At 35.3% G+C, this 57,671-nt stretch carries 48 protein-coding genes and 1 tRNA gene (1 of these 49 running past the window's edge); 33 read left to right on the top strand and 16 right to left on the bottom strand.

Annotated features, from left to right (window positions below; all coding sequences use genetic code 11):
- The 8 genes from ACFS6I_RS22550 to ACFS6I_RS22515 all read right to left on the bottom strand — a co-directional run.
- Nucleotides 1–881, bottom strand: partial view of a porin family protein gene (locus ACFS6I_RS22550; protein ID WP_132769022.1) — the 5' portion only. Its footprint begins 856 nt before the window's first position; only the first 881 of its 1,737 coding nucleotides appear in the window; it begins with the start codon at nucleotides 879–881; the stop codon falls past the left edge of the window.
- A gap of 6 nt (nucleotides 882–887) precedes the next feature.
- Nucleotides 888–3,923, bottom strand: a complete 3,036-nt coding sequence (locus ACFS6I_RS22545) for a tetratricopeptide repeat protein (RefSeq protein WP_380923957.1) — start codon at nucleotides 3,921–3,923, stop codon at nucleotides 888–890.
- Nucleotides 3,924–4,160: 237 nt separating this feature from the next.
- The gene (locus ACFS6I_RS22540) at nucleotides 4,161–5,099 is read right to left on the bottom strand and encodes an aspartate carbamoyltransferase catalytic subunit (RefSeq protein ID WP_021188731.1); all 939 of its coding nucleotides are present in this window, start codon (nucleotides 5,097–5,099) and stop codon (nucleotides 4,161–4,163) included.
- Nucleotides 5,100–5,126: 27 nt separating this feature from the next.
- Nucleotides 5,127–5,675, bottom strand: coding sequence for a bifunctional pyr operon transcriptional regulator/uracil phosphoribosyltransferase PyrR (gene pyrR, locus ACFS6I_RS22535; RefSeq protein ID WP_132769026.1), 549 nt, complete (start codon nucleotides 5,673–5,675; stop codon nucleotides 5,127–5,129).
- 86 nt (nucleotides 5,676–5,761) lie between these two features.
- Nucleotides 5,762–7,156 (bottom strand): APC family permease, encoded by a 1,395-nt coding sequence (locus ACFS6I_RS22530; RefSeq protein ID WP_380923955.1) that lies wholly within the window; start codon nucleotides 7,154–7,156, stop codon nucleotides 5,762–5,764.
- 159 nt (nucleotides 7,157–7,315) lie between these two features.
- Complete coding sequence (locus ACFS6I_RS22525; protein WP_380923953.1) at nucleotides 7,316–7,948, bottom strand: gluconate 2-dehydrogenase subunit 3 family protein; 633 nt, start codon at nucleotides 7,946–7,948, stop codon at nucleotides 7,316–7,318.
- 5 nt (nucleotides 7,949–7,953) lie between these two features.
- The gene (locus ACFS6I_RS22520; protein WP_380923951.1) at nucleotides 7,954–9,690 is read right to left on the bottom strand and encodes a GMC oxidoreductase; all 1,737 of its coding nucleotides are present in this window, start codon (nucleotides 9,688–9,690) and stop codon (nucleotides 7,954–7,956) included.
- A gap of 434 nt (nucleotides 9,691–10,124) precedes the next feature.
- Nucleotides 10,125–13,133, bottom strand: a complete 3,009-nt coding sequence (locus tag ACFS6I_RS22515) for a glycosyltransferase family 117 protein (RefSeq protein WP_380923949.1) — start codon at nucleotides 13,131–13,133, stop codon at nucleotides 10,125–10,127.
- A gap of 291 nt (nucleotides 13,134–13,424) precedes the next feature.
- Here ACFS6I_RS22515 and ACFS6I_RS22510 point away from each other — a divergent pair.
- From ACFS6I_RS22510 to ACFS6I_RS22470, 9 genes are all read left to right on the top strand, one after another.
- A tRNA-Gln gene (locus ACFS6I_RS22510) sits at nucleotides 13,425–13,495 on the top strand.
- A gap of 652 nt (nucleotides 13,496–14,147) precedes the next feature.
- A complete protein-coding gene (locus tag ACFS6I_RS22505) occupies nucleotides 14,148–15,104 on the top strand; it encodes a ribose-phosphate pyrophosphokinase (RefSeq protein ID WP_021188717.1) in 957 nt (318 codons plus the stop codon).
- Between the two features lie 140 nt (nucleotides 15,105–15,244).
- A complete protein-coding gene (locus ACFS6I_RS22500) occupies nucleotides 15,245–15,841 on the top strand; it encodes a 50S ribosomal protein L25/general stress protein Ctc (RefSeq protein WP_380923947.1) in 597 nt (198 codons plus the stop codon).
- 179 nt (nucleotides 15,842–16,020) lie between these two features.
- The gene (locus ACFS6I_RS22495) at nucleotides 16,021–16,875 is read left to right on the top strand and encodes a substrate-binding domain-containing protein (RefSeq protein ID WP_168127544.1); all 855 of its coding nucleotides are present in this window, start codon (nucleotides 16,021–16,023) and stop codon (nucleotides 16,873–16,875) included.
- A gap of 8 nt (nucleotides 16,876–16,883) precedes the next feature.
- Complete coding sequence (pstC, locus tag ACFS6I_RS22490; RefSeq protein ID WP_208701695.1) at nucleotides 16,884–17,774, top strand: phosphate ABC transporter permease subunit PstC; 891 nt, start codon at nucleotides 16,884–16,886, stop codon at nucleotides 17,772–17,774.
- A complete protein-coding gene (pstA, locus tag ACFS6I_RS22485) occupies nucleotides 17,764–18,621 on the top strand; it encodes a phosphate ABC transporter permease PstA (protein ID WP_132769038.1) in 858 nt (285 codons plus the stop codon). Before pstC ends, pstA begins: the two co-directional genes overlap by 11 nt.
- A complete protein-coding gene (pstB, locus tag ACFS6I_RS22480) occupies nucleotides 18,611–19,357 on the top strand; it encodes a phosphate ABC transporter ATP-binding protein PstB (RefSeq protein WP_132769040.1) in 747 nt (248 codons plus the stop codon). Before pstA ends, pstB begins: the two co-directional genes overlap by 11 nt.
- Nucleotides 19,358–19,447: 90 nt before the next feature.
- Nucleotides 19,448–20,011 (top strand): aminoacyl-tRNA hydrolase, encoded by a 564-nt coding sequence (gene pth / locus ACFS6I_RS22475; RefSeq protein WP_380923943.1) that lies wholly within the window; start codon nucleotides 19,448–19,450, stop codon nucleotides 20,009–20,011.
- A gap of 150 nt (nucleotides 20,012–20,161) precedes the next feature.
- A complete protein-coding gene (locus ACFS6I_RS22470) occupies nucleotides 20,162–22,198 on the top strand; it encodes a beta-N-acetylhexosaminidase (protein WP_380923941.1) in 2,037 nt (678 codons plus the stop codon).
- A gap of 56 nt (nucleotides 22,199–22,254) precedes the next feature.
- On the opposite strand, the gene ACFS6I_RS22465 is transcribed toward ACFS6I_RS22470, so the two are convergent.
- Nucleotides 22,255–24,297, bottom strand: coding sequence for a M56 family metallopeptidase (locus ACFS6I_RS22465; RefSeq protein WP_380923939.1), 2,043 nt, complete (start codon nucleotides 24,295–24,297; stop codon nucleotides 22,255–22,257).
- Between the two features lie 5 nt (nucleotides 24,298–24,302).
- The gene (locus ACFS6I_RS22460) at nucleotides 24,303–24,665 is read right to left on the bottom strand and encodes a BlaI/MecI/CopY family transcriptional regulator (RefSeq protein WP_380923937.1); all 363 of its coding nucleotides are present in this window, start codon (nucleotides 24,663–24,665) and stop codon (nucleotides 24,303–24,305) included.
- A 469-nt stretch (nucleotides 24,666–25,134) separates the two neighbouring features.
- On the opposite strand from ACFS6I_RS22460, the gene ACFS6I_RS22455 reads away from it, so the two are divergent.
- The 16 genes from ACFS6I_RS22455 (at nucleotide 25,135) to ACFS6I_RS22380 (ending at nucleotide 42,004) form a co-directional block, all read left to right on the top strand.
- On the top strand, nucleotides 25,135–26,040 hold the full coding sequence (locus ACFS6I_RS22455) for a LysR family transcriptional regulator (protein WP_132769046.1): 906 nt from the start codon (nucleotides 25,135–25,137) through the stop codon (nucleotides 26,038–26,040).
- Between the two features lie 79 nt (nucleotides 26,041–26,119).
- A complete protein-coding gene (locus ACFS6I_RS22450; protein WP_380923935.1) occupies nucleotides 26,120–27,100 on the top strand; it encodes a c-type cytochrome in 981 nt (326 codons plus the stop codon).
- A gap of 3 nt (nucleotides 27,101–27,103) precedes the next feature.
- Nucleotides 27,104–27,574, top strand: coding sequence for a DsrE family protein (locus ACFS6I_RS22445; protein ID WP_021188704.1), 471 nt, complete (start codon nucleotides 27,104–27,106; stop codon nucleotides 27,572–27,574).
- A gap of 14 nt (nucleotides 27,575–27,588) precedes the next feature.
- On the top strand, nucleotides 27,589–28,500 hold the full coding sequence (locus ACFS6I_RS22440; RefSeq protein ID WP_380923933.1) for a molybdate ABC transporter substrate-binding protein: 912 nt from the start codon (nucleotides 27,589–27,591) through the stop codon (nucleotides 28,498–28,500).
- A gap of 329 nt (nucleotides 28,501–28,829) precedes the next feature.
- A complete protein-coding gene (locus ACFS6I_RS22435; RefSeq protein ID WP_132769051.1) occupies nucleotides 28,830–30,116 on the top strand; it encodes a citrate synthase in 1,287 nt (428 codons plus the stop codon).
- A gap of 214 nt (nucleotides 30,117–30,330) precedes the next feature.
- A complete protein-coding gene (locus ACFS6I_RS22430; protein WP_380923993.1) occupies nucleotides 30,331–31,359 on the top strand; it encodes a complex I subunit 1/NuoH family protein in 1,029 nt (342 codons plus the stop codon).
- Nucleotides 31,360–31,374: 15 nt separating this feature from the next.
- Nucleotides 31,375–31,938 (top strand): 4Fe-4S binding protein, encoded by a 564-nt coding sequence (locus ACFS6I_RS22425; RefSeq protein WP_380923930.1) that lies wholly within the window; start codon nucleotides 31,375–31,377, stop codon nucleotides 31,936–31,938.
- Nucleotides 31,938–32,486, top strand: coding sequence for an NADH-quinone oxidoreductase subunit J family protein (locus ACFS6I_RS22420; protein ID WP_380923928.1), 549 nt, complete (start codon nucleotides 31,938–31,940; stop codon nucleotides 32,484–32,486). Before ACFS6I_RS22425 ends, ACFS6I_RS22420 begins: the two co-directional genes overlap by 1 nt.
- The gene (nuoK, locus tag ACFS6I_RS22415) at nucleotides 32,483–32,788 is read left to right on the top strand and encodes an NADH-quinone oxidoreductase subunit NuoK (RefSeq protein WP_132769058.1); all 306 of its coding nucleotides are present in this window, start codon (nucleotides 32,483–32,485) and stop codon (nucleotides 32,786–32,788) included. The genes ACFS6I_RS22420 and nuoK overlap by 4 nt, the downstream gene beginning before the upstream one ends.
- 2 nt (nucleotides 32,789–32,790) lie before the next feature.
- Nucleotides 32,791–34,833, top strand: coding sequence for an NADH-quinone oxidoreductase subunit L (gene nuoL, locus ACFS6I_RS22410; RefSeq protein WP_380923926.1), 2,043 nt, complete (start codon nucleotides 32,791–32,793; stop codon nucleotides 34,831–34,833).
- Between the two features lie 3 nt (nucleotides 34,834–34,836).
- Entirely contained in the window at nucleotides 34,837–36,438 is a 1,602-nt protein-coding gene (locus ACFS6I_RS22405; protein ID WP_380923924.1) for a complex I subunit 4 family protein, read from the top strand.
- Between the two features lie 4 nt (nucleotides 36,439–36,442).
- A complete protein-coding gene (locus ACFS6I_RS22400) occupies nucleotides 36,443–37,933 on the top strand; it encodes an NADH-quinone oxidoreductase subunit N (RefSeq protein ID WP_380923922.1) in 1,491 nt (496 codons plus the stop codon).
- Nucleotides 37,934–38,089: 156 nt separating this feature from the next.
- Nucleotides 38,090–38,695, top strand: a complete 606-nt coding sequence (locus tag ACFS6I_RS22395; RefSeq protein WP_380923920.1) for a DUF4254 domain-containing protein — start codon at nucleotides 38,090–38,092, stop codon at nucleotides 38,693–38,695.
- Nucleotides 38,695–39,720: a glycosyltransferase family 9 protein gene (locus ACFS6I_RS22390; protein ID WP_380923918.1), complete on the top strand. Its 1,026-nt coding sequence runs from the start codon at nucleotides 38,695–38,697 to the stop codon at nucleotides 39,718–39,720. The genes ACFS6I_RS22395 and ACFS6I_RS22390 overlap by 1 nt, the downstream gene beginning before the upstream one ends.
- A gap of 80 nt (nucleotides 39,721–39,800) precedes the next feature.
- Complete coding sequence (locus ACFS6I_RS22385) at nucleotides 39,801–40,919, top strand: glycosyltransferase family 4 protein (protein WP_380923915.1); 1,119 nt, start codon at nucleotides 39,801–39,803, stop codon at nucleotides 40,917–40,919.
- Entirely contained in the window at nucleotides 40,916–42,004 is a 1,089-nt protein-coding gene (locus ACFS6I_RS22380) for a glycosyltransferase (RefSeq protein ID WP_380923913.1), read from the top strand. The genes ACFS6I_RS22385 and ACFS6I_RS22380 overlap by 4 nt, the downstream gene beginning before the upstream one ends.
- A 66-nt stretch (nucleotides 42,005–42,070) precedes the next feature.
- Here ACFS6I_RS22380 and ACFS6I_RS22375 read toward each other — a convergent pair whose 3' ends face one another.
- From ACFS6I_RS22375 to ACFS6I_RS22360, 4 genes are all read right to left on the bottom strand, one after another.
- Nucleotides 42,071–43,144: a glycosyltransferase family 4 protein gene (locus ACFS6I_RS22375; RefSeq protein WP_380923911.1), complete on the bottom strand. Its 1,074-nt coding sequence runs from the start codon at nucleotides 43,142–43,144 to the stop codon at nucleotides 42,071–42,073.
- An 87-nt stretch (nucleotides 43,145–43,231) separates the two neighbouring features.
- Complete coding sequence (locus ACFS6I_RS22370; RefSeq protein ID WP_380923909.1) at nucleotides 43,232–44,410, bottom strand: glycosyltransferase family 4 protein; 1,179 nt, start codon at nucleotides 44,408–44,410, stop codon at nucleotides 43,232–43,234.
- A 425-nt stretch (nucleotides 44,411–44,835) separates the two neighbouring features.
- A complete protein-coding gene (locus ACFS6I_RS22365; protein ID WP_380923907.1) occupies nucleotides 44,836–46,101 on the bottom strand; it encodes a glycosyltransferase in 1,266 nt (421 codons plus the stop codon).
- Nucleotides 46,102–46,103: 2 nt separating this feature from the next.
- Nucleotides 46,104–47,135, bottom strand: coding sequence for a glycosyltransferase family 2 protein (locus ACFS6I_RS22360; protein ID WP_380923905.1), 1,032 nt, complete (start codon nucleotides 47,133–47,135; stop codon nucleotides 46,104–46,106).
- A 286-nt stretch (nucleotides 47,136–47,421) separates the two neighbouring features.
- Between ACFS6I_RS22360 and ACFS6I_RS22355 the strand changes: the two genes are divergently transcribed.
- Nucleotides 47,422–48,210, top strand: coding sequence for a glycosyltransferase family 2 protein (locus ACFS6I_RS22355; protein WP_380923903.1), 789 nt, complete (start codon nucleotides 47,422–47,424; stop codon nucleotides 48,208–48,210).
- A 63-nt stretch (nucleotides 48,211–48,273) separates the two neighbouring features.
- On the opposite strand, the gene ACFS6I_RS22350 is transcribed toward ACFS6I_RS22355, so the two are convergent.
- Entirely contained in the window at nucleotides 48,274–49,368 is a 1,095-nt protein-coding gene (locus ACFS6I_RS22350) for a glycosyltransferase family 4 protein (protein WP_380923901.1), read from the bottom strand.
- Nucleotides 49,369–49,995: 627 nt separating this feature from the next.
- On the opposite strand from ACFS6I_RS22350, the gene ACFS6I_RS22345 reads away from it, so the two are divergent.
- The 7 genes from ACFS6I_RS22345 (at nucleotide 49,996) to ACFS6I_RS22315 (ending at nucleotide 56,482) form a co-directional block, all read left to right on the top strand.
- Complete coding sequence (locus ACFS6I_RS22345) at nucleotides 49,996–50,799, top strand: methyltransferase, TIGR04325 family (protein ID WP_380923899.1); 804 nt, start codon at nucleotides 49,996–49,998, stop codon at nucleotides 50,797–50,799.
- A complete protein-coding gene (locus ACFS6I_RS22340; protein ID WP_380923897.1) occupies nucleotides 50,796–51,806 on the top strand; it encodes a glycosyl transferase in 1,011 nt (336 codons plus the stop codon). Before ACFS6I_RS22345 ends, ACFS6I_RS22340 begins: the two co-directional genes overlap by 4 nt.
- Complete coding sequence (locus tag ACFS6I_RS22335; RefSeq protein ID WP_315402670.1) at nucleotides 51,785–52,153, top strand: sugar 3,4-ketoisomerase; 369 nt, start codon at nucleotides 51,785–51,787, stop codon at nucleotides 52,151–52,153. The genes ACFS6I_RS22340 and ACFS6I_RS22335 overlap by 22 nt, the downstream gene beginning before the upstream one ends.
- Nucleotides 52,150–53,235: a DegT/DnrJ/EryC1/StrS family aminotransferase gene (locus ACFS6I_RS22330; RefSeq protein ID WP_380923895.1), complete on the top strand. Its 1,086-nt coding sequence runs from the start codon at nucleotides 52,150–52,152 to the stop codon at nucleotides 53,233–53,235. Before ACFS6I_RS22335 ends, ACFS6I_RS22330 begins: the two co-directional genes overlap by 4 nt.
- Nucleotides 53,236–53,442: 207 nt before the next feature.
- Nucleotides 53,443–53,928 carry a SixA phosphatase family protein gene (locus ACFS6I_RS22325; protein WP_380923893.1) on the top strand — a complete coding sequence of 162 codons (486 nt, stop codon included), beginning with the start codon at nucleotides 53,443–53,445 and terminating at the stop codon, nucleotides 53,926–53,928.
- A gap of 22 nt (nucleotides 53,929–53,950) precedes the next feature.
- Complete coding sequence (locus tag ACFS6I_RS22320) at nucleotides 53,951–55,954, top strand: thioredoxin domain-containing protein (protein WP_380923891.1); 2,004 nt, start codon at nucleotides 53,951–53,953, stop codon at nucleotides 55,952–55,954.
- Nucleotides 55,955–55,984: 30 nt separating this feature from the next.
- Nucleotides 55,985–56,482, top strand: coding sequence for an FKBP-type peptidyl-prolyl cis-trans isomerase (locus ACFS6I_RS22315; protein ID WP_021190473.1), 498 nt, complete (start codon nucleotides 55,985–55,987; stop codon nucleotides 56,480–56,482).
- 541 nt (nucleotides 56,483–57,023) lie between these two features.
- Here ACFS6I_RS22315 and ACFS6I_RS22310 read toward each other — a convergent pair.
- A partial coding sequence (locus ACFS6I_RS22310) for a hypothetical protein (protein ID WP_380923888.1) occupies nucleotides 57,024–57,671 on the bottom strand: 648 nt, incomplete at its 5' end.

Below are 57,671 nucleotides of genomic sequence, written 5' to 3'. Positions count from 1 at the left end.
TTGATCGATGCTACATGATTTTTTGTTGCCACCTTAACATCTTCAACTGAGTTAAAGCTAGCACTTAGATTAGCCCCCACATTAAATGTGTTGACTTTTTTATTCACATAACCGGATATGGCGAATGAATTTTCTTTAGCATCATATTTATCTTTAAAAAGATAAGCATCTGCTTTCGCAGAATAGCTTACCGCCCCGGCCTTATCCACATCTGCATTACTTGTCAGTTCACCGTTGAAATAGATATCATTAAAAGCCTGTGCCTCTGGCGTTGTATTGATTAAATTAGAACTGTTATCAAACACCTGTCCGTAGAAGTTTGTCGAATAACGATTATATCCTAAAGTTCCATTTACTGTAAAAGGTTCGTAAACACGACGGCCAAAAATACCGACATCCTGTGTAGCAAACTTCTGACCTTCAATACTGCCTTTTTGGTTTAAGTGCTTGGCAAATAATCCGAATCGTGTATTTTCAAATTTATCGACGGCCAAATATGCTTCTCCTAAGATGGTATTGTAGTTTCCTACACCAAATTTAACATAGTTACTTGTTTGATCAGCAAGTTGTGAGAAAGGCAATTCTTTCACATTTAACTCACGCAATCCAGTATTGATATCGAGTTTCTTATCTGAAATATTATTATAGCTCAACTTAGGCTGATACTCCCTTTTATTGGTCATATCAGGACTACGACGGATTTTTACCGCATCTGCAAGAATAGGTTTATAATCACGTACGACATCAAAAGAATCAATTGTCACTGGTGTAGCAGGATCAACTTTTTTTGGTGTTTCTTGTGCAAAGGAGTGCATTCCAGCTCCCAATAACAAGGTTGCTAATGTATATTTCTTCACTGTTGTATTGTGCAACTTCTTCATTATTTCCTATTTCTTTTTGTTCAATTTTTCTAGACGAGCTTTTGCTGTTGGCAAAATATCATCCTTACCGTCATAATTCTCAATCACACTTTCTAAAGTAGATTTCGCCTGGAAGTTATCTCCTTTTCCTACGTAAGCATCTGCCATTAGGATAAAACTTTTTGCAACCCAGTAATCATAAGATGAAAACGAATCTGAAACATCAAAAGCAGACTTAATAGCGGCTTCGTATTCTTTATTTTCATACTGCATCAAGGCAACATTATAACGTGCTTCAGCACCAATAACTGTACGGCTCTTTAATGCTGCTAAATTAAATTCCTTCAGCGCTTCTGCACGCTTACTTTGTTTCAAATATGCTTTACCTGCATAAAGTGATGCATTTGCGATCTCTTCCTCAGATGATTTTTCGTAATTTCTTACTGCATTGGAATAATTCAATGCTTCTTTATAATCACCGATCTCGAAATAGCTGACCATTAAATTGTTGATCGCATAGCTGTAATTAGATTTATACTCAGAAGTCAATTCTAATTTTTTCAACAGTTGTGTTGCTTCATTATATTTCTTCTGTTTCAAATATAAGCGGGATACACTCACCAAAGTACGTTCTGTATAAGCGCTTGTCCAGTCATTCAAGATAATGTTATAGTCATGTAAGGCCTCATCGGTATGACCTAAAGCCGCATTACTTTCAGCACGGATAAAACGCGCATATTTCTCTTGAATAGGCTTAGGGAATTTATCAAAATAAGCATTCACGGCTTCAACTGCACCTTGGAAGTTTGATCTTGAGAATAATGTTGTTGCTGTAGAAAATGTACGGCTATCCTGCTCAGATGTTGTTAAATTTCCAATATTGGTACCAGTAGCATATTTGATATAACCAGTAGCATCACTATTGTCTAAATAGATATTTTCAATAGATCGCATTGCTTGCTTAGCTTCATCCGTTGTTGCATATTGATCCACTACGCGTTGGAAAGTCTTTAAAGCAGCTTCGTTATTATCTTGATTATATTGTACTAAACCAATTGTTACCAAAGCACGAGGCACATAACTACTACGTGGATATTTCTCCACCATCGTTTGTAATCCTGAAATAGCTTGTTCGGACTGTCCCATTAAGAAATACGTGTAAGGTATCTCAAAAGAAACGTCATCGGCATAATTTGATGTCGGATATTTAGCAATTACAGACTTCAGCGTGGCAATTTTACCTTCATTATTTCCCTGTAGTCCCTGAATGATACCACGTTGGAATAATGCGTAATCTTGACTAGCTGCTTTTCCATTAATCAATCGATCATACTGCTCCATTGCTTTACCGTAGTTCTTTGCTGAGAAATAAGAGTCCCCTAAACGAGCAATAGCATCGTTACGGGTATTCAACTCGATTCCTTTTGAACCACCTGTCGCTAAAAAGCGTTCAAAATAATTTGCAGATGTATTGTAGTTTCCATTTCTAAATGCAGCATATGCTAAAGCATAATTAGCATAATTGTAAACATCAGTTTTTGCTGCTGCCGGTAAACGTAAAAATTTATTAAAATTGGTTACGGCTTCTCCATATTTACGAACTTCATACATCGCCTCTGCTTTCCAGTAGGTAGCTAACGCATAGATTTCTTCATCATAACGATTTGCTTCAGAACGCATGAATAATGAAATTGCATTTTCAAATGCACGTTCGTTATAATACTCTAAACCTCTATAATAAGTTACTTTTTGATAAGCGACATTTGCTTCTCTACCTCTTTTCTGAATGGTTTCTAAGATATCAACAGCTTCGCGGTAGTTCTTTGTGCTCAATAAAACTTCAGCTAATAAAGTTTTCGCTTCTTCCTGACGTTTTGATTTTGGATAAGTTTTCAGATATTCCTGAGTGGAAGCTAATGCTACTTGATGGAATTCCAATTCATAAGAAAGCTTAGCATAGTTAAATAATCCTTCTTCTTGCAGATCTTTATCAAAATCTAATTTTGAGGCTTTGAAGAACGCGTTACGTGCTGCTTGCTTATTTCCTTTTTTCAAGAATGAATCTCCCAATGTAATCATCGCACTTTGATAATATGCATCAGGTTCTGTCATTTTTTCCAATTCTGTTATTGCCTTATCATAATCTTTCAATTTGTAAGCGATATAACCGATTTGGTAGCTATCTTGATTATTCTGTGTTTTTCCTTGATCTTGTGCCTGGAACTTATCGTAGTAACTTTTAGATGATTTTAAATCTCCTTTGATAAAGTAGGTCGCCGCCACAATACGGAACAATTCGGTTTCATTCTCCTGTTTCGTGCGTTGCATAATTGGCAATGCATAGTCCAAAACGTCATCGTAACGTTTGTCCAAGAAATACAAAGCTGTAATGTAATAAGGATAACTTGTTTCAAATGTTTTTGAACCATTCAAACGTTCAAACTCATTTAATGCCGTTTTATACTCCGCATCTAAATAACATAAATAAGCGTAGTAATAAATTGATGCTTCCTGGTATTCAGACTTTTGATCTTTTAATGTTTCAAAAAGTGGTTTAGCAGCAGTATAATTCTTTGTTGTAAAGTAAGAATATCCCAATTTAAAACGATATTCTAAACTTTCATTACCTGCCAGATTTTTACTATCGATTTTGGTAAACCACTCAATAGCTTTTACATAATCTTTCTTAGCATAGTAAGATTTTCCAATTTGAAAATATGCTGCTTTTGCGTTAGCACTACTTGGATAGTCTTGGATATATTTCAAAAACTGTGCTTCGGCATCTGTTTCCCCCAACTCTAAAGCACATACAGCTTGATAGTAGCGTACATTTTCTTTCAACAGCGTTAGTTCTTCTGTTTCATCCAATTGCAAAGAGGATTTTGTCCGTAACGCTTCTACACGATTAAATTGTTCTGAAGCAGATGTAAATTTGCCTCTTTCAAACAACTCCATCCCGGACTTGTATGCTTTGTTGATTTGTTGCCATTCTGTTTGCTGTGCTAAAGCTGGTGTCGCCATCAAACTTAGCGCAAACCCTACCTGGTAAATCTTTTTATACATAATATGTGAAATATTTTATATGTTTTTATTTTGTATTGCAAGTACTTAGCTCATAAAAGCGAAGTAAAATTCATAGTAATATTCAAAGTACTAAATTAAGCCTAAAATAAGGAGTTTTCCTCAAAAGTTATTCACAATTGTTAACATTATTCAAAGTATAACGTATTTAATACAAAAAAAATATGCCTGATTTAAAAATAAAAAATCAGGCATATTGATCTATATTGACAATTAATGCTATCCGCGCTGTCCTGCCAATAGGTAAAGTACAGCCATACGTACTGCTACGCCATTTTCTACTTGATCTAAAATAATAGAATGCGCGCTATCTGCAACGTCCGAAGTAATCTCTACCCCTCTATTAATAGGTCCTGGATGCATAATTGTTATTTCTTTATCCAATGAATCCAACAGTGTTTTATTCAATCCATACAACATGGTATATTCTCTTAGGGATGGAAAGTAAGCGATATCTTGTCTTTCCAGCTGGATGCGTAACATATTGGCTACGTCACACCAGTTCAAAGCTTTCATTAAGTCATGCTCCACTTTTACTCCTAATGAAGTAATGTATTTAGGAATCAATGTTGTTGGTCCGCACACCATCACTTCAGCTCCCTGTTTTTGTAAACATAGAATATTGGATAGTGCTACACGTGAATGGGTAATATCACCTATTATGGCAACTTTACGTCCTGCGACATCTCCAAAGCGCTCACGAATGGAGAAAGAGTCTAACAAAGCTTGAGTCGGGTGTTCATGTGCTCCGTCGCCGGCATTAACAATTTGTGCGTTAACATGCTTACTTAAAAACACACCTGCTCCAGCATAAGGATGACGCATAACAATCATATCAACCTTCATCGCTAAGATATTATTGACGGTATCGATCAATGTCTCACCTTTACTTACAGAAGAAGAAGAGGCCGCAAAATTAACGATATCTGCAGAGAGTCTTTTTTCAGCTAGCTCAAATGATAAACGTGTACGTGTAGAATTTTCAAAGAAGACATTTGCGATTGTAATATCACGAAGTGAAGGAACTTTTTTAATCGGTCTGTTTAAAACTTCTTTAAAGTTACTCGCTGTATTTAAAATTAATTGAATATCAGATTCATTTAAATCTTTTATTCCTAACAAATGACGTGTACTTAATTGTTCAGCTGTTGATGACATTTTTAATGTATTCAGATTTTCTTTATTCTATTTCTTTTCTGTTACCAAGATGATACTATCTTGATTATCCAACTCTTTCCAATTCACAATCACTTTCTGAGAATCAATAGAATCCACTTGGATTCCAATATAATCGGGCTGGATCGGAATCTGTCTCGAAAAACGGCGATCAACCAGAACCAATAGTTCGATACGTTCAGCGCGACCAAATGCTTGGATTGCATCCATTGCAGAACGAATGGTTCGACCAGTCCAAAGGACGTCATCCATTAAAATGACTTTCTTACCTTCTACAATAAAATTAATGTTTGTGCTGTTAGCTAAAATGGGACCATCGTTTCCTTTTCTACGAAAATCATCACGATAAAATGTAATATCCAAATCACCACTTAAAATTGAAGTACCTAACATCTTCTCTAATTCCTTGACAATGCATTTGGCTAAGAAAGTTCCGCGAGGCTGTATACCAATTATAACTGTATTTGAAAAATCTCCATGATTCTCAATCAATTGACGACAAAGTCTTTGAATGGTAATCTGAAATTTTGGTCCATCTAATAAAATCGACTGTTTCATTAAGGGAATGTTTAAGCAAACGTACCACTTTTTTTGAAAAAATCCGAATAAAAGATGAATTTAATATATCCAACGTCCCCTAATCTTTATTCAATCGGAGATGCTTTCTTTTTATTGATCAACCAATATACAGGAAGTCCTAAAATAATAAGAATAAATCCTGGCCAGGTATATTGTGGTTTATACAAGATGAGCAAAATACAGAAAGTGGCGCCAATAACAAGATAAATAACCGGAACAATGGGATAGCCCGCAGTTTTATAAGGGCGCTCCAATGTTGGAGCTTTAAATCTTAACCAAATAACGGCAAACACCGTGATCATGTAGAAAAGCACAATAACAAAGGATATCATATCGAGCAAATCGCCATACTGACCACTTAAACATAGCAAGGATGCCCATATACCTTGCAACCATAAAGAGCGCTCGGGAACTTGATATTTATTATTGGGGATTGCTTGTTTCAAGAACAGTCCATCTTTAGCCATACGCTGAAATACTCTTGCGCCTGATAACACAATACCGTTAACACAACCAAATGTGGATATCATGACTAAAATGGCCATAATGATCGTACCTGTTTCCCCTAAAATTTTATGTGCTGTTGCTACTGCAACCCGATCATTGACTGCAAATGCAATTTCATCTCTGCTTAAAGCAGCAAGATAAACATAGTTACATAGTAGATACAATACCATAACTAAAGAAGTTCCAATCACCATGGCACGTACGACGTTGCGTTTTGGATTTTCAATTTCTCCTGCTATAAATGTTACATTTTCCCAGGCTACACTGCTAAAAACCGATCCAACCATTGCTGCCGCTATACCTCCTAAAAGGATACCACCACTGATATCCGTCCAACCAAGGCCTTTTAAATTTTGATAGGAACTTAATCCATAACTTAGATTTTCTGAAAAATGATTCTCTTTAATCATAAATATACCACCTATGATCAACAGAATTAATGCAATTATTTTTGATGATGTAAAAAAAGACTGAATCATTTTACCACTTCGCACTCCCTTCGTATTAATAAAGGTGAGGACTAAAATAATGAACATGGCTAATACCTGAATCCAGGTGATCTTAAATGATCCATTTTCATATAAGGGAGGGGCATTATTAAGTTCAGGAATGAGATAGGCTGTAAATTTACCGAATGCCACAGCGACCGCAGCAATAGTTCCTGTCTGAATGACGGTAAAGAGACTCCAACCATATAGGAAGCCGGTCATTTTCCCAAAAACTTCCGTTAAGTAGGTATACTGCCCTCCTGCTTTTGGGAATAAAGCTGATAACTCACCGTAACAGATTGCGGCAGATACAGTCATTATTGCAGTAATAATCCAAACAATAATCACCCACCATCCGGAACCCAATTGCCGCATCATGTCCGATGAAACAATAAAAATACCGCTTCCAATCATTGATCCCATTACAATCATAATGGCATCCCAAAGTTTGAGTTGTCGATTCATATATTTTAGGTTGGTTACCTGACAACAAACTTACAAATATTCCTGAAAAACAACAGGTTGTCAAAAAATAAAAAATGCCTTCATTTCTAACTAAAATAGAAATGAAGGCGTAACAGTTTTGCGTATATTTAAACGCTTTATTGAAGTGAATTTTAAATCCTATCCAAAAAACTTAGATGGATCAAAACCATGTTCTTTCAAAACATCGTCGGGCACACCTGTCCACACTCCTGGTGTGTTTCCTTTAAAACCGATAGCCTTTACACCGATTTCACTGGTATAAAATCCAGAAGACGTTAGGTTACGCATCAGCGAGAAAAAAGCAACTCCTTGTTGCATTTCAGGTTTTGCTAATTCGGGATATGCGATATCATCTACAATCGCCAATTGCTCCTGTTGTTTACAGTTTACAAAAGCTTGTCCATATCTCTTTTGACTGTGTACATCCAGCCATTTCAATCCCCCGCGCATTGGAATTTTATTATCTGGTAAATCTTTCACGATGAACTCGATAAAATCTGGTACACCAGCATCCGTAGCACTTCCTGAAGATGCATCTTTCGGTATGATGATATCTGCTAAAACAGTTATTGTTGCAAATTCATGTTCATTAAAGAATTTTTCTTCTTGTAATGCTTTAGTACGTTCATATTCAAAATCCTGAATTCCGGGAATTCTGTCTGCTGCATCTGCAACAGCAGTTTTACTATTATCGGATTTACAGGAGCCTGCCAATAGACCAGTCCCAGCAGCGATAAGCCCTAATGCTTTTAGTGATTCTCTTCTATTCATGAGTTCTAGCTATTTAAATTTTTCTTTTCCTGTAAAATATATTCTGCTGTACGCATTGACAGGGCCAGTATAGTCCAAGTCAAATTTTTATCACCCTGTTGTACAAATGGCCCGGCATCTACAACAAACAGATTTTTACAATCATGTGCTTGCCCCCATTTGTTCAGAGCTGAAGTTTTAGGATCATTTCCCATACGTGTGGTACCACCTTCGTGGATAATTTTTCCTGGTGCTTCTAAACCATACAATGTATCTGCACCTGGAATCTTTGAGGTTATCACAGCTCCCATTTCGTGCATAACTGACTGAAATGTTTCTTGCATATGCTTTGCCTGTGCAATCTCCTCGTTTGCCCATTTATAATGGAAGCGCAATACAGGTATTCCAAATTTATCGACTTTATTGGGGTCTATTTCACAATAATTATCTATTCTGGCTAATGCCGTTCCTCTTCCTGCCATACCTACATTAGCGCCGTAAAAACTGTTATAATCCTGTTTTAAAGATTCTCCATATCCACCTAATGGCTTTTGCTTTCCATCAGGACCTTTTGCATTGTTATTTACATTGGGCACCCAGTTTAAAAAACCATAAGAAGGCATGTGTAAACCTCCTCCATACTCAATATGATAGCCACGAGGAAAATTAAGCTTCTTATTATCTTCCCACCATGGTGAGTAGATATGTACGCTTCCGACCCCATCTTCATTATAGCGTTTACGGTCTAACAATTGTGGTAAAAAACCGGAAAGACTTGCTCCCGTTGAATCATGAAGATATTTCCCCACGACACCACTGCTGTTCCCTACACCTCCTGGATGTGCTTTAGATTTCGAGTTAAGCATAATACGTGCACTCTCACATGCACTAGCTCCTAATATGACAGTCTTTCCTTTCACTGCGTATTCCTGTAAATCTTTGGTATCAACATATGAAACCCCGATAGCAATCCCTTCATCATTGGTCAATACTTCACGAACCATTGCATTATCGATTACTTTTAGATTTCCGGTCTTTATTGCTGGTATCACCAAACAGGAAGATGAAGAAAAATCGCCATATACTTTACAGGCACGTCCACACTGCCCGCAATAAAAACATGTACCTCTACCTTTGATTTCTTTGGATACTTCCGTTAATACTGCTCCACGCCCCGGAATAACAGGTACCCCTGCTTTCTTTGCGCCCTTAGCTATATATAGTTCATTCAATCGTGGTTTTGGTGGTTTCATAAAGATACCATCAGGTTCGTTATGTATGCCTTCTACTGTACCATATACACCGATCATACGATCTACACGATCATAAAAAGGTTTAACTTCGTCATAGGTAATTGGCCATGCATCAGTAACACCATCTTTAGGTTTGAAATCATCGGGCCCCATGCGCAATGATATTCTGCCCCAGTGGTTGGTACGACCGCCTAACATACGGGCACGAAACCATTCAAATTCAGTACCTCCTACTTTACTATAAGGCTCTCCTTCAAGTTGCCATCCTCCGTATGCGGCATCAAAGTCGCCAAAAGGACGGGTCGTCGAGGCACCGCGTCGGGGAGATTCCCAAGGCCAGCGTAGCTGTTGAGAATCTTTTGCCGGGTCATAAAAAGGACCGGCTTCCAACATCAGCACTTTAAGGCCTGCATTGGCAAGTATATAACCCGCCATACCACCACCGGCTCCCGAACCGACGACAATAGCATCATAGACTTCTGTACTTTCCTTTATTTGATAATTTAACATAATCAATTTTTAATTTTCTTAGAAGCCGTTTATCTTACGATTGAAAAAAATAAAACAACATGCACTTCAAATCTGTTTGGTTATAATTAATTGTATAGATGAAAGGACAAATTAGGTAAAATTACTCAAAATCACAAAACCGTTTTATCGTTTTAGCGCTTTGTAAACAAGCCTTTACAATTACCCTCCCATCATCCCCTTTTTATGACCATAAACCATATCAAGACTAAAATAAAGTTAGTATAAAGGTGCAGTTAAGAAAATGAGTTTTTTAAATGTCAGTATTAATGCTTGTTCATTCAAATATTTTTAATGTTATAAAAAAACACCTCCATGGTTGATCACGTGTTCTAGTAGCTGTCTGCTAACAAAAATAATAGACAAAAAAGAGGGGCTTACAAAACTGCAAGCCCCTCTTTTTTTCTATTCATCCATTATATTCCAAACTGCTTTTTATAATTTTCTTCAAGCTGTTGTATTTCTTGTAGTAATTTCGTCTCTTTTGTCTGAGATAAAATACTCTTATAAACACCCAGTGTTCTTAAAGCAGTTTCAATATTTGAATATTCCAATTCTGGTTTTGTCTGCGCAATAGCATTATAATAAGACATATTTTGAGTTAAGAACTGCAAATTACGCTTAACAATGTCGTTTGCTTTTTGAGTTTCACCGACACTGTATAAAACATTAATGATCGGTGTATAGTTTAAAACATCGCGCATCAAGAAAACACGTTTCGGCATTTTGTCGTACACTAACAAAGCTATTTCTTTCGCTTCTTTCTCTTTTCCTTGTTCCAAGAGCTGTGTCGCAGTACTTCCCGTTATTGAGTTGACAATTAAACCAATCATGCGGTACGATTCTGGATCCAAGTAAGGTGATGTTGCCATATTTCCCCAAGCATATTTCTTGGTAATATCTGTATAAGCGGCTTCAGTATTGACAAGCGCTCCTGCATTTTCTTTTGCAACCTGAATAGGCATCAAACGATATGCAAAACCTTCCTGTACTAGGTACTTGTCTAGACCTAAGTAATTATCATTTGGAACTGTAGCTGCAAAGTAAATAGGTCTTTTCCAATTGTTATCTGCTAAAATAGATAAGATCGACAGTTCGGCTCTGGTCACATAATTCTTATTATAAGTCCATGCTAAAGTATCTGGAATCGTATTTTCCCATTCCTTTGGTACTGTTTTATTTTGGATAACCGCATTTCTATCTACCGCTAAAGCAAGATTTTTAGTTGGTAAGAAGTTCTCAAACTCACCAGAGTTCAGCTGTGCCTTATTTTTAGCATCATCCGAAAGCATAAACTGTAAAACTAAATTTAAATCAGCATGTCCTGGAATTTGAACATCTTGAAAGTACATCACATCACGCACTCCTTTTTTAAATTTCTCTTTATCAATATTGATCGGTAACGCATCAGCATCATTTGCCTTTTTCTGCATTTGAGCCATATACCAGTCGGCACTTAACAAACTTAAGTTTACGACACGTACATCTGTTCGTATACCTTCCACTTCCTGTGCATACCACAATGGATAAGTGTCGTTATCCCCGTAAGTGAATAAAATAGCATTAGGAGCACAAGATTCTAAGTAATCTTTGGCTAGATCACGTGCCGTTAATTTATGTGAACGATCGTGATCATCCCAGTTTTCTTTTGCTAATAACACGGGTGCTGCAAGTAAACAAACCACTGTCGTAAGTCCTGCCGCTGTTTTAGGATTCATTTTCTTACCTAAGAAATCTGCTATCGCAAAGACTCCTAGTCCAATCCATATGGCAAATGCATAGAACGATCCAGCGTAGGCATAATCACGTTCACGTGGTTGTAAAGGACTTTGATTTAAATAAAGAACAATAGCTAAGCCTGTAAAGAAAAATAACAATCCAACAACACCAGCATCTTTCTGTCTTTTACCGAAGTGCCAGAAAGCACCTATCAATCCTATAATTAGCGGTAAGAAGAAATACTTATTATTTGATGGATCGGTATTTAAAGAATCAGGAAGGGCATCTTGTCCACCGACCAACATTTGATCGATCGTTTTAATACCAGAGATCCAGTTTCCTTCTGTAAAAGTACCGTGTCCTTGTTGGTCATTTTGACGACCTGCAAAATTCCAAAGGAAATAACGACCGTACATATGACCGATCTGGTAATTAAAGAAGAATTTTAAGTTATCACCAAATGTTGGAGACTGTCCTTCACCCAATCTTAAATAGTCCTGATAATAGCCCGGATGACCATCTCTATTACTATACACACGAGGGAATAAAACTTCTTTATCGTATTGGTAAGTAGATCCTGTCTGGATTTTTGTATATTTATCTTTATCTTTTCTGTAAGAATAGGTAGGTTCTACTCCTGTAACTTTAGAATCAAAGTTAGGACCTTTAAATAAAGGCTCACTTGCATATTGCTCACGTCCTAGGTAACTTAAGAAAGTAAAGGCATTTTCTGGATCACTATTATTTAACGTTGGATTTGCTTTTGCACGGATCATAATCATGGCAAATGAACTGTATCCGAAAATAATAAAAGAAGCACTGATCATTACGATATTTAAGATCGGTTTTACTTTTTTGATCGAATACCAAATACCATAAGCTAATAATGCCACCAATAACACAACAAAAAATGTGAATCCTAATCCAAATCCCAATCCTAATGTATTGACGAAGAATAAATCGAAATAAGCCGCGAATTTAACCGAATACTGAATGATACCCCATAAGATCACCGCTAAAACCACTACTCCTAATAAGAATGATTGAATAGCTCCTTTGCTTGTAATTGTCTTTGCTCTCTTAAAGTAAATAACAACTGCAATAGCAGGGATAACAAGTAAGTTTAATAAGTGAACGCCTATGGAAAGTCCCATTACGTAAGCGATAAAAATCAACCAACGGTCAGCACCAGGTTCATCTGCATGGTTTTCCCATTTTAGAATACCCCAAAATACGACAGCTGTACATAAAGAAGACATGGCATATACTTCGGATTCTACTGCCGAGAACCAGAATGTATCTGAGAATGCATATGCTAAAGCTCCTACCAATCCTGATCCGAAGATCTTGATCAAATCTGCACTTGAATATGTTCCATCTACAGATTTTGTGACCACTTTTCGAGCTAATGCTGTAATGGTCCAGAATAAAAACAAAATGGTAATGCCACTGCATACTCCAGATCCCACATTCATCCAAAAAGCAATTCTTGTAACATCTCCCCCAGCAAGGTTCGAGAATATATTTTGAATCATCAAAAATAACGGAGCACCTGGTTGGTGAACCACCTGCATTTTATATGCTGAGGCGATAAACTCACCGCAGTCCCACCAACTCGTTGACCTTTCTGCGGTTAACATATAAGTGACGGTAGCAATAATTGCGCAGGCCCACCCTAAAACATTGTTAATTTTAGTATAGTTCATATAATTATACTGTATAAAGATTATAATACGTTCCGAAAATAAGGATATTTAATAAGAAACGAATAAATTATATTTTTTTATACGCTTAAACTCAAATTTGTTACTGCCAGATAAGCTCTAGACTAGGCCAAGAACTGGTCTTTCAGAATAAATTAAAAAATTATTAGCCTGAGAATCAATTAAAAGGCATTTACCGTTCATTTTTTATTTGCAGAAATGAAAAAGCGCCGTATATTTGCATCATCAAAAGTGACCAACACGCTTCCATAGTGTTACACTTTTGAGAATGTTTGCCCGATAGTATAAGGGTAGTACGACAGTTTTTGGTACTGTTTGTCTTGGTTCGAATCCAGGTCGGGCAACATTAAAAAAGGCTTACTTCGGTAAGCCTTTTTTGTTTTAATACATTTTCAAAAATACTTTCATGATGTATTAACCCAATCCTGTCTAAAGGGAGTATATCCATAATATATACTACATTAAACAGATAGTTCTCAATAAATATTTCCACCAGTAGTAAATATGACCCCTGTTAGGGGATACTATTCAAAAGAAGTTATCATACATTATACACCTTGAGATAGGATTTTGAGATTCTACAATTGTTTAACACTAAAAATATCGTGGGTAACAGTCGAACTATTATAATAACAAAATTATGCAATCTGCTTGACTTTTACTTTTTCCTGCTCATAATGAGGCATTATTTAAATTTTTACATTTTTTTTTCGATTGAAATTTTGAAATTAAAAACATTTATCTAACTTTGCACCATCGAAAGGATAAAGGTTGACATGTCAATCGAATCTATAAGATAGATTGCTCGATAGTATAAGGGTAGTACGACAGTTTTTGGTACTGTTTGTCTTGGTTCGAATCCAGGTCGAGCAACTTTAAAAAGAAAAAAATGGATTGTTATAAAAACAATCCTTTTTTTTTAAGTCATTAGAAAGTAATTGGCAACATACAAACAGAAAATTCTATTCTAATCCACTATATCAAAAATAAAAAACCATGCCTTTGCAATTCAACACGGTTAAGTTATTCGCCGGTTCTGGCACTACAGAATTAGCAGAAAAAATCGCTACCTCCTACGGGAAACCTCTTGGAGATAAAACGTTATCTCGTTTTAGCGATGGAGAAATCCAACCTTTTTACAATGAATCAGTTCGTGGAAGCGATGTATTTATTGTTCAATCAACAAATCAACCAACAGACAATTTATTTGAATTATTGTTGATGATTGATGCAGCAAAGCGTGCTTCAGCCCATTACATTACTGCTGTAGTTCCTTATTTCGGTTTTGCACGTCAGGATCGTAAAGACAAACCACGCGTAGCCATTGGTGCTAAAATGATTGCTAATTTAATTACCGCAGCAGGTGCACACCGCATCATGACAATGGATCTACATGCGGCGCAAATCCAAGGTTTCTTCGATATTCCTGTTGATCACTTAGACGGTTCGATTATCTTTGTTCCTTACATCAAATCATTAAACCTTCCTAACTTAACGATTGCATCTCCAGACATGGGTGGTTCTTACCGCGCACGTACATTTGCAAAATTCTTCAATGCAGAAGTAATCATCTGCGACAAACGTCGTAAACGTGCCAACGAAATTGAATCAATGTCTATCATTGGTGATGTTACTGGTCAAGACGTTGTTTTGATTGACGACATCTGTGATACTGCTGGTACTTTATCAAAAGCTGCGGCTTTGATTATGGAAAGTGGCGCTAAATCTGTAAGAGCAGTATGTACACATGCTGTATTATCAGGTAAAGCTTACGAAACAATTGAAAACTCTGTATTATCTGAAATGATTGTTACTGATACCATTCAATTGGATCCAGAAAAAATGAAACAGTCGACTAAAATTAGAGTGCTATCTACTGCAGAATTATTTGGAAAAGCAATTAAGAATGTTAACCAACACGGTTCTATCTCTGATTTATTCGAAGTTGAATAAGTTAACCACTTAGAATTCAAAACATATAAAAACCTTTCTCTTTATGGAGGAAGGTTTTTTTTGTTATAATATTAGCAATTACAGTAACATTATAACAAAAAAAACATATCTTTGCACCTTAAAATTTAATCAAATTAAAGATGAAATCAATTGCTATTAGCGGTTCTGTAAGACAGAGCGTAGGGAAAAGAGATGCGAAAGAATTGCGTTACGAAGGTAATATTCCTGCAGTTCTTTATGGTGGTTCTACACAAACTCACCTTTCTGTATCCGCAGCTGATTTGAAAGCAGTACTTTACACTCCAGAGGTTATCTTCATTGAATTAAACCTTGATGGAAAAACTGTAAAGGCTATCGTTCAAGACGCTCAATTCCACCCATTAACTGACTTAGTTACTCACGTTGACTTTTTAGAGTTGAATGATGAGAAAGAAGTTACTTTAAATATCCCTGTAACATTAACTGGTACTTCTCCAGGTGTTAAATTAGGAGGTAAATTAGTTCAAAAATTACGTAAATTACGTGTTAAAGCTTTACCTGGAAACTTACCTCAAGAAATTGCAGTTCCTATGGAATCTTTAGAAGTTGGTAAATCATTCCGCGTAGCTCAAGTAGTTTTAGAAAACGCTAAAGTTTTAAACAACTCTGACGATACGATCGTATCTGTTATCATGTCACGTGCTTTACGTCAAGCAGAAACAGAAGCTGCGAAAGCAAGTAAAGGTGGTAAAAAATAATCTTTCGGGATTTATTAAACAGCTTATTAAAAGGCATCGAATTATCGATGCCTTTTTTTGTTAAGAAAAGTTTAGGGAATTAATTCTTAACACCATCTTAACATTGAATTTATCACGAATTAACAGTGTATCATTACTTTTGAGATCATCTTCAGGTTTCGACTTGTTTTATAAAAGTAATGAAAAAACACATTTTTGGATATCCTCAGATATTCCTGTTCTCCATCCTTATTTTGATTCAAAGTTGTGCTGATTCCGATCATGCGATCAAAATGAAAGGTTCAGACACCGAAGTGAACTTAGCTGTTAATCTTGCAGAAGAGTTCTCTAAGGAAAACGCTGATTTCAGTATAGCTATCTCCGGCGGAGGTTCAGGTCTAGGTATCACTGCTCTTCTCAATGGGCAAGCTGATATTGCAAATTCTTCACGTCCACTTACAGAGGACGAGATTGATCTCTTCAAAGAAAAAAATATTCCTTTAAGAACGGTTGTGTTTGCGGAAGATGCTACGGCATTTGTGGTGAATAAAGACAATCCTATTGACTCCATCAACCTAAAAGATCTAGCAGAAATTTTAGATGGTACACAGGATTCCTGGTCTAAATTGTCAAATAGCAATTTACCGATCACCATCTACGGAAGACAGAGTAGTTCTGGAACTTATTCTTTTGTCAAGAAAAAATTAAAAATCAAATTCAGTCAAGCGGCGAAGGAGATGACCGGTAATTCGCAGATTTTAGAAAGTGTAAAACTGGATAAATCTGGCATTGGGTATGTTGGTGCAGGTTATATCTCTCAAAACACCAATGTTCAGCAAGGAATCAAAGTTTTAAAAATCATTGATAAAACGAATACAGCTGTATCGCCATTAGATCAGGAGGCCATTCGTCAAAATAGATACTACTTCCAGCGTCCGTTATTCCAATTTATTCCGGAATCATCATGGGAAAAAGTAGAACCGTTCATTTCATTTGAAAAAAATACGAAAGGCAAAGCTTTAATTGAATCGTCGGGGTATTACGTTATTCATTAATAAAGGTTATGAAGTATAAAAATAGAATTTTAATTGATCGTGTCGCCCAGCACACTTTCAAATTGACAGGATATCTTGTGTTGGCACTTTTAGGTGGTATCTTCGGAATGTTACTCTACAATGCTATTTCTTTCTTTTTAGAAGTAAAACCATTGGATTTCCTAACAGGACGTGAATGGAACCCTACAGCTGCAACTCCTACCTATGGTATTTTACCATTGATCGTGAGTACAACAATTGTTGCATTTGGCGCTATGGTAATTGCGATCCCTTTGGGTATTGGTACAGCAGCTTACATTTCGGAATATGCAAGTCCTAAAGTTAAAAATATATTGAAACCCTTAATCGAAATGCTTGCTGCTATTCCTTCTGTTGTCATCGGTTTCTTAGGAATTGTATTGGTAGGACCCAAAATAGCATCGCTTACAGATCTTCCAAATGGACTAAATGCTTTAAACGGTTCTCTTTTACTTGCTATTATGGCATTACCGACCATCATCACCATTTCTGAAGATGCCATCCATGCTATTCCTAAAACATATCGCGAAGGTAGCTATGCACTTGGCGCAAGTAAGTGGCAAACGTTGATCAAAATTACTATTCCAGCAGCAGCTCCCGGAATCATTGCAGCCGTTATGCTCGGACTTGGAAGAGCCATCGGTGAAACCATGACGGTATTAATGGCGACTGGGAATGCAGCCCTTTTTCCTGAAGATTTCTTTGATTCGGTCAAAACCATTACAGCAACAATTGCTATAGAAATGGGGGAAGTACCTTTTCAGACAACACATTACTTTGCTTTATTTGCCATCGCAATTGTGTTGTTCTTCATGACTTTAATAGCCAATCTGGTTGGTGAATATTTTATTAATCGTTTTAGAAAATATCATGCGGCTTAATTTTAAAAAAATAACTCCCATTATTGAATGGGGTTCATTATTACTTTCTACTGGATTAGTCTGTTTTTTCCTTATTGTCATCCTTTACGAAATTTTTTCAAAAGGCTGGTCTGCGATCTCGTGGTCTTTCATCACTGAATTACCAACCGATGGTATGACTAAAGGTGGCGTGCTTTCGCCAATAATCGGAACAGTTATCTTGACATTGATAACGGCGCTATTTGCAATTCCTTTTGGTGTCTGCTGTGCGATCTACTTAAATGAATATGCCAAAAACACATGGCTAACACGTACCATCAGAGCTTCTATACGTAACTTATCAGGTGTACCATCAATCATCTATGGTTTATTCGGATTAGCATTATTTGTGCAGGGCCTACATTTTGGAACTTCACTTTTATCTGCTGGTTTGACATTGGGGCTTTTATCATTGCCCTATATCATAACGACAACGGAAGAGGCATTACTACGTATTCCTGCGAGTATGCGTGAAGCGGCACTTGCTGTTGGGGCTACAAAATTTGAATCGATTAAAGATGTTGTGCTTCCGGCTTCATTGCCCGGTATCCTCACGGGTGTTGTTTTGACATTATCGCGGGCGGCAGGTGAAACAGCTCCAATTTTGTTTACTGGTGTTGCATTCTACATCACAGATGTGTCTGTTAACACTAGTCAGGAATTTATGGCTTTGCCTTATCACCTTTACATGCTGTCGACACAGCATCAATCTATAGAAGAAGTGCGTCCATTGGCTTATGGAACTGCACTCGTACTTATTATCGTGGTTTTCTTAATGAATTTAACCGCATTTTACATTCGTTATAAATACAGAAAAAATGACCAATAATTTATATACCAAAGATCTGAATATCTGGTTTGGTTCTAAACATGTTTTAAAGGGAATTGATATTGAGTTTCCTGAGAAAAAAGTAACGGCATTGATCGGTCCTTCCGGATGTGGCAAAAGTACTTTACTTCGCTCCTTTAACCGCATGCATGACCTCGTTCCTGATGCTAGAATTGAAGGAACGGTCAGTATCGACGGTCAAAATATTTATGAAAAAGGTATCTCGGTTACGGATATACGCAAGAGAATAGGCATGGTTTTCCAAAAAGCGAACCCATTTCCAAAAAGTATCCAGGAAAATATCGCTTACGGTCTGAAGCTGAACAATCTAGATGCAAGTCCTGCTGTTATTCAAAAAGCTCTTGAAGAGGTGTATCTGTGGGATGAGGTGAAAGATGATCTTAAAAAACCGGCAACCCGTTTATCTGGTGGACAGCAACAACGTCTGTGTATTGCCCGTGCAGTTGCACTTCGTCCTGATGTTATTTTAATGGACGAACCTTGTTCGGCTTTGGATCCGGTGAGTACCTTGAAAATAGAGGAACTGATCCATCAGTTAAAAGAACAGTATACGATTGTTATTGTGACACATAATATGCAACAGGCACAACGTGTGGCTGATAAAACGATCTTCATGTATCTGGGTGAAGTGAAGGAAGAGGGTGCTACTTATGATATCTTTAACAATCCGCAACATGAAATTACGAAAAACTATATTAGCGGACACTTTGGATAAGAACTGAGTATGCTATTTTGTGTGTTAAAGCATGGAAGAACTATTGTATATGAAAAGGTTTCCTTACTTTTGTAGGCTAAGTATTAAACAATGAATTATCTTATCGTAGGATTGGGCAATATCGGAAGGGAATATGCCGACACACGTCATAATATCGGTTTTATGGTCGCAGATCAACTTGTTAAGGAAGCTAATGCTTCTTTTTCAACGTTAAAACTTGCGGCATATGCGGAGTATAAGCAACGGGGCCATAATGTATATGTGATCAAACCGACTACTTATATGAACTTAAGCGGTAAGGCAATGAATTATTACATGCAACTGCTGAAAGTTCCTATCGAAAATACGCTGGTTATTGTGGATGATCTTGCTATTCCTTTTGGATCCTTACGTATCAAACCTAAGGGCTCTGCTGCAGGACATAATGGTTTAAAGTCTATTGAAGCACTATGTGGCGGGCAGGCATACCCACGTCTGCGTTTTGGAATTAGTGATAATTATCCCAAAGGCAGACAGGTAGATTATGTGCTTGGGCCATTTGATCCTGAAGAGCAAAAAGAACTGCCACAGCTTATCGATCATGCTGTAAAGATGATCAATAGCTTTGTCAATATCGGTATTGAACTGACAATGACCAATCTGAATACAAAATAAAACAAAGCCGTTAACCTGTTAACGGCTTTGTTTCTTTTATAAAGCGATGCTCAAAAAAGCGCAAACGTTTGATATTCGAAAGCCTGGTTTTAATTTAAAATGATTTTCTACCTTTAAGCAGACTTAAATCAATATAAAACCGACTAAAGCATGTTTTATTTCCAAAAAACAAAGCAGAAATGTCTTACTGTATTAGCCATTTTATTGCTTTCTCATCACGTAGAGGCCCAGGATTCGCGTTATTCTATTATACCGAAACCAAGTGAGCTAACTGCTCAAAATGGAGTATTCTCTATAAACTCCGGCACCACAATATTCATCAATAAGGAAAATCGATCTGAAATACAGGAACTAGCAGGTTTAATAAAAATCGCTACAGGTTTTGATCTTAAAATAGAACCGGAAAATACCCGTAAAAAAGGGATACACTTTGTTTTGGACAAGGGCTTAAAAAACAGCTCGGCAGAAGGATATACCTTGGATATTAAATCGGATAATATCATTGTGAAAGCAAAAACCGCTACGGGTTTGTATTATGCGTCTCAAACACTCAGACAGTTATTACCAAGTACGATTGAAAGCCAATCGGTAGTTAATAATGTTCAGTGGTCTATTCCCAACGTGTCGATAAGTGATATCCCGAGGTACAACTGGCGCGGCTATATGCAAGATGTAAGCCGGACATTTTATAGCGTAGATGTGATCAAAAAATATCTGGATGTAATGGCACTCTATAAACTGAATACTTTTCACTGGCATCTAACTGACGATCAGGGTTGGCGCATAGAAATCAAAAAATATCCTAAACTAACATCTGAAAAAGCAACAATTTTCCACCATACAACTCACCAACCTGCTGAAAGGAGTGGTTTCTACACTCAGGAGCAGATTAAGGATGTTGTGGCTTATGCCAAAGCAAGACATATCACGATTGTTCCTGAGATCGATGTTCCGGGACACTCCTGGCCAACAATTTTGGTATATCCAGAACTCGGCGTTAATAATAACAGTTACCCCAATCATGTATTTCCTTTTGTTTCTTCATGGGGATACTGGGGAAATCAATTTACACCGAATACTTTAGACCCAACAAAAGAAGCTGTTTATCAATTTCTTGATGATGTATTTACTGAAGTTACCGCATTATTTCCAGGCCAATACATACATTTCGGTGGTGATGAGGTACGACACGACCTATGGGAAAAGGAACAACACGTGATCGACTTCATGAAAAAGAATAATATTAAAACGGTTACTGAATTACAGAGTTACTTTGTGACCCGCGTCTCTAAAATTATCACGAGTAAAGGTAGAAAACCATTGGGATGGAATGATATCTTGACAGATGTTAAAAATCTACCTAAAGAAACAGCTATTATGAGCTGGCTCGGAGCTGATGCGATCAAAAAGGCTGTAGAAAATGGATTTGAAAGTGTAGCAACGCCAACTGATCCTTTGTATTTTGATATTACACAGGCAGATCGAAATGACGGTACTATGAGTGATCTAGCCTACGGTAATATCAATACGCTTGAAAAAGTATACGAGTATGATCCGAGTAAAGGATTAACTAAAGATGAGGAAAAACTGGTGTTAGGTGTACAGGCTAATCAATGGACTGCATTAACACAAGAACTAAAGGATATGAATATCCATAACTTCCCGCGCTTACTGGCACTAGCTGAGACGGGATGGACAGTGAAGAATAAAAAAGATTTTGCAGATTTTACAGCCCGATTGGAAAAACATTATGATCGATTGGACGAACTCAAAGTCGACTACTATAAAAAGGGCGGTTTTACGGTAGCTAAATGGAGTCCTGCAACAGTTACTGAAGAGTTTAAAGAAATGACAATTGACGTGACTAAAAAGGTGTATACTACAGGTCGTGTGCAGGCGGGCTTCCTCTTTACAGCAGGTAAAAACTTTTTGGAAATAGATGGTGTCGAACTTTTGGAAAATGGTCAGGTGATCAGCGCAGACCAACATCACGCATTAGCAGATAAATTTAGAGGGACAAATAAAATTAAACCTTTCTTCTTCAATTTTGAAGTGAAACAGTACAATCCCAAAGCGAAATACACCGTCAGAGCTAAAGTAAGAAGTGTTGGTGGTACAGATTCTAATGGAAACTTTACTTTTAACCTAAGTCCTTACCAACCCTTCACGGTAGCTGAACCGAGATAAAAATTCTTTCACAAAAAAAGCCTCAAAATTTATGGATTTTGAGGCTTTTAATCATTTTATTTAGCTCTTGATTGCATTCTATCGTGTTTAGCTTTACTTATTGCCATAACTATCCCGTCAGTACCTACATGTTCAAGTTCTTTACCATCCACTTTTATTTTTGATACTTTTTGATTTGGATTAACAATTGAATAGGAATGTATACTTTTTTCAGGAATAGATGTGAAATAATTCAAAGAAACCTCCTGATTATCTACCATGTAGCTATATTTTTTAGAAAAATCAATTTCGGACTTCTTTATTTTTCCAGACCCTAGAACCATAACTTCATTAGTTTTAGACTCTTCAGATACCTGATTATTTTTACTTCCAGCTTTGGTGACAATCAAAATTACGCCATTAGCACCTCTAGCACCATAAAGAGCTTGAGCAGAAGCATCTTTTAATACAGTTATACTTTCTATATTATCGGGCTTTATTGTATTGATATCGCCCTCATAGATTTTACCATCAAGTACATATAATGGTGGAAGCTTATTCGATTTACCAAATATAATGCGTACTGAAGTATCTCTTAAAGCTTTTGTTCTAGATCTATCTCTAAGTTCAACAACGCCATTTTTACCTTTTTCGCCATATTGTTGAATTGCATAATCACCAGTACTAAGTGCCTTTATACTTAATTTATTTTCTGAAACTTTATTCACCTCATCCATCGTCACTTCTTTACCATCCAAAAGGATCAATCCAATTTTATCTCCTTTTGTATTAAAAAATCCGGTTTTTGTTTGTTTATAGTCATTCGAAATGGAAGATGCACTCTTTTTTCTCTTAGTTACGATTTCAATAGCACCCTTCTTCCCCCTTTCTCCATATTTTAATAATACAGCTTTATCCTTAAGAATATTCATCGCTTCAATATTATTTTTGTCTAAGCTTTTAAATGCGTCTGCATCAACTTCCTCCCCATCCACAAAATACAATAAATCTGTAGGTTTAATGTCGAGGCTTGTACCAATATTAGTCTTTGCTCCATGAGCAGTAAACTTTGAGGTATCTGTCTTAATTCCAATAATTGAAAGGGCTTCCTCTTTTACATTTACACCGATTACTTTTCCTTTTAACGTATCCTGAACTAAACCCGCTTCTTCAATGGTATTTTGCGCTGACTGACCAACGGATACTGCAGATTCTAAATCAATCTCTTTCGCGGCATCTGTCGCCTCCGTGATCTTAGCTTCAGCTTTGTTCAAAGTAAAAGCACCTGCTGTCAATACAAAAATAGGCAACATAAATGCGTACTTTCCGAGCTGTATTTTTGCGGATCTTTTTTTATTCATCATCATTATCCTTCGCTTTAGTGTCTTAAAACTAAACTGATTTCCTAATGTCGCCGACCCGCCGCTAGCATTGACACGGAGCAAGCTATATTGGTAGGTCTGTCTATCTACGCCATTATTGAGTACTTGCTGATCTGTTAGAAATTCCAAATTTTCACGGATTGCCTTTCGCATGAGCCATACAAAAGGATTGAACCAGCTGCTGATTAAAGTAAACTCACTGATCAGGATATCAATAGAATGCAAACCCTTTACATGAATATCTTCATGTTTAAAAATATCCATGAGCTCCGGTTCTGGATGATGATCTCGATTAACGTATATTTTATTTAAAAACGAAAATGGTACAATAGGGATAAAAACATTTCTAAAAAGATAAGATTGCCACTGTGCAGGTTCAGAATAAATATGAATTCGCAATAGGCTAATCATCTGAATTAAGAAGCGAATTGATAAAATCGTTACCCCTATGAAAAGTAAAAGGATCAATACATTATTTAAGGTAAAGACCGATTTGTCCACCTCTTGTCCTAGATCCATTGACCAATCCATCGCGATCTCCCCTACGGATGGAATTGGTTTTCTAAACCAGGATTGAATATCTAAGAAAGGATAGGTAAATGAAAATAAAATACCTGTAATAAAATACATGCGGTTCAGCAGGTAAAATGTCAGATTCTTTAATAACAATACATATCCTAAGTACACAACACTTAGTAATACATTAATCTGGATCGCATAATTTAGGATATTTTCCATGGTTACTAGCTTTTATTTTCCTTGATCATTTGCATGATTTCTTCCAATTCGGATGCAGACAGCTTTTCTTCTTTCACAAAAAATGTAACCATCTCCTTGTATGAATTTTTAAAATAGTCTCCTACGAAAGAGTGCATAAATGTCTCTTTATAATCTTCTTCAGAAATCAACGGTTCGTATCGATTTGCATTTGCATACTTAACTGACTTTACAAATCCCTTTTTTTCTAGATTTTTAACTGTAGAGGCCAATGTCGTATAGGGCATCTTATCGCCTTTAATATTATCCAAAATCTCTTTCACAAAACATGCCTTAAGATTCCAAATGGCTTGCATCGCCTGTTCTTCTTGTGCTGTTAACTTTTCCATACCTGATTATTAAACTACTAATTATACACAAGTCTACGAAATAATCGTAACAATTCAAATAATTATTTAATTATTTTTTCCCTCTTAAAATTTAGTCCATAATAGCATATCCTTCATAAAAGAAAAAACAAAGTAAATAGTTGGTAATTCTAGGGTTGCCATTGCTTCTAGCTAGGGTATATCTATAGCAGATCTTCATGTTGCGCCTGGGGTACAGATACTGTCCTCGTAAAGTGACTCCAGATAAAAGTGGACTAAAGGTGGATTTATGGTGGACTGACCGTACACTGAATAGATATTAGTTCATAAGGTCGATCCAGACTAAAATTTATCATGCTATTCAAATCTTCAATAAATTTGAAAACAAATTACATTTATTATTGTGACAATTTTGTTAATAGATAAAAGCGCATTCAATTTTTTTTAGATTTGGCGCTATACATTTCATTACGATAAGGGTATTTCATTTATGGATTTCGATTTTAGGTTAAAAGTTTTTTACGTTGCGGCCAATACGCTCAACTTCACAAAAGCGGCATCAGAGCTTTTTATCTCACAGCCAGCTGTAAGTAAAAATATACAGGAGATTGAAAACTCCATTGGTACACCGTTATTTGAACGATTAGGCAACCGGCTTGCCCTTACTCCTGCTGGAAAGATTCTTTATAAACATGCGCAGGTCATTTTGGAACAATACAATCAGGCGACTTATGAAATCAACGAAATAACAGGAAAGCAAAATGGAAATCTCTTCCTGGGAATCAGCACAACGATTTCTCAATATGTAATTCCTAAAATGTTAGTGGAGTTTAATCTCCATTTTCCACAAAATGAAATAAAAGTCACGCAGGCTAATTCAAAACGGGTTGAGCAACTTCTCATCAAAAACGAAATTCATCTGGGGATTACAGAGGGATTGCCAGATAATAGATCATTAAAATTCACACCTTATATCAAAGATGAAATTGTTTTGGTCACCCGCAATACTAATCCTTTATGTAAAGAAGAGAGATTTGTCTTAAATGACATCTATAAATTAGCACTCGTGTTCCGGGAACCTGGATCTGGAACTCGTGATATCATCGATTGCAAATTGAAAGAAGCTGGAATTTCGTTACAACATCTCCATACAGAAATTATTTTATCATCCTCCGAAAGTATTAAAAGGTATCTTAAATACAGTAATACAGCGGCATTTCTCTCAATCCATGCGATACAAGAAGAGCTTAAAAACGGTGATCTAAAAATCATTGAGCTAGAAGATTTTAGCATAGAGCGTTATTTCTACATCACCCATTTGGTTGGCGGACTTGCTGGTCTTCCACTTAAATTCATGAACTTTATCCAACAGCATAAGGGCAAAATCTACTCATAACATTTCGTTATAACAGATAATAATTATGAATTATAACAGCATTCTGTAATAGGGTACATTTGTTTAAAACCTAGTATGAATGGAAGAGGATATTAAAAAAATTAGGAGGAGTAGCAATACCATTATTATCGTGACGAGCATATTATTATGCTTCATTGTTTTATCTGCTTACATGACAAATGCTTTAGCGCATAAATCTCCTGATAAGGGATCGGAGCACAGTGAAATAATTAACCATGTTGATCAATTAAAACTGACACCTTATGCTGATAATGCCGAAGATAAAATGGCAAGCTATGGTGAAAAACTGATAAGGGAGACTTACAACTATTTTTATGAAAAAGATGGAAGTAAAATTGGTAATCATCTGGCCTGTACCAATTGCCACCTCAATGGCGGAACAAAATCATTTGCGGCTCCCTATGTAGGGCTTACAGGTGTTTTTCCGATTTACATTGGCAGAGAAGATAAAGTGGAATCACTAGAAGAACGTATCAACGGTTGTTTTGAACGTAGCATGAACGGAAAAGCGATTGATGTCAACAGTACCGAAATGAGGGCAATTGTTACCTATATTAAACACATCAGTAAAGATACGCCAATTGGAAAGCGAATTACCGGGCAAGGATTTGTCAAAGTTACCATTCCGGAAAGAGCGGCTGATCAAAAGAATGGAGCTACTGTCTTTCAACAACATTGCCAAAGCTGCCATGGTACAAATGGAGAAGGCCAAAAACTTGCTGGTAATAAAGGATACCAATATCCACCTCTATGGGGAAATGATTCCTACAATGATGGTGCAGGAATGGCACGTATGTTAACAGCAATGAAATTTATCAAAGCAAATATGCCTTTAGGTGCTACTCACGAGAGTCCGATTTTAACTGATGAACAGGCATTTGATGTGGCTGCTTATATCAATTCTTTTTCTAGACCAATCAAAGCAAATAAGGAAAATGATTATCCTAACTTAGCAAAAAAACCAAAAGACTCACCTTATCCACCTTATAACGACGAGATAAGTGCAATACAACATAAATTCGGTCCTTTTAATTTTTAAAAAATGAATAAAACAATTATGATTATGATCCTTGCTATCTGTAGCATGGGTAAATTAGCGGCACAAACGCAAGAGGAAGCATTGGTAAAAAATGCATCATTTCAAGGTGCTGTTGCTGAAAAAAAATCTTATCATGCGATCTACCAATTGGATAGCAATGATCCAAAAACAATTGAGAAAGCAATTCGCAACATCAACAATGTGTTGGACGATCCACGATTAAAAGGAAAATTAACGCTTGAGCTGATAGCTTTTTCTGGTGGTACTGAGGCATTTTTAAAAAGTACTTCTAAATATGAAGAACAGTTTAAAAAACTAATAGCAAGAGGGGTCCAAGTAGCACAATGTACCAACTCGTTAAAAGAACGTAATCTGACAAAGGAACAACTGTTTGATTTCATCGGTTATGTTCCAAGCGGTAATGGTGAATTGGTGATCAGAGCTCATCAAGGCTGGACAATTGTTAAACCATAATTTGAAAACAAGACATGCAAAAACTCGCTAAAATTATACTTGCTTTATTACTTGGAACCACATGTTCCTATGCACAAGATCATCAATTCCATCCTCCTTGGAATACCCCTCCTGAATCTGCTGTTAATTTTACGATCCCTGGGATTGACAACATCCCTGATCTTTATGGTGAAATTGAAAATCCACAATTGGTTATTTTCTTTGCCGGAAACCAGTTTATGGTTATCGATGATCTTATCAAAACTTTCAAAAAAGAACATCCGCAGTACGAGCGCATATTTGTCGAAACATTACCTCCGGGAATACTGGCAAAACAAATTCAAGGTGGATCATTAACAATCGGCAATTTGAAGATTACGCACACGCCAGATATTTACACTGCGGGGCAAAGACGGATCACAGAGATGGCTGACTATTTTGATCAGACTATTGCTTATGCAACCAACAAACTTACCTTAATGATTCCAAAGGGTAATCCGAAAAACATCAAATCTTTGAAGGATTTAAAACGTAAGGATGTTCGTATCAGCATGCCGAATCCAGCTTGGGAAGGTGTTGGCGAGCAGATAAAAACCGCTTACCGCAAAGTTGGTGGAGAAGAACTCGTACATACCATTATGGAAGAGAAGGTTGCAGATAAATCCACTTATCTCACTAAAATACATCATCGAGAGAGTCCACTTCGAATATTAGAAGGTCAAGCCGATGTAGCTCCGGTATGGTACTCAGAGGCATTTTTTCAAAAAATGATCAATCATCCGGTAGAAAGTATTACCATTCCGGACAATGAAAACATTACGGCGAAATATATGGCTGGTAAATTAAAAAAATCTAAAAATAAACAAGCTGCTACTGATTTTATGGCTTATCTCCAATCAGATTCTGCAAAAAACATTTATAAAAAATATGGTTTTCAGGTAGATTAAGCTTTAGCATTGTCTAAATTTTGTTTCAAGTTTCTGCGTGGAAAAATCAAAAAAGTCTTTCCTTTTATACTCATCGAAGAGGCAAATTGGAAGGGCTTTTTTTGTATTATGTGCATAAGCAACATTATGCTTAAAAAATTAGATTTTTACCTTATTAGCCAATTCAAAACTTTTGGATAAACAAATGGCGCGTATCAGTAATAACTCAGATTTTTAATTAAAAATAATGTCAAAAATGCTTAGATTATGGCATTATTATTACGAAAACCTAGTATATTAGCCCTCAATTTTATTACATTTGCATAAACACATGATAACATAAGAAGCTTATGTCTGAAACAGCATCTATTATTTTAAATGGTTCGTCATACGAATTTCCAGTTATTACTGGTACAGAAAACGAAAAAGCAGTTGACATCTCTAAATTGAGAGATCAATCTGGATATATTACATTAGATCCAGGTTTTAAAAACACTGGTGCAGCAAAAAGTGCTGTCACTTTCCTTGATGGTGAGACAGGTATTTTAAGATACCGTGGCTACCCTATCGAACAATTAGCGGAGAAATCAACTTTCTTGGAAGTTGCTTATTTATTGATATACGGAGACCTTCCAACAAAAGCAGTTTTAGAACAATTCAGAACGGACATCAAATCACAGATGATGATTCATGAAGACATGAAAAACTTCTTTGCGGGCTTTCCTTCAAAATCCCATCCAATGGGACAATTATCGTGTCTAGTTGGAGCTTTATCAGCATTTTACCCTGAATCTTTAGATCCAAATCCAACACCTGAAGAAGAAGATAAAACAATTATCAATTTATTGGCTAAAATGCCAACGATTGTTTCTTGGATTCAAAAGAAATCTTTAGGTCATCCTGTTGTATATCCTAAAACTAATTTAGGTTATATCGACAACTTCTTAAATATGATCTTTGGTGAAGTCAATCAGGATAAAACTTTTGATCCTGTTGTGATTGATGCTATGCATAAATTATTGATTTTGCATGCTGACCACGAACAGAACTGTTCGACTTCTACAGTACGTATTGTAGGTTCATCAAACGCAAATTTATATGCTTCTATTTCTGCTGGTATCAATGCCCTATGGGGACCGTTACATGGTGGAGCAAACCAAGCTGTAATTGAAATGCTTGAAGCGATCAAAAATGATGGCGGCGATGCTGAAAAATATTTAGCGAAAGCAAAAGATAAAAATGATCCTTTCCGTTTGATGGGATTCGGTCACCGTGTCTATAAAAACTTCGATCCTCGTGCTAAAATCATTAAAAAAGCATGTGATGATATCTTAGAAAAATTAGGTGTTAATGATCCTGTTTTAGATATCGCTAAAAAATTAGAAGAAGCGGCGTTAAATGATCAATACTTCATCGATAGAAAATTATATCCAAATGTTGATTTCTACTCAGGTATTATTTACCGTGCATTAGGATTCAACTCGGAAATGTTTACCGTATTATTTGCTTTAGGTCGTCTTCCGGGATGGATTGCACAATGGAAAGAAATGCGTGAAAACAAAGAACCTATAGGTCGTCCAAGACAAGTATATACTGGTCCGACGGAACGTGATTATGTTGAAATAACACAACGTTAATTCTTAAAATATTCTAATAAAAAAGCATCTTTCGAGATGCTTTTTTTATTTCCATAAACAAATGTCTATTAAACCAGTATATAATTTGTTTTTCCTTCTCTTAATTCATACCTTTTCATTAAATTTGCCTACTAGAATTTCACTTATTAATAATCATTACAAATAAGAATTGTTAGAATTATTCATCCATATCCTTGTTCCTGTTGCTATATTCATGTTTATAGCAGTTTTCACGTTGTTTGCGGTATATGCGGAACGTAAAATTGCTGGCTTTGTTCAAGATAGACTTGGTCCTATGGAAACGGGAAAATATGGATCTCTCCAGACCATCGCAGATATTTTAAAGCTCCTGCAAAAGGAATTGATTACTCCGCTACTAGCGGATAAAATTTTATTCCGCCTGGCTCCTATTGTTATTTTCGTAGCTGTTTTCACGGGTTTTTGTGTTATGCCTTGGTCTAAGGATTTTATTCCAGTTAATACACACACTGGCTTATTCCTAATTATGGCTATAGTCTCCATAGATGCTATTGGTATCTTAATGGCTGGTTGGGGTTCTAACAATAAATTTTCATTGCTTGGTTCTATGCGTGCAATTGCACAAATGGTTTCTTATGAAATTCCTGTAGGATTATCCTTGATCGCAGCCGTGATGCTTACGCAGACGCTAAATCTGAATGATATTGCGACGAATCAAGGTGTATTATCAACAGAAGAAATTAAGTTTTTAGGTATTTGGTCTGTTAAAAATGTCGGTGGTATATTTGCCTGGAATATTTTTCAAGCACCCCATATGATCGTCACCTATATTATATTTTTTATAGCGACTTTAGCAGAGTGTAACCGTGCTCCTTTTGATATTCCGGAAGCAGAATCAGAACTTGTTGGAGGCTTTCATACCGAATATGGAGGGATACAGTTTGCATTTTTATTTCTAGCTGAATATGCTATGATGTTTCTGGTATCCATGTTGGGGGTCGTTTTATTCTTAGGCGCTTGGAATACACCTCTTCCAAATATTGGCCCATTAAAACTGGCTGACTGGACAACAGGCTTTGGCTGGGGAATATTTTGGACTTTTTCAAAATCCCTATTTTTAGTTGGTGTTCAGATGTGGATCAGATGGACTTTACCTCGTTTACGTGCCGATCAATTGATGAATTTATGCTGGAAGGTTTTAACTCCATTGGCATTTTTATGTATGGCTATATCAGCGATCTGGAGAATTTTAGTAATGGTTTAATTTGGTTTAATTGATATGATATTCAAAACGGCTTTTCATGCATTAACAACTGCTTTCAAGGGTTTATCTTTGACAGTAAAGCATCTGTTTGGGGCTCGTAAGGCACGTCAAGAACTTGATATTACAAAAGATAATTATTTTGACAAACAGGATGGTATTGCAACAGTACAATACCCCAGAGTCAAAATGCCCATCCCTGAAGTTGCACGATACCAGCTCGAAGTTGAGATCGACGACTGCATTGTATGCGACTTATGTGCAAAAGCCTGTCCCGTGGACTGTATCGCTATTGAAGCAATCAAATCACCTGAAGCAATCGGAAAAACTTCAGATGGTAGTGTCAAACGTCTTTACCCTGCTCAGTTTGATATTGACATGGCAAAGTGTATGTACTGCGGATTATGTACGGTTGTATGTCCAACAGAATGTATCACGATGACAAATCAATATGACCGCAGTTCAACGAAATTAACGGATCTGATTTATGGATTTTCGGATATGACCGACGATCAAGTTGCGCAAAGAAAATCTGAATGGACCAAATTTCAAGCTGAAAAGGAGGCAGCAAAATCAAAATAATGACTTTAGAGCTTTTTTTATTTTATGCTTTTGCACTTTTAGCTGTAGGTTCTGCCCTATTAGTAGTAAGCTTAAAAAATATAGCACGCGCGCTATTTTTATTCTTCGTTGTTTTATTTGCTATGGCCGGACTTTACTTATTTGCTTTAGCAGACTTTGTTGCTATTACGCAAATCATGGTATATGTCGGCGGTGTATTAATCTTACTGCTTTTTGCATTTATGCTTTCTAACAAAGAGCTGTTGCAAGATTTACAGCAAACAACAGGTTCTTTATTCTCCCTACCGACATGGAAGGTATTGCCTGTTGCTCTCGCCTTTTTTGGAGTCATGATTTTTGGCATTCTGGAATGGCAAAAATCTTTCCCAGCTTGGATGACAACAGCTATCCAAAATAATACGGTTATCAAAAGTACAGACAATAATATCCATCAATTAGGTATTAAGTTTATGACCCAGTACGTACTTCCATTTGAAGTTATTTCCATCTTTTTGATGATGGCTTTGATCGGAGCATCACATCTTTCACGAAAGGATTTACAAAAATGATCACCTTAACACACTTTCTAGTTGTCTCGGCCTGCATTTTTTGTATTGGCTTATATGCTGTTCTCGCAAAAAAGAACGCCATTATGATTTTAGTTGGCATTGAATTGATGATCAATGCGGCTATCCTCAATTTTGTAGCTTTCGGAAAGTATGATAAAATTAATTATGGGGGCCAAATATTTGCACTGTTTGCCATTGTCCTTGCAGCAGCTGCTGTTGCAGTTGGATTGGCCATCATTTTAAATGTATACCGACAATACAGAAGCATTAATCCGGATCAAATTCGTGAATTAAAAGACTAGCATTGAACTATTTATTTGACATATCACCCATTAATACAGCATTGCTTGCTTTGGCAATGCCTTTGCTGGCTTTTCTATATCAGGCTGTTGTTGGTAAAAAAGATCAATCTGGCCTTGTTGGTACAGCGGCGATTATTTTAAGCTTCATCTTTAGTTTAATTACCTTTCTCGATGTCTGGAACGCAATGCCATTATCTTCTGAGATCAGATGGTTTACAATAGGAAATACAACTTTCACTGTTGGTCTATTGCTGAATAACCTCAGCTCTTTGATGCTACTATTAGTTTCGACAATAGCGGTTCCGGTGCATATTTATTCTAAATCATATATGCACGATGATACCGGGATACATCGTTATTGGATGTATCTCAGTCTATTTTGCTTCGCAATGCTCGGGCTTGTCATCATGAATAATTTACTGCTTATGTATGTGTTCTGGGAACTTGTCGGGTTTGCATCTTATCTATTAATTGGATTCTGGTATACGAAGGATGCTGCCGTGCAAGCAAATAAGAAGGCTTTTTTAGTCAACCGAATCGGTGATTTGGGCTTCTTGATCGGCATAGCGATTGTCTACGCTCAATTTGGATCCCTCAATCTGATCAATCTATTTGGAAATGATGGACTTATCGCTAATACTAGTATTGAAAACGGCCTATGGATATCTCCACACAATAGTATGGATGCGATCTGGTTGACGATTACTGGCCTTGCATTTTTCTTAGGAGCGATGGCAAAATCAGCCCAATTTCCATTACATGTCTGGCTGCCTGATGCTATGGAGGGACCTACATCTGTTTCATCTTTAATACATGCTGCGACCATGGTGGCTGCCGGTGTATTTTTAATGAGTACTTTATTTCCCTTATTCAACGAAACAGTCCTTTTGACTATTGCTATCATTGGTACCATCACTGCTACTACTGCTGCATATTTTGCTTTGGGACAATATGACATCAAAAAAATACTTGCTTTTTCGACAATTTCCCAATTGGGTTATATGATGGTGGGAATAGGTATCGGCACCTGGGATGCGGCCATGTTTCATTTATTGACACATGCTTTTTTCAAGTGTTTATTATTCTTATGTGCTGGGGCTGTTATCCATGAAATGGCACATCTGAAAGCGCATAGCAAGCATGATTTCGACCCACAGGATCTGCGCAATATGGGTGGACTTCGTCACTATATGCCACAAACATTTGTACTGATGACAGTAGCTTCCTTGGCACTTGCGGGTTTTCCGTTGACTTCGGGCTATTTATCAAAAGATAGTATCATTATTTCTGCATTCGAATGGGCATCAACAAAAGGAGCTTTGTTTCAGATCGTGCCAGTGACATTGATTATCGTCAGTATTATGACTTCATTTTATATTGGACGTCTAATTTTTAAGGCCTTCTTTTCGGAACTGCGTATCAAAAATCTATTGGGATCATCTATACATTTGAGTGAATCGCCTAAGCTCATGCTTTGGCCAATGTATTTCCTGGGCATATGCTGTTTCTTTCCTCTATTTTCGATCAATCCAATTTCCTATCATGACTCGTGGATAATGGATGGATTACTGGTCGATTACCCTTACGAAGCAAATCATCTTGCCCATCTGGTTATTCCTGTATTACTAACAGTCGGTGCATTATCAGTGTGGATATTAGGATGGAAATGGTATGCAAAAGGTCAATATCCACTAAATGAAAATAGTCTTGCAAACCGGTTATCCTTGCATCAGGGATATATGAATTCATTTAATGAAACAATTATTGTCAACAGTATTTTGAAATTAAGTGCTCTTTCCTATTGGTTAGATCGCAATATTGTTGATGGTTTTATACACAGCTTAACAAAATTTATCCAGCAGCTCGCACATTTGAGTCATTGGCTTGATAAACATATTGTTGATGGTTTCGTTAATGCTATTGGAAAATTCGCTCTTCTGTTAGGAACTTTTGTGCGTTCACCCCAAAATGGGAGACTACAGACTTATTTATATTCTGTATTCTTACTTGTTATAGTTGGTTTAATTTATCTTTTATTACGTTAGAAAATGCCTACACTATCCTTATTAATCTTTTTACCTCTACTAGCGACAGCGATTATATTAGCACTTCCTAGTCGATTCAAGGATGCTTATAAATATATTGCCCTTGCTATAACTGCTATTCAGTTTCTACTGGCAGGAATGGCCTACTTCTCGTTTAATCCAACAGCAACAGGTATCAATACACTGGAGGGATATCAATTGGTAGAGCAACTGCCGTGGATCCGCCTAGATCTTGGAACTATTGGTAAACTGGAGATTGACTACCTGCTCGGGGTAGACGGGATTTCTATGCCTTTATTGGTTTTAAGCGCATTTGTGATGTTGATGGCAATTGGTGCTTCGTGGAATATCCAGAAAAGTATGAAAGGTTATTTTGCCTTACTTATGCTTCTGAATATGGCAGTCATTGGCATATTCTGTGCTTTAGATTTCTTCTTATTCTATTTATTTTATGAGGTGATGTTACTCCCTTTGTACTTCCTCATCGGAATCTGGGGTGGCGAGCGAAGAGAATATGCTGCCATGAAGTTTTTCATTTATACATTATTCGGTTCTGTTTTCATGCTCTTGGTCATAGTAGGTCTTTACTTCTCGGTGATCAATCCTGTTACAGGTGCTCATACCTTTAGCATGATCCATATGATGAATCCGGACAATTATTTACAAGGTTCTATTTTTGCACTGGATGGTTATCAGGAGATTTTTGGTATATCAGCACGTCTGATTGGATTTATTGTACTTTTCTTTGCTTTTGCTATTAAAGTTCCTATTGTCCCACTACATACCTGGTTGCCTGATGCCCACGTAGAAGCTCCGACGCCAGTTTCTATTATCCTAGCGGGTATCTTATTAAAGATTGGTGGATACGGTATCATCCGCGTTTGTTTCAGCATCTTCCCTGATGCTGCAGCCACTAGTAACTGGTGGCTGGGTCTTATCGGGGTGATTTCGATCTTATATGGTGCCTTTAATGCATTAGCACAAAAAGATTTGAAACGAATGATTGCTTATTCTTCTGTATCCCATATGGGATTTGTGCTCTTGGGCTTAGCTTCTTTTACTGCAGAGGGTATTTCTGGAGCAATGTTTCAGATGATTAGTCATGGTTTTCTATCTGCAGCCTTATTTTTCTTGGTCGGTGTTATCTACGACCGTGTACATGACCGTTACATTCCACATTTTAGAGGATTGGCCAGTATTATGCCTAAATATACGGCATATATAGCTATTGCATTTTTTGCTTCTTTAGGTTTACCTGGTTTCTCTGCATTTATTGCAGAGGCGTTTGTAATTATCGGAACATTTAATTCGGCAAGTTTAGGTACTGGTCTCCCAAGATGGATGGCTATAGCTGGATCTGTTGGAATTCTAATGAGTGCGGCCTATCTGTTATGGACATTACAAAGAATGTTTTTTGGAGAAACAAGATTAAAAGGTGGAGATTCTTGGCAACAGGCTCTAGTCGATCTTTCCGTTAGGGAACAGCTAATCTTGTTCCCCACTTTAGCACTTGCTTTACTTTTAGGAATATGTCCCTTTATTATATTCGACCAAATGAATGCTTCTGTCATCAATTTGGTTTCCTTTATTCAACAGTATAACTAAAAACATGGCCGCATTTGCTTCATCAATTTCGTCAATTTTAGACCATATCATAGTAAGTATCCCTTTATTCAAGCCGGAACTTGCACTCATGATTGCTTTTGTATGCAGTATATTTTGCAGTTTATTTATAGACCGAATTTGGAAACAGAGTTCATTTGCTATTACCATAATCGGTTTATTACTTAGTTTATATTTCCTTTTTGATCAGAATAGCCTATTTACTGGTGAATCTGGATTTTTTGAGATGATCAAAATTGATAAATTATCTATTTTATCCCGCATCATCTTATCGCTATCGACTATACTTATAGCTGTTTTCATCCAGCAACGTTTTTCAAATCAGATCCGTCCTATTGGTGATCTTTATGCAGTATTGCTCACAGCTACACTAGGACTGCACTTATTAACGATAAGCAGCAACTGGTTGCTGATTTTTATCGCGATTGAAACTTTATCGATCAGCTCGTACGTCATGGTCGGATATTTCTCTAAAACGAAATTTGAGGCTGAAGCTGCAATGAAATATGTTTTATTTGGCTCCATCTGTGCAGCGGTCATGCTGTATGGTCTATCACTTATTTACGGTTTCACGGGAAACTTAAATTTTGATAGCCAGCAACATATCCAGGGACTTATTGAAGCTCCAAAAGTCATGACCTGTATTGCATTTCTGTTTTTACTAACCGGAATTGGTTTTAAATTAAGCTTTGCCCCTTTTCATGTGTGGAGTCCTGATGTTTATCAAGGTGCTCCGACCCCGATAACTGCCTATCTATCAACAGTGCCAAAAATTGGTACACTGGTTCTGTTATCACGTTTACTGGCGAGCTGGACTGCTAGCCCATTCTTCTACTCAGAGTTCTTAATCTCCGTTATCATCATCATTGCAATCGCTACAATGCTTATCGGAAATCTAGCCGCATTAAAGCAAAAAGATATTAAAAGAATGATGGCCTATTCTTCTATTGGTCATACTGGTATACTCTTGATGGTGGCTCTTGTTTATATTGACAACGATCCTGATGTTCTATTATTTTATCTGGCAATCTATTCTTTGATGAATATCGCAGTCTTTTTATTTATTGATCAACTGGAACAAGGTCTTGAAAGTACCACTATTGAATCTTATAAAGGTTTGGGTAAAAAATACCCGGTGATATTTGTGAGCTTCTCTATTCTGTTGATCTCACTAATCGGACTCCCTCCTACTGCGGGATTTATCGGAAAACTTCTGGTATTTTCTAAGGTATTTGAACAGTACCAGACGTTAAATGAAATACCTTTATTATTCCTACTTATTGTAGGAGCCTTAACTTCTGTGATCTCGTTATTCTTTTATTTTAAAATTCCACTACTTGCATTTTTAAGAGATAATGACACGGCTATAGCATTACCAAAGTTCAACAGATTTTTAGTTCTTATAGCTGTTTCGATCAGTATTTTGGTTGTACTCCTCGGAATATATCCAAGTATGCTTTTAGATTTATTAAAATAGGCATCCCAATTTTCTTTCATCAATTAAGAAGTTCTTTTCGGGTCCAGCGGCTAATACCCTAAAAGCATTTCCTAAAACAGATTCTGGCAAATAAATTTGTTTTAGATATGACGCAATTAAGATTGTAAATAAAACAAATTTATCTAAGTTTGTACTATGATAAGTGCATTAGCTAACACTATTTTTCAACGTGCAATCGCAGATTATCACGTTGAAAACGAAATTGATCAAGTTATTCAAAACCCTTTTGAGTCGTCATCATTGGAACATTTACTGTATATGAAATGTTGGATTGATACCGTACAATGGCATATGGAAGATGTGGTCAGAAATCCTGAAATCGATCCTAAGGTAGGTTTATACTGGAAAAGAAGAATCGATGAATCCAATCAGCATCGTACAGATACTGTGGAATATATAGACAGCTACTATCTATTGAAATTTCAAGATGTTACCCCAAACGAAGATGCTAAAATCAACACAGAAAGTCCTGCTTGGGCAATTGACAGATTGTCGATACTAGCTTTAAAAATCTATCATATGGAGCAAGAGACTTTACGTAATGATGTAGCACCGAGCCATATCGATGCTTGTCAAGTTAAATTGAATATTCTTTTAGAACAACGTGTTGATCTCTCTCAGAGTATTGATGAATTGCTTTCTGATATCCAAGCTGGAAAAAAATACATGAAAGTCTATAAACAGATGAAGATGTATAACGATCCGAGTTTAAATCCTGTATTGTATCAAGCATCAAAATAATGTCTTTACCATCCAAAATAATTGTTACGCGCTTCTCTGCCATGGGAGATGTTGCCATGGTTGCTTCAGTCTTGAAGGAATTTGTGCAACAGTACCCTGCTGTAACGATTATTATGGTAACCCGTCCACCTTTTAAGGCTTTTTTTGAAGGTATTCCGAATGTACAATTCCATCCTTTTAATCCCAAAGAACAACATAAAGGTTTAAAAGGTATTGTGAACCTAAAAAGAGAATTAACCTCTTATGGTGCCGATGCAGTTGCTGATCTACATTTTAATTTAAGATCTCGAATTTTAGCAGTTTTTTTTAAGGTATCGGGACTTGTGGTCAAGCAATTGGACAAAGGCCGAAAAGAAAAAAAAGCACTTACCCGATTTCAAAAGAAGGTTTTGAAACCGTTAAAACCGACTGTTGAACGTTATGCCGATGTATTTCGTGATCTTGGTTTTAAATTTATGTTGCAGAATAAATTAGAGCCTACTAAGTTGGCATTACCCAACTTAGCACATGCTTTATTTTCGGATGATGAAAGCAGAAAAATTGGGATCGCCCCATTTGCACAACACTCCTATAAAGTCTTTCCTCTTCCAAAAATGCAGGAAGTAATTGCATTCTTATCCCAGAACAACTTTGACATATTCATATTTGGCGGAGGGAAATTGGAACAAGCACAAGCTGAAAAATGGCAAGCACTATATCCCAGTGTCCACAGTACAATTGGTCGTTTCAATCTTAAAGAAGAACTTGCTATTATTTCTAATTTAGACTTAATGATCAGTATGGATTCTTCAGGTATGCATATGGCTTCTTTAATGGGTGTTCGTTGCTTGTCTGTGTGGGGTGCTACCCACCCTTTTGCGGGATTTCTTGGTTATGGACAATCCATAGAAGATTGTGTTCAGGTAGAACATCCTAATAGACCAAATTCAATATATGGGAATAAGCCCTGTGATTGTGATGGTAAGGAAGCAATTGAATTGGTCTCTTCGGAAATGATTATTAACAAAATAAAACAAATTATCTAAATTTGAATTTACAGATAATCGAATAGTACTGTTACCCATTTTGAGTAATATCTAAAATAAGACAATATACAAGTAGCAAAATGTTAAGAATAGGATTTGATGCAAAGCGATTTTTTAATAATCACACAGGGCTAGGGAACTACAGCCGTGATTTAATTCGCATATTACGTGCAAATAATCCTGAGATAGAATACCTCCTTTACACACCACAAACTGGAAAATCTCACTATAATAATCTAGTTCCAGATCGTATTATTAAACGTCCTTCTGGTTTTATTAATCGTATCTTACCCAGTAATTGGCGTTCTAACCGTATCGTTAAGGATCTTGAACATGACCAGATTGATATCTATCATGGTCTTTCTGGAGAGATCCCTATAGGTTTGGATAAGACATCGATTAAATCGGTCGTGACTATCCATGATTTGATTTTCATTCGTTATCCAGAACTTTATAAAAAGATTGACCGTACGCTTTACCATAAGAAATTTAAATATGCCTGCGAGCATGCAGATCAAATTGTGGCAATCAGTGAACAAACTAAATTAGATATCATTGAGTTTTTTCATATTCCAGAAAAAAGGATCAAGGTTATCTATCAAGGATGTCATGAATCATTTAAATCTGTCAAATCGGAAGAGGAAAAGCAAACCTTAATTAAGAAGTTGGGTCTTCCCCACGAATTCATATTGAATGTAGGTACTATCGAGCCTCGAAAAAATGTATTTTCAATTGTCCAGGCAATTAAAGATAAAGAGATTCCTTTGGTTATAGTTGGTAAACAAACGGCTTATTCGAAGGAGATTCAGGCGTTTGTCACCCAGCATAATATGGAAAATCGTATTATCTTTTTGCAGGGTTTATCTATGCATGAATTATCCATTCTCTATAGCATTGCTAAAATATTTATTTACCCTTCAATTTTCGAAGGATTTGGAATACCTATCATTGAAGCATTATATAGTGGAACGCCTGTCATCACAACAAATTCCGGCGTTTTTCCTGAAGCTGGAGGACCATTCTCCCTATATATTGATCCGAATAATATCGATCAACTATCCATGAGCATAGATAACATCTTGAATTCACCGGAAAAACAGGAGATAATGCGTCAAAAAGGATTGACATATGCACAACAGTTCAATGATGATGTTGTGGCTGCTCAATGGATGAACCTTTACAAAAAAATTAGTAAATGAGAATAGGTTTTTTTAATTCGATAGAGACGTGGGGCGGAGGTGAGAAATGGCATTTTGAATCTGCAGTACATTTTGCGAAGCTTGGTCATGATGTTTATTTTTTTGGTTCAAAGAACAGTAAATTAGAAACAAAGCTACTTGAATTCCCTGCAATCACATATATTGAAGTCCATTTAACTAATCTTAGTTTTCTAAATCCGGTAAAGAGGTGCTATTTGACTTCGACATTTGAAAAGTTACAGATTGAAGTCGTATTAATCAATAATCCGAGAGATTTAAAAATTGCCGCTTACGCCGCTCACAGTGCAGGAGTTCCTCGTATTATATACCGAAGGGGGTCTGCTATTCCTATCAAAAATACATTTCTAAATCAACGTATTTTTGGAAACTATATCACTGATGTGCTAGCAAATTCCTATGCAACTCGAGAAACGATATTAGCAAATAATCCTCAACTGTTTCCAAAAGAAAAAATTAGAGTAATTTACAACCCTATCGATTTTCAAAAATTTGATCAATTAGTTTATAAAAAAATAGTTCCCGATTGCAAAGATGATTCATTAATTATAGGAAATCTAGCAAGACTTGCTCCACAAAAGAATCAGAAGTTTTTAATCGATCTCTCTGTAGAATTAACCCGACTACAGATTAAACATCAGATTTACATTACAGGTAAAGGTGAACTGGAAAGCGAATTAAAAACTTATAATATAGAAAAGGGGACAGATAAGAATGTTCATTTTCTAGGATTCACAGATTCCCCGAGGAGCTTTTTAGTTGATATTGATATTTTTATATTAAGTTCACTATGGGAGGGTTTTGGATATGTACTAGCAGAGGCTTCTCTAGCAGAAAAGCCCATTATAGCTTTTAACAATAGTAGCAATCCTGAATTAGTAAAGGATAACATCTCTGGCTTTTTAACGGAAGTAAATAGTATTCCACAAATAGTGGAGAAAATCAAAAAACTACAAGACATTAAGCTTCGGAAAGAAATGGGGACAGCAGGAAGGAAATTTATACTAAAATCCTTTGATAAAAATATAATCTACAAGAACCTCGAAGATTATATTTTAAACAACTAGTTTTTAGTGTATTTTTACTTAAGGTTCTAAATATTTCAAAACAACCCAAGAAGAAATCCAGTATTCTTATTTTAACACTTCTTCATATAGGTTCCAATATTGTTTTGCTGCCATATCCCATGAAAATTGTCCGGCCCACTTTTTTATATGGGAACTTCTATCAGTAGAATTAATTAAGTTCATAATGTGAAATTTACCAAAATTAATCATATAATCCTTCTCGGTTGAATCTAAGAAAAAAGCTTCCTCACCACCGATTTCTGGTAAGCACGTATTTGTAGATAATAGCACTTTCTTACCAAAAGACATGGCCTCTATAACAGGTAAACCAAAACCTTCGGCAATTGACGGAAAAACAAACATGGCGCAGTTACTTAGATATTGATATTTTTCTTCCTCCGTAATTGGCCCAGTAATAACAACACGATCCAAAACTCCTAATTCTTTAGCAATAGATAGGATATACTTATCATAACCAATTTCATTGACAATACCACTTATTACTAGTTCTAGATCATTTCCAACTAATAAATATGGCAAAACATGAAAATTCTTTTTATGGTTTACAGTACCAATTGTAAATAACAGTTGTTTTCTAATATGCTGATTATTTTCTGCAGAATGATATTGATTTACAATTTCTGTCTCAATATTATTCCCATTATACACTATATGTATAGGTTTACCTCTTAAATCACAGTGTTGTTCCAAATCATTTTTAACATACTTAGAGATAGCAACAATACAATCTGCACGATCCAAATTGTCCTGCAGTTTTTTTAAATAATATTTTTCCTTTTGTACAGATTTTCCTTCCTTAAGAAAGTTAAGATCATGAATAGTAGATAAAACTTTAGTTTTTGTGCCTTTACTTGGAAAGTATGAACTCAATTGATATGTCGAATGCCACAGATCTACATTATTAAATCTAGGCATCCAAAATTTATGTAACGATTTTTGCTTAATATAATGTACTTGGTCACCAAAGTCTTTCTTAATAGAATCTGGATAATAAAGTGATAATTTAGCATCAGTTGTTTGGTTTTTCAATAAAGATAAGCCAAGGTGTTTACAAAAGAAATATAAGCCTGTATGCTTATGTTTCATTCTTTCAGTATCAAATATAATTTTATAACTCATTGACTCAATATCATACTTTCGATTAACAGTTTTTTCCTTGATAATAAAGGAATTCCTAATTAAAAAAATTGATTTCGGAAACTTAAACTAATCCTTAATCAAGGAGTCATTTAAAAACTCTTCCTCCAAAACTTCACTATGGTTATTTAGAAAATAGTTTTCTCCTTCAGATTGTATCTTTTTATAATAGCTCTCATCATTAAAAAGCCTATTTATTTCATTGGCAAATTCTACTCCTGAGGATGTAACAATGCAACCATTCTGCCTCTTATTAAACAAACCATCTATTCCTCTTATATTAGTAACAACTGGCATGCCATAAGATAAAGCTTCCACAACTTTAATTTTTATTCCAGTCCCAGTTAACATAGGACACATAAATACTTTCGCATCCACGAAAAGAGATTTTAAGTCTTCTACAACTCCAAGTTCTATTACTTGGCTTGAGCCAGAAAAATATTTACTAATACTACCAGCAACTACGATTTCAATATCTTTGTTGATATGTTGTAATACTTCTTTTAGGAACCATTTAACACTTCTTTTGTTATGATCATTGTCACTCGCTACATAAAAAAGTTTTCGAGAGTCTTTATTACATAAAAATTCAGATTTATGATTAGGAAATGAAACAGGAACTAGCTGTACTGGTTTTTGGGTAAACTGTTCAAAAATATATTTTTCTTCTACAGAATATGTCCAAATTTCATCAAACTCTTTTAAGATACCCACTTCCTTTTCTAATATTCGATATGGCAATGATGTTGATTTCTTAGCTCTATATGTGGTTAAATACTGACCCGTTATAAAATCATGTGTATCAATTATTGAAGTTTTATATGATTTTAAATTTTTAATAAGACTTCCCCAATTAACATAACTAATTATAGCAAAATCATAGTTTTTATTTCCAGTATATTTTTTAAAATTAAATTTTAAAAGATATGTTGTTAAGTCGATTTTACTCTTTGTAAAACCGAAGATAAACTCCCATATTTTATACTTGAAAATATAACTCAAAAACTTTTTCCTGTCTATTTTTCTATCCAAAACAACAAGATTAATTGTAGGATATTTATCTGCGAATATCCTAATACTTTCATCATTCCAATTACCCCAAAATCGCTCTGTAATGAAATCGACGTCAAATTCTCCAGATTTTCTGCTAAAATAGTCCAACATCTTAACAAACCTTGTAATATTACCAGCCTTGTTATTAAAGGGATTATCAGGAACGAAATAAAGTATTTTTTTCTTCTTCGACATTTAAAATGCTTAAATTAATGATCGATACATATTGTCATACGACTACGACCAAAATGGATATTATTGACTAATTCCAACAGATATTGATTTTAGATCTTTTAAAACTTTTTTAAATATAAATTTATAATAACAGCAATAACTTCTTAACGAAAATAATACACGAAACGCAACACAAAAAGAATTATTTATTTTAATATTATAACTTAATACTAATGATATCATCACAATAAAAGTTATTATAAAAAAATAAGTTTACAATGATATCCAAATTGTAATTTTGAAATAATTCAAAGTAAACAAAACGGTAGATGTAATAGAAACCTATAATATTAAAAATTTTAATGGTATTGCGATCAATTAAAAAATGAACCGTCGTAAAACTCAATAAATAGCATTAGTAATATTCTATATATTATTTTTGGCTGTCATATTCTAATATTTTTCGTAACAGCGGACGAATATACAATCTCTTGAACAAATTTTTGCCATTTTTCACTTATACTTTCTTCACTAAAGTCCTCTATACTTATTTTAGCATTCTTTCCCAACTGATCACGTAGCGCTGGACTGACCATCAACTTTTCTAAACACACACACAATTCTATATTATCATTTACCAAAAAACCTGTTTCATTATGTTTTATTATTTCATTAACTCCAGAACAGCTCTTAAAACCAATTGCAGGAAGACCTGCGGACATTGCCTCGGCAAGAGCTAGCCCAAATCCTTCATACTTACTAGGAAATATAAATATATCAGCTTCTTTCAATTTTTGAATTGGATCCTCAGTAAATCCTTTCAAGAAAATTCTATCCTCCATATTTAAATCAGTAATCTGTTTTTGTAAACGTTGCATATCTGATCCTACTCCCCACAATTCAAAATCCCAATTTATATACTGAGGCGCTAATTTTGCAAAACTTTCAATAGCGAGATGTTGTTGTTTACATGCCATATCTAAACGAGCAATGTGAATAACCTTGTATCGATCTTTTGAAATAAAATGATTAACAAACTCCTTAATTCTGGGGACAGGATTAGGAATTACGGCAACTTTGCCGACAAAACAATCTGGTAAGTAATCAGAATAACCTGCAAATAGTAATTGGACTCCAGCAAGATTCTGAAATGAATTTTTTAATAATTTGACTTCGAATGGTTTTCTACCTCCAAAAATATTTGTATAATCATAATCTGGTCTACCATTGACAGAATCAATAATTGGAACAGTTATTTCATTATTATAAGTAATCTCCAATAAAGAGCCTATTGACATAGTAATAATTACATCAGGCTTTACTTCATCAATATAAGTTTTCCAGGCTTTTGCACGACGTTCCAAATTATAAACAAATAGATTTTGTTCGCCTTTCATGCTCATTTTTAAAATAGAATTATAAGCCTTGGCATATTTTTTACGAATTTTATGAATAAGCCAATTAAAAGGATTACTTCCACTATAATTTGATATAGGAATTTGATTTTTTTGTATTAGATCGGGGCTATAGATGTTTGTTACTTTAACTAGTGAGTGTAACTTGAATATCGCCTTTCCTGAGATATTCTCATTTGTTGCAATTTCAACCTGATGCCCATTATTAACAAAACTGTTAGCAAGAAAAGAACAGATCTTTTCTGTTCCCCCACTTCCGTTAATAAAATAAAGATGCTGAACCAACAATATTTTCATAATTAATTATTCTTTGCTCCTATTTTGCTTTGAAGCCTTAATGTTTTCTTTTTCGAAAATGGAAAGAATTTCAGCAAAAACAATTTCAGCTTAATTTTTCTTATTTTTTTATCTTCACATTTTCTATAAAATTCTTCAAAGTCTTGATATGTGTTTGCTGACAAGAAATACCTAAATAAAAAGCTTAACTTTTTTTTATCGTTTTCAGTTAAAAATGGAAGTACCTTATCATTCATAAAAACACGAATAAGTCCAAAAAGTCTTTCTCTTTGAGAATTATTTAGAGACATCTTTAAATACCTAAGTTCGAAAGGTTCATGTTCTATAAAAAGTGCCAAATGAAGGGCATGTGATTTATGAAGATTATATTTTGTATAAAAATTCTTTAAAATATTGAACCAAATTGGAATCTGATCTAAAACTTTATCGCTATTTTGATTGATGATATTATGATTTTGATCATCATGTTGACGATAGTAATAGGAACTATTTGGACTTAAGCTAATTTGGGTTGTTAATGCAAGTAATTGATGTGAAAATAAACCGTCCTCACATGGTTGTATACCAACAGGAAATCTAACTTCAGGATATTGTTGCAAAAATTCCCGTTTTAAAAGCATCCCCCAAGTAGGTAAAGCCATAATATTGGGGAAACGAGAGCAACTATGTGCTCCAACGACAACGATATCACTTTGACTACTTATAGCAATATCAAATGAATTTTTTAAAAATGTATTCTCCATTGTATCGTCTGCATCCAGAAAAAAAACATATGAACCGGTTGCTTCTAGTAGCCCCTTATTTCTAGCTACCGATACCCCAGAATTACTCTGGTAAAAGTAATGGATATGAGCATGCTCGACTACATATTTCTCACAAATTAACGCTGACCGATCAGTACTCCCGTCATTTACCAAAATTAATTCAATACATTTGATATTCTGATTTAAAACACTCTTTATAGCCTCCTCAAGAAAAGATTCACAATTATAGATTGGAATAACAACAGAAACATCAACTTTATTAGCACTCATATATCAAATCCTTATTCGTTAAATTACATAATACATTAATTATCAAACTCTGAAAAACTCATTTAGTAAGAAGTAGTGCGCCAGTCAATTTAAAATATCAATTTTAAAAAATCTTAAAATAAACAAGTATTATGTTATTACCAATATAATGAAACGAAATTATAACTTTTATTTCTTTTTAAACCTATCTTACTGAAAATATAGAGCCATGATATGGGATTAGTAAAAAAAAGAATTGAATAATTAATTTGTAAAATTTGTAATTTAGGGGCAGAATAAATTGAATATGACGAATCAAAACACCAAGCTATCGATAATAACAATAAATTTAAATAATAAAGATGGTTTAAAAAAAACACTAAAATCAATTGATAATCAGTCAAATAAAAATTTTGAATATTTAGTTATTGATGGAAATTCATCAGATGGGAGTCAAGATTTAATAAACAATTCTGCATTTATTGATATTAAAATTTCTGAAAAAGATAGTGGAATCTATGACGCAATGAACAAAGGTATTCAACTGGCAAAAGGCGAATATTTATTATTCCTCAACAGTGGAGATTACCTTAACAACTCCGAAGTGATTAATAATATTATATCGCAACTAGATGGCGAAGAAATTATTTATGGATCCCTGATCTATGAGGATAAAGATAGTTCAAGAGTTCAACACTACCCAAGTAAATTAACCTTTAGCCAATTCCTTTATGAAACTATAGGTCACCCATGCTCATTCATAAAAAAAGATTTATTTACAAGATATGGATTATATGATACATCTTATCCAATAGTTGCTGATTGGGCATTTTTCACTAAAGTAATTGTCAAAGAGAATGTCAGTACCAAACATATTAATGAAATCATAACCAACTTTGATCTTACGGGTATTACAGCTAGACCTGAGAATCACGATAAAATTAATGCAGAACGTGATCGTTTTCTCAAAGAAAATTTTTCTTTTATATTGGAAGATTTCACTAGAACAACTGCGGCTGAAAAAAAATTAGAGAGAATCCAATCATCAAAAGGATTTAAAATTCTTAAAGCATTCGGAGTTAAGAAATTTCAGTAAAGTATTTATTAAAATTTCTATATACACTTGGTCTATCAAAGAAAACCGATAATAACAGTTATTTTAACCTAAGCTTTTATAGATTTTAATTGTTTTTTCAATACATGAATGCATACTGTAATTAATTAATTTTTCTTTCCCTTTTTTTATTAAGCTTTCACGTAATAATTTAGATTCTAGCAGACTTTTCATTTCGCTAACAAAAGAATCTAAGGATTCCACTTCAAAATAAGCCGCTGCATCTCCTGCAATCTCTGGAAAACAACTTGCATTACTTAATAATACAGGGCATTCATTTTTAAAAGCTTCCAAAATAGGTAATCCAAACCCCTCATAAAGAGATGGATAAACAAAAAATAAAGCTCTTTTATATAATAGATTTAACTGTTCATCAGTCGCTGCTACTTGAATGACTTTATCTGTTATATGATTTCTATATAAATGTTCCTGTTCAGAAATTGCCAAGCTACTACCGGCCAATACAAGTTTGAGCTCAGGAAACTGCTTCGATAATTTAGAAAAAGCTTGAACCAGCAAACTAAAATTCTTATATCCGTATCGGTTACCGACATATAGTATATATGATTCCGGCAGGTTTCGAATATCTTCATAAACTAGTGATTGATTTAAATTGATGCCATGATAGACTACTTCAATTTTATCATCATTCAAGTTGTAGTATTTCAGAATGTCACTTTTTGTTTTCTCAGAAACAGCAATTATTTTATCTGCTTTCTCAATATGCAAGCGCTTATGGTGTGCAATTGGAGAATCCGATGAAAAAATATCAGGGTAATTTTCATAAATCATATCATGAATCGTAATAACAAGTGGCTTCTTTAGAACCTGAATAAAATAAGGATCATAATATGTAGGGTGAAAAACATCAATGGAGGGATCTTGAAGACTGTTTAATGTTACAAGCTGATTTTTCTTAATTATTTTATGAGTCTTTCGTTCATACTTCTTGATTTTTTCAACAAAATTGAAAGCTCCTATATGTTTTTCAGATAAATAATGATTGATATTACCAAACACATTTAAACTATATGACATATCCTCAAACTTATCGACTCCATTCATCAATTCAGCAAAATATCGAGAAATACCTCCAAATTTTTGTGCAACAAAAATTTGATAATCAAATAATACCTTCATTAATCTTATATTTTATAATTCAATCAATTGCTATAAAATGAAAATTTCCTTTTCCAAAGTGAATAAATTCAGAATATGAATTTATTCACTTATATGAAGGCAACAATTATCATTTTTGACAAATATAATTCACTTAGTCGAAACTGCTTACAACCTAATAAGACTTATTTTATGAAAAGCTGAATAAAACTATTATTTTTTTTAGAGAATGATAAATAAATGTATTATTTTTGTTGCAAATAAACCATTGTTATTTTAATATGTCTTACACTTTTTACAACAAATTATTTTTTTCTCCATAATAATACAAATTTTGTAAGGGGTTAGACTCATTTTTAAAGGAGATGGATATTTGATTTAAGAAATTTATTTTATGATTTCAATATCTTTTATATTTGTTATGCTGCCAATTTAATCTAAGTGTACTACACTTTTGGAAATTACATTAAATGTCTTTTCCACATACCTTTTTACTTCGTCGCCATATACTGAAGTAGGTTATTAATTTTTATTCTTATAACGTAGGATTTTCTTATTTTTTAAAATTAGAACTAGTTGATAGTGTCAATTTTATAGCTATTTGTGCCAAATATTTTTTGTGCATTACAATTATTAATGGGTTATATTATGAAAAATTTTCTTTGGAAAAAAAAGAATAAAAAAGTTTCAAAACCATCATTATACGGGTGGTTTGGCACATATAGTTCATGGGAATTAGCTCAACAAGCTACTGCAGGTTATGATCAAAAAAACATTTTGAAAAAAACTCAGTATTCTTTAGCAAAAATTAGAGATGGAGAGGCTGTGTATGAGCGGGACTCAGTACTTTTTGATAAAAAAGAACATCCCTTTGCTTTGATATCTAGCTTATTACACATCGCTATCCAAAAAAGCAACACTCTAAATATATTAGATTTCGGAGGATCTTTAGGAAGTACATATTTTCAGGTTCGGGACTTTTTGAAGCCTCTAAATAAACTCCGTTGGCATATTGTCGAACAATCTTCTTATGTCGATATTGGAAAATGTGAGTTTGAAAATGAGCAACTCAAGTTCTTTCATACAATTGCAGAAAGTGTCGAGGTAATTCGTCCTGATGTTATCTTATTATCCAGTGTGGTACAATATTTAAAAGATCCCCATCAATTTTTAATCAATTTAGCTAAGCTTCAAATCCCATATCTAATATTTGATCGAACAGCCTTTATCCACGAAGGTGATGATCGATTAACTATTCAGAGAGTACCTCCAGAAATCTACGAAGCATCTTACCCCTCTTGGTTTTTTAACGAAGAGCTATTTCTTAAACATTTTAATGAGTATACCATCCTAGCAGATTTTTCATCCTATGTTGTCGGGGAAGCCGATATGTATATAGACGGTCAATTAGCTGGGTACGACAAAGGGTTTTTACTAAAATATACATTATGATCAACTATTGCACTTTATTCAATTCGCGATATCTGTCTCGAGGACTGGCGATGTACCGGTCTCTGGAAAAACACTGTAACGACTTTCATCTCTACATTTTTGCCTTTGATGAACTCTGCTATGATACTTTATGTAATCTTAACTTAAGATACGCAACAATAATTTCTCTTTCTGAATTTGAAGATGAGCATCTTTTGAGTATTAAACCTACTCGTATGGAAAATGAATATTGCTGGACATGTACTCCATCTGTAATCAGATATTCCATAAACGAATATCAATTATCATCCTGCACTTACTTGGATGCCGATCTTTTATTCTTCTCAGATCCAGCAATATTAATTCAGGAAATGGAAGAGCGTTCTGTATTGATAACAGAACATCGATATACCCCACGTCACGATCAATCCGTTACAAGTGGTATTTATTGTGTACAATTCATCTGTTTCAAAAATACAGAGGAGGGTATGCGTGTACTTGATTGGTGGCGTAATGCGTGTTTAGAATGGTGTTATTGTAGAGTAGAAGATGGTAAATTTGGTGATCAAAAATATTTAGATGATTGGATGACACGATTTACAGGAATACATGAGTTGAAAGCCCTAGGTGGAGGAGTGGCACCCTGGAATATTCAACAATACGATTTTGCATTTCGCGATCAACAACTTTATGGCAAAGACCTGGCATCATCTTCATTCTTTCCAGTAGTCTTCTATCACTATCATGGTTTCAAGTATGCAGAAGCAAATTCTTTTATTCCAACCAATGGATACAATTTATCATCTAATGACTTACATTTCATATATCAACCCTATGTAAAAGCATTGAAGTTGGCCGATAAGGAACTAGCAAAACTCAATCTGAAATATCACTTTCATGAGGTTCAAAAAATAGAACGGATAGGAAAATCACCTAGACGCATGCTTTTACTATACATAACAGGACAGTTTAGGCAATTTTATCACAGCTCTTATTTTTTTAGAAAATGGCCTTTCAAATCGATTTAAAAACATTTACAGATAGCAGAGGTAATCTAACAGTTATCGAAAAGATAGTACCGTTTGATGTAAAACGCATCTTTTATATTTATGGGGTAAATGATGCTATACGTGGAGGACATAGACATCATAATACGCGACAGGCTGCTATTTGTCTTCAGGGAAGTTGTGAGATATATAATCATGATGGCAATAAAGAAGACACTTTTTTACTAAATGTACCTCATAACTGCCTGATCTTAGAACCCAAAGATTGGCATCAGATGTATAATTTTACATCTGATGCTATCCTCATGGTACTAGCCTCCGAATATTTTGATGCACAAGATTATATATATGAACCTTATACCAAATGATAGCATACGAAGATTTAAAGAAGTCAAATGAAGTGTTTTTCAAGGAATATAATCAAGTTTTTCAACAAACACTAAAGAGTGGATGGTACATTTTAGGTAGAGAAGTGACACAATTTGAGTCTAATTTTGCCAAATATTGTGGTGTGAAAAATTGTATAGGTGTAGCCTCCGGATTGGATGCTATGGTGCTAGCTTTTAAGCAACTTAAATTTGAACCTGGAGATGAAGTAATTGTACCATCAAACACCTACATTGCGTCCATACTTGCAATTTTGCACTGTGGGTTAAAACCAATTTTAGTAGAGCCAGATATTAAAACTTATAATATAGATCCTGTTAGAATAGAAGCCGCCATTACTTTAAAAACCAGAGCGATCCTAGTGGTGCATCTTTATGGAAAGATGTGCGATATGGGACAGATAATGAATATCGCGAAAAGGTTTCATCTTTGTGTAATTGAAGATTGTGCACAGGCACATGCAGCATGCTACCAAGGAAAAATGGCAGGTAGTTTCGGTGATTTTGGAGCATTTAGCTTTTACCCGACTAAAAATCTTGGAGCATTGGGTGATGCGGGAGCTGTAACAACAAATAGCGAAGTTGGTGCCCAGGCAATACGTACCTTGCGAAATTATGGATCGTCAACAAAATACGTTAATGATGAAATTGGATATAATTCAAGATTAGATGAGCTACAAGCGGCCTTTCTTTCTATTAAATTAAAGCACCTAGATGCCATCACTGCGCATAAAAGAAAACTTGCTTCTATTTATCTTAATGAACTTAAAAGCGATTTTATCCTACCAATTATCCAAAAAGGTTTTGATGATGTATTTCATATCTTCGCGATAAGACACCCTGAAAGAGAAAAACTTCGAAATTATCTCTTGGACAACGACATCAAGACAGAAGTACATTATCCGATACCTCCATACAAACAAAAGGCAATGTCCGGAATATTAAAAGAAAATGAATATCCTCTATCAGAAGAAATACATAGAACAATTCTGAGCCTGCCGATATCTTTTGGACACAGTGAAGATGATGTTTTCAATGTTGTCGAGATCATGAATAAATTTTAAAAGATTCTTTAGCTGGCGTCGAAAGTTATTCTTTATAGTATACCTCTAGGATACCTAGAGGTATACTAATAATCTCTTATCGATATACTTCATAATTTACCAACAATCTATTTGAAGTATTGATTTCATTAATTTAGTGTTAAACTTTCCTATTCTTTGAAATAAATAAATCGATTTTATTTATATTTATATGGATAACTTCAGAATATGTCTAAAAATCTCTATATCGTCCGTCATGCCAAGGCTGAACAGTCATTTTCTAAGAAAGATTTTGACCGTATATTATTAGATAAAGGCATAGAAAGAGCACAACGTGTTTCTCATCAGCTTGCTCTACAGATGCAAGCAGATTCTACTACGCTCTGTATTTCATCTTCTGCAATTAGAGCATATCAAACAGCAGAGATATTTATTAAAGCAATTAAATATCCTCAGATTGCTTTAATTAAAGAAGATCAGCTGTATGAGGCTACTTATTTGGACATTCTAAAACTAATCAACCAAGTTCCACCTCACATACATACCCTGTTTATATTTGGTCACAACCCTGGTTTATCAGATTTTATTGAATATGTGAGTAATGAATCTGTCCCTTTATCAACATCGCAAGTTGTACATCTCATTCTTGATGAAGGTTTTGATTTTAATACCCTAACATCCAATACTGCTACGCTTTTAAATACCATAGTATAATTCATTTTTGTACCTTCGGGTTATGGCAAATCAATTGCAATTTGAAAATTCTCCTTATTTGAAACAACATGCGCTCAATCCGGTTCACTGGATGCCATGGGGGGAAGAAGCATTAAAGAAAGCACAGGAAGAAAATAAATTGATCATCATCAGTATCGGCTACTCTGCCTGTCACTGGTGTCATGTGATGGAACGCGAAAGCTTTGAAAATGATGTGATCTCACAGACCATGAACAAGTTTTATGTTCCGATCAAAATAGATAGAGAAGAGCGTCCAGATATTGATCAGGTCTATATGACTGCAGTACAGCTGATGACAAATGCTGGTGGATGGCCATTAAACTGCATCTGTTTACCTGACGGTAGACCCATCTACGGTGGTACTTATTTCAAAGCTCATGATTGGCAGAACGTTTTAATTCAGATTGCCCGCATGTGGGAAGAACAACCTGCTGTAGCAATGGAATATGCTGACAAATTGACAAAAGGCATTCAACAGAGCGAGCGATTACCTATTAATGCAATACCGGAGCAATATAAGTTTGACGATTTAAACGATATTATAAAACCTTGGAAAGAATTATTTGATCCAAGAGACGGTGGTTATCATCGCAGTCCAAAATTTCCGCTTCCTAACAACTGGTTATTCTTATTGCGTTACGCTGTTTTAGCGCAGGATACTGAAACACTAAGCCATGTTCATTTTACGCTCCAAAAAATTGCTTCTGGAGGTATCTACGACCACATCGGAGGTGGCTTTGCGCGCTATTCAGTCGATAGTGAATGGCATGTCCCACATTTTGAAAAAATGCTGTACGACAATGGCCAACTCATTTCCCTATATGCAGAAGCTTATCAACAGCAACCCCATCCTTTATATAAACGTGTCGTTGAGGAGACAATTGCATGGGCGCAACGCGAGATGTTAGCTCCGAACAATGGCTTTTATGCAGCTTTAGATGCCGATAGTGAAGGCGTCGAGGGAAAATTCTACACATTCGATATAGCTGAGATTAAAACGGTACTAGGTGAAGATGCTGATTTATTTATCGCTTATTACAACATTACTGTTGAAGGTAACTGGGAAGAAGAAAAAACTAATATATTGATTTGTGATATCGATGCCGATAAAATGGCTAAAGAAGCTGGTTACAATACAGAAGAATGGGAAATTTATCTAGAGTCAATAAAGAAGAAACTAAATGACTACAGAAAAAATCGTATTCATCCTGGACTTGACCACAAACAACTGGCGACATGGAATGCGTTACTGCTAAATGGGCTGATTGATGCATACCGAATCTTTGATAAAAAGGAATACTTAGAGCTGGCTTTACGTAATGCTGAATTTCTGAAGAGTGAATTGATTGCCGACGATTTCAGTATGTTACATCAGCCAAAAGATTCAAACCGCAGTATCCCCGGTTTTTTAGATGATTACGCTTTTACGATCACTGCATTTACAGCACTTTATGAAGCTACTTTTGAAGAAAAATGGTTACAAATAGCAACTTCATTACTCGATAAAACAATCGAATTATTTTACGATAGCTACGAAAAAACGTTTTACTACAGTGCATCGAGCGCAGAAAAATTAATTGCACGAAAAAGTGAAGTCATGGATAATGTCATTCCGTCATCTACATCAGCAATTTGTCATCAATTAAAAAAAATAGGCCTACTTGCTGATAATGAGAAATATATAGCAATTTCAGATCAGTTATTTGCCAATGTATTCCCACAAATCAAGACATATGGTTCTGCATATTCAAATTGGGCAATATTATTGTTAGAAGAATTGTATGGTTGCAATGAGATTGCGCTAACTGGAGATGATGCACATGCATTTCGTAAGGAGCTAGATCATTATTACATTCCGAATAAAATTGTATTGGGTGGAACAAAAAGCAGTCTGCCATTGTTATTAAATAGACAGGGTTTAAATTCAAAAGCATACCTTTGTCGAAATAAAACATGCAGTCTGCCACAGAATACAATTGCAGAACTTATAAAAATAATAGAATAATAACGGGAGATATCCCAAAAATCAAAACAAATGGCAATAGTAACTAATGACGTAGTAGCGTTAACTTACAAACTTCACACAATCGAAAACGGCGAAAAAGTATTCGTAGAAGAAACAACAACAGAAAATCCTTTAGACTTCTTATATGGTGTAGGCATGATGCTTCCTAAATTTGAAGAAAACATCGCTGGCTTAAATGTTGGTGACACTACTGCATTTGAATTATCTGCAGAAGATGCTTATGGCGAAAAAGACGAGCGTGCTGTTGCCCAATTACCAGCAGATATGTTTAAAGAAACTGGTTTACCTCCAGTAGGTGAAGTTATCCCTTTACAAGATAACCAAGGTAACCAATTTCGTGCAGTAGTTGTAGAAGTAACTCCAGAGGTTGTAGTTGCTGACTTAAACCACCCAATGGCTGGTAAATCCTTACATTTCGAAATTGAAATTTTAAATGTACGTCCTGCGACAGAAGAAGAGCTATCTCATGGTCACTCTCACGGCGTAGATGGTACTCAAGGTCACTAATTCTGACCAAAATATTTATAAGAAACGGATGTTGGTTCAAACCAGCATCCGTTTTTTTATGAATTATAGTTAGACTATCTATAGAAAATCATGCTGCATCATTTTACCTTTTTCAAACAAATATAGATTAGCTTTTCATTTTTTTCTGAAGAAATAAATTCACCGGAATTACATATGGACTTTCTTCCTGAATTTAGTCTGTAGAAGGTATTTCTAGTTAATGTTTATTTGTACCGATATATCCTTCGATCTTCTAAGGATTATTAAGTTTATAATCAGATTCTAACTACATTATCTGAAACGAACTATCTATTATTGTACTTATGGATAAGTTTCTAAAAATATAGCAATAGTTCAAAGGCACAGTGCATGCCTAAATCACATATTTTAATACAAAGATGTGTGATTTTTTGCAATATTAACAAAGCAATGTTTAAGTAAGCAAAGCATCTTATTTTTTTATCTTTCAGGAAGTCAATGATTTTAAATATATCCCAAATTAGAAAATTTGGGATATAATCTATTTACTTTATAGCGTATATTATTTTATTTTAGTAAAATGGGGAGATGGCCCATTATGTGTACTTGTACTTGCTATAATCCGCATTTTATTGGTATTGAAATCGAATGGATAGTATAGGACAAAATTTCCATCATCTTGCAGTACATAAAATCCATACTTCACATTATTATAATTTTTATCATCTTGTCTAACGTGAAGATGGTCTGTTGACCACACCATTACTCCCGGTTTTTGCAGGGTGGGGGTCGCTGTTAATATTAGGTTACCATCAAGTTGAAAGCTCAGCTGATAATTTCTGCTAGTTCCAAATTGTCTAAAAGATCCTGAATCCCATAAAATCTTACTCTTTACGTTATCAGCTATGTATATATTTCCATCCGCTTGAAAAACCATGCTGAAACGACCATTAGGGCTTTTCATTTCATATGGAAATTTAATTATCGTACCAGGTCTAAGAATTGAATTTGAGTTTTTATAATGCAATGTATCAACATTTACAGATTGTTTTTTAGTTTCTAAATGATAGCTTCCCCAAGCAATAGGTATAAAATAATTTGGCTTTACTTCATCATCCCACATAACTCCATAGGATTTTGTGGATATACCATCTAATCCTATATAATCCCCTACTCCTGCATGGTTTTTCCCGGTAGGGATATTATATTT

The sequence above is a fragment of the Sphingobacterium anhuiense genome (genome assembly GCF_042686355.1).
GTDB lineage: Bacteria > Bacteroidota > Bacteroidia > Sphingobacteriales > Sphingobacteriaceae > Sphingobacterium > Sphingobacterium anhuiense.
The sequence above is the reverse complement of the archived record's forward strand: the minus strand, read 5'-3'. Positions and strand labels throughout refer to the sequence as shown.

Bases quoted from the DNA above. Each gene is read 5' to 3' on its own strand.
- ACFS6I_RS22350 (WP_380923901.1), bottom strand. From the start codon at position 49,368: ATGAAGGTATTATTTGATTATCAAATTTTTGTTGCACAAAAATTTGGA.
- ACFS6I_RS22380 (WP_380923913.1), top strand. From the start codon at position 40,916: ATGAGAATAGGTTTTTTTAATTCGATAGAGACGTGGGGCGGAGGTGAG.
- ACFS6I_RS22455 (WP_132769046.1), top strand. From the start codon at position 25,135: ATGGATTTCGATTTTAGGTTAAAAGTTTTTTACGTTGCGGCCAATACG.
- ACFS6I_RS22330 (WP_380923895.1), top strand. From the start codon at position 52,150: ATGATAGCATACGAAGATTTAAAGAAGTCAAATGAAGTGTTTTTCAAG.
- ACFS6I_RS22335 (WP_315402670.1), top strand. From the start codon at position 51,785: ATGGCCTTTCAAATCGATTTAAAAACATTTACAGATAGCAGAGGTAAT.
- ACFS6I_RS22545 (WP_380923957.1), bottom strand. From the start codon at position 3,923: ATGTATAAAAAGATTTACCAGGTAGGGTTTGCGCTAAGTTTGATGGCG.
- ACFS6I_RS22420 (WP_380923928.1), top strand. From the start codon at position 31,938: ATGACTTTAGAGCTTTTTTTATTTTATGCTTTTGCACTTTTAGCTGTA.
- ACFS6I_RS22435 (WP_132769051.1), top strand. From the start codon at position 28,830: ATGTCTGAAACAGCATCTATTATTTTAAATGGTTCGTCATACGAATTT.
- nuoK (WP_132769058.1), top strand. From the start codon at position 32,483: ATGATCACCTTAACACACTTTCTAGTTGTCTCGGCCTGCATTTTTTGT.
- ACFS6I_RS22320 (WP_380923891.1), top strand. From the start codon at position 53,951: ATGGCAAATCAATTGCAATTTGAAAATTCTCCTTATTTGAAACAACAT.
- ACFS6I_RS22365 (WP_380923907.1), bottom strand. From the start codon at position 46,101: ATGAAAATATTGTTGGTTCAGCATCTTTATTTTATTAACGGAAGTGGG.
- ACFS6I_RS22405 (WP_380923924.1), top strand. From the start codon at position 34,837: ATGCCTACACTATCCTTATTAATCTTTTTACCTCTACTAGCGACAGCG.
- ACFS6I_RS22440 (WP_380923933.1), top strand. From the start codon at position 27,589: ATGCAAAAACTCGCTAAAATTATACTTGCTTTATTACTTGGAACCACA.
- ACFS6I_RS22375 (WP_380923911.1), bottom strand. From the start codon at position 43,144: ATGAGTTATAAAATTATATTTGATACTGAAAGAATGAAACATAAGCAT.
- ACFS6I_RS22345 (WP_380923899.1), top strand. From the start codon at position 49,996: ATGAAAAATTTTCTTTGGAAAAAAAAGAATAAAAAAGTTTCAAAACCA.
- ACFS6I_RS22465 (WP_380923939.1), bottom strand. From the start codon at position 24,297: ATGGAAAATATCCTAAATTATGCGATCCAGATTAATGTATTACTAAGT.
- ACFS6I_RS22390 (WP_380923918.1), top strand. From the start codon at position 38,695: ATGTCTTTACCATCCAAAATAATTGTTACGCGCTTCTCTGCCATGGGA.
- ACFS6I_RS22525 (WP_380923953.1), bottom strand. From the start codon at position 7,948: ATGAATAGAAGAGAATCACTAAAAGCATTAGGGCTTATCGCTGCTGGG.
- ACFS6I_RS22460 (WP_380923937.1), bottom strand. From the start codon at position 24,665: ATGGAAAAGTTAACAGCACAAGAAGAACAGGCGATGCAAGCCATTTGG.
- ACFS6I_RS22425 (WP_380923930.1), top strand. From the start codon at position 31,375: ATGATATTCAAAACGGCTTTTCATGCATTAACAACTGCTTTCAAGGGT.
- ACFS6I_RS22400 (WP_380923922.1), top strand. From the start codon at position 36,443: ATGGCCGCATTTGCTTCATCAATTTCGTCAATTTTAGACCATATCATA.
- ACFS6I_RS22505 (WP_021188717.1), top strand. From the start codon at position 14,148: ATGCCTTTGCAATTCAACACGGTTAAGTTATTCGCCGGTTCTGGCACT.
- ACFS6I_RS22495 (WP_168127544.1), top strand. From the start codon at position 16,021: ATGAAAAAACACATTTTTGGATATCCTCAGATATTCCTGTTCTCCATC.
- ACFS6I_RS22355 (WP_380923903.1), top strand. From the start codon at position 47,422: ATGACGAATCAAAACACCAAGCTATCGATAATAACAATAAATTTAAAT.
- pth (WP_380923943.1), top strand. From the start codon at position 19,448: ATGAATTATCTTATCGTAGGATTGGGCAATATCGGAAGGGAATATGCC.
- ACFS6I_RS22530 (WP_380923955.1), bottom strand. From the start codon at position 7,156: ATGAATCGACAACTCAAACTTTGGGATGCCATTATGATTGTAATGGGA.
- ACFS6I_RS22385 (WP_380923915.1), top strand. From the start codon at position 39,801: ATGTTAAGAATAGGATTTGATGCAAAGCGATTTTTTAATAATCACACA.
- ACFS6I_RS22540 (WP_021188731.1), bottom strand. From the start codon at position 5,099: ATGTCATCAACAGCTGAACAATTAAGTACACGTCATTTGTTAGGAATA.
- pstC (WP_208701695.1), top strand. From the start codon at position 16,884: ATGAAGTATAAAAATAGAATTTTAATTGATCGTGTCGCCCAGCACACT.
- ACFS6I_RS22340 (WP_380923897.1), top strand. From the start codon at position 50,796: ATGATCAACTATTGCACTTTATTCAATTCGCGATATCTGTCTCGAGGA.
- pyrR (WP_132769026.1), bottom strand. From the start codon at position 5,675: ATGAAACAGTCGATTTTATTAGATGGACCAAAATTTCAGATTACCATT.
- ACFS6I_RS22430 (WP_380923993.1), top strand. From the start codon at position 30,331: ATGTTTATAGCAGTTTTCACGTTGTTTGCGGTATATGCGGAACGTAAA.
- ACFS6I_RS22370 (WP_380923909.1), bottom strand. From the start codon at position 44,410: ATGTCGAAGAAGAAAAAAATACTTTATTTCGTTCCTGATAATCCCTTT.
- ACFS6I_RS22325 (WP_380923893.1), top strand. From the start codon at position 53,443: ATGTCTAAAAATCTCTATATCGTCCGTCATGCCAAGGCTGAACAGTCA.
- ACFS6I_RS22500 (WP_380923947.1), top strand. From the start codon at position 15,245: ATGAAATCAATTGCTATTAGCGGTTCTGTAAGACAGAGCGTAGGGAAA.
- ACFS6I_RS22450 (WP_380923935.1), top strand. From the start codon at position 26,120: ATGGAAGAGGATATTAAAAAAATTAGGAGGAGTAGCAATACCATTATT.
- ACFS6I_RS22470 (WP_380923941.1), top strand. From the start codon at position 20,162: ATGTTTTATTTCCAAAAAACAAAGCAGAAATGTCTTACTGTATTAGCC.
- ACFS6I_RS22515 (WP_380923949.1), bottom strand. From the start codon at position 13,133: ATGAACTATACTAAAATTAACAATGTTTTAGGGTGGGCCTGCGCAATT.
- ACFS6I_RS22315 (WP_021190473.1), top strand. From the start codon at position 55,985: ATGGCAATAGTAACTAATGACGTAGTAGCGTTAACTTACAAACTTCAC.
- pstB (WP_132769040.1), top strand. From the start codon at position 18,611: ATGACCAATAATTTATATACCAAAGATCTGAATATCTGGTTTGGTTCT.
- ACFS6I_RS22445 (WP_021188704.1), top strand. From the start codon at position 27,104: ATGAATAAAACAATTATGATTATGATCCTTGCTATCTGTAGCATGGGT.
- pstA (WP_132769038.1), top strand. From the start codon at position 17,764: ATGCGGCTTAATTTTAAAAAAATAACTCCCATTATTGAATGGGGTTCA.
- ACFS6I_RS22520 (WP_380923951.1), bottom strand. From the start codon at position 9,690: ATGTTAAATTATCAAATAAAGGAAAGTACAGAAGTCTATGATGCTATT.
- ACFS6I_RS22395 (WP_380923920.1), top strand. From the start codon at position 38,090: ATGATAAGTGCATTAGCTAACACTATTTTTCAACGTGCAATCGCAGAT.
- ACFS6I_RS22360 (WP_380923905.1), bottom strand. From the start codon at position 47,135: ATGAGTGCTAATAAAGTTGATGTTTCTGTTGTTATTCCAATCTATAAT.